This window comes from Pseudoalteromonas haloplanktis ATCC 14393, assembly GCF_000238355.1.
GTDB classification, from domain to species: Bacteria; Pseudomonadota; Gammaproteobacteria; order Enterobacterales; family Alteromonadaceae; genus Pseudoalteromonas; species Pseudoalteromonas haloplanktis.
The window spans coordinates 517,531-575,201 of record NZ_AHCA01000002.1; the positions used below are offsets into that span (position 1 = coordinate 517,531).

At 42.2% G+C, this 57,671-nt stretch carries 48 protein-coding genes (2 of these 48 only partly in view); 11 read left to right on the forward strand and 37 right to left on the reverse strand.

Features of this window, described 5'->3' with window-relative positions:
- A protein-coding gene (locus tag PHAL_RS0106470; protein WP_016707614.1) for a patatin-like phospholipase family protein crosses the window boundary here: on the forward strand, window positions 1-820 show its 3' portion. The gene continues 326 nt to the left of window position 1, outside the view; 820 of the gene's 1,146 nt are visible here — the last part of the coding sequence; the start codon falls outside the window, past its left edge; its stop codon occupies window positions 818-820.
- Between the two features lie 13 nt (window positions 821-833).
- Here the strand turns inward: PHAL_RS0106470 and PHAL_RS0106475 are convergent, their stop codons facing one another.
- Complete coding sequence (locus PHAL_RS0106475) at window positions 834-2,810, reverse strand: monovalent cation:proton antiporter-2 (CPA2) family protein (protein WP_016707615.1); 1,977 nt, start codon at window positions 2,808-2,810, stop codon at window positions 834-836.
- A 151-nt stretch (window positions 2,811-2,961) separates the two neighbouring features.
- Here PHAL_RS0106475 and PHAL_RS0106480 point away from each other — a divergent pair, with 151 nt between their 5' ends.
- Window positions 2,962-3,858, forward strand: a complete 897-nt coding sequence (locus tag PHAL_RS0106480; RefSeq protein ID WP_016707617.1) for a GGDEF domain-containing protein — start codon at window positions 2,962-2,964, stop codon at window positions 3,856-3,858.
- A gap of 38 nt (window positions 3,859-3,896) precedes the next feature.
- On the opposite strand, the gene PHAL_RS0106485 is transcribed toward PHAL_RS0106480, so the two are convergent.
- From PHAL_RS0106485 to lpxB, 6 genes are all read right to left on the reverse strand, one after another.
- Complete coding sequence (locus PHAL_RS0106485; protein WP_016707619.1) at window positions 3,897-4,235, reverse strand: hypothetical protein; 339 nt, start codon at window positions 4,233-4,235, stop codon at window positions 3,897-3,899.
- The gene (gene tilS / locus PHAL_RS0106490; RefSeq protein WP_016707620.1) at window positions 4,232-5,539 is read right to left on the reverse strand and encodes a tRNA lysidine(34) synthetase TilS; all 1,308 of its coding nucleotides are present in this window, start codon (window positions 5,537-5,539) and stop codon (window positions 4,232-4,234) included. Before tilS ends, PHAL_RS0106485 begins: the two co-directional genes overlap by 4 nt.
- Window positions 5,540-5,667: 128 nt before the next feature.
- Window positions 5,668-6,624, reverse strand: a complete 957-nt coding sequence (accA, locus tag PHAL_RS0106495; protein WP_016707621.1) for an acetyl-CoA carboxylase carboxyl transferase subunit alpha — start codon at window positions 6,622-6,624, stop codon at window positions 5,668-5,670.
- Window positions 6,625-6,640: 16 nt separating this feature from the next.
- Window positions 6,641-10,132: a DNA polymerase III subunit alpha gene (gene dnaE / locus PHAL_RS0106500; RefSeq protein ID WP_016707622.1), complete on the reverse strand. Its 3,492-nt coding sequence runs from the start codon at window positions 10,130-10,132 to the stop codon at window positions 6,641-6,643.
- Window positions 10,132-10,728, reverse strand: a complete 597-nt coding sequence (gene rnhB / locus PHAL_RS0106505; RefSeq protein WP_016707623.1) for a ribonuclease HII — start codon at window positions 10,726-10,728, stop codon at window positions 10,132-10,134. Before rnhB ends, dnaE begins: the two co-directional genes overlap by 1 nt.
- A complete protein-coding gene (lpxB, locus tag PHAL_RS0106510; RefSeq protein ID WP_016707624.1) occupies window positions 10,718-11,875 on the reverse strand; it encodes a lipid-A-disaccharide synthase in 1,158 nt (385 codons plus the stop codon). Before lpxB ends, rnhB begins: the two co-directional genes overlap by 11 nt.
- Window positions 11,876-12,254: 379 nt before the next feature.
- Between lpxB and PHAL_RS0106515 the strand changes: the two genes are divergently transcribed.
- Genes PHAL_RS0106515 through cydC form a run of 5 tightly spaced genes read left to right on the forward strand, consistent with a single transcriptional unit; the run spans window position 12,255 to window position 18,649 of the window.
- Window positions 12,255-13,853, forward strand: coding sequence for a cytochrome ubiquinol oxidase subunit I (locus tag PHAL_RS0106515; protein ID WP_016707625.1), 1,599 nt, complete (start codon window positions 12,255-12,257; stop codon window positions 13,851-13,853).
- Window positions 13,850-14,989, forward strand: a complete 1,140-nt coding sequence (cydB, locus tag PHAL_RS0106520) for a cytochrome d ubiquinol oxidase subunit II (protein WP_016707626.1) — start codon at window positions 13,850-13,852, stop codon at window positions 14,987-14,989. Before PHAL_RS0106515 ends, cydB begins: the two co-directional genes overlap by 4 nt.
- Window positions 14,990-15,002: 13 nt before the next feature.
- Complete coding sequence (cydX, locus tag PHAL_RS0106525; protein WP_016707627.1) at window positions 15,003-15,155, forward strand: cytochrome bd-I oxidase subunit CydX; 153 nt, start codon at window positions 15,003-15,005, stop codon at window positions 15,153-15,155.
- A complete protein-coding gene (gene cydD, locus PHAL_RS0106530; protein WP_016707628.1) occupies window positions 15,145-16,923 on the forward strand; it encodes a thiol reductant ABC exporter subunit CydD in 1,779 nt (592 codons plus the stop codon). Before cydX ends, cydD begins: the two co-directional genes overlap by 11 nt.
- Window positions 16,916-18,649, forward strand: a complete 1,734-nt coding sequence (gene cydC / locus PHAL_RS0106535) for a thiol reductant ABC exporter subunit CydC (RefSeq protein WP_016707629.1) — start codon at window positions 16,916-16,918, stop codon at window positions 18,647-18,649. The genes cydD and cydC overlap by 8 nt, the downstream gene beginning before the upstream one ends.
- On the opposite strand, the gene PHAL_RS0106540 is transcribed toward cydC, so the two are convergent.
- The 14 genes from PHAL_RS0106540 to rpsB all read right to left on the reverse strand — a co-directional run bounded on the left by PHAL_RS0106540 (window position 18,646) and on the right by rpsB (window position 32,028).
- The gene (locus PHAL_RS0106540) at window positions 18,646-19,029 is read right to left on the reverse strand and encodes a septal ring lytic transglycosylase RlpA family protein (protein WP_374954829.1); all 384 of its coding nucleotides are present in this window, start codon (window positions 19,027-19,029) and stop codon (window positions 18,646-18,648) included. The two genes, cydC and PHAL_RS0106540, sit on opposite strands and share 4 nt — an antisense overlap.
- A 140-nt stretch (window positions 19,030-19,169) precedes the next feature.
- Entirely contained in the window at window positions 19,170-19,940 is a 771-nt protein-coding gene (lpxA, locus tag PHAL_RS0106545; RefSeq protein WP_016707631.1) for an acyl-ACP--UDP-N-acetylglucosamine O-acyltransferase, read from the reverse strand.
- Window positions 19,941-19,942: 2 nt separating this feature from the next.
- Window positions 19,943-20,395: a 3-hydroxyacyl-ACP dehydratase FabZ gene (fabZ, locus tag PHAL_RS0106550; protein WP_016707632.1), complete on the reverse strand. Its 453-nt coding sequence runs from the start codon at window positions 20,393-20,395 to the stop codon at window positions 19,943-19,945.
- Window positions 20,396-20,408: 13 nt separating this feature from the next.
- A complete protein-coding gene (lpxD, locus tag PHAL_RS0106555) occupies window positions 20,409-21,446 on the reverse strand; it encodes a UDP-3-O-(3-hydroxymyristoyl)glucosamine N-acyltransferase (RefSeq protein WP_016707633.1) in 1,038 nt (345 codons plus the stop codon).
- 9 nt (window positions 21,447-21,455) lie between these two features.
- Window positions 21,456-21,974 carry an OmpH family outer membrane protein gene (locus PHAL_RS0106560; RefSeq protein ID WP_016707634.1) on the reverse strand — a complete coding sequence of 173 codons (519 nt, stop codon included), beginning with the start codon at window positions 21,972-21,974 and terminating at the stop codon, window positions 21,456-21,458.
- A gap of 11 nt (window positions 21,975-21,985) precedes the next feature.
- Entirely contained in the window at window positions 21,986-24,457 is a 2,472-nt protein-coding gene (bamA, locus tag PHAL_RS0106565; protein WP_016707635.1) for an outer membrane protein assembly factor BamA, read from the reverse strand.
- A 104-nt stretch (window positions 24,458-24,561) separates the two neighbouring features.
- Window positions 24,562-25,914 carry a sigma E protease regulator RseP gene (gene rseP / locus PHAL_RS0106570; protein ID WP_016707636.1) on the reverse strand — a complete coding sequence of 451 codons (1,353 nt, stop codon included), beginning with the start codon at window positions 25,912-25,914 and terminating at the stop codon, window positions 24,562-24,564.
- A 1-nt stretch (window position 25,915) separates the two neighbouring features.
- Window positions 25,916-27,121 (reverse strand): 1-deoxy-D-xylulose-5-phosphate reductoisomerase, encoded by a 1,206-nt coding sequence (ispC, locus tag PHAL_RS0106575; RefSeq protein ID WP_016707637.1) that lies wholly within the window; start codon window positions 27,119-27,121, stop codon window positions 25,916-25,918.
- A complete protein-coding gene (locus PHAL_RS0106580) occupies window positions 27,118-27,984 on the reverse strand; it encodes a phosphatidate cytidylyltransferase (RefSeq protein WP_016707638.1) in 867 nt (288 codons plus the stop codon). The genes ispC and PHAL_RS0106580 overlap by 4 nt, the downstream gene beginning before the upstream one ends.
- 16 nt (window positions 27,985-28,000) lie before the next feature.
- Window positions 28,001-28,780: an isoprenyl transferase gene (locus PHAL_RS0106585; protein ID WP_016707639.1), complete on the reverse strand. Its 780-nt coding sequence runs from the start codon at window positions 28,778-28,780 to the stop codon at window positions 28,001-28,003.
- 81 nt (window positions 28,781-28,861) lie between these two features.
- Window positions 28,862-29,383: a ribosome recycling factor gene (gene frr, locus PHAL_RS0106590; RefSeq protein WP_374954830.1), complete on the reverse strand. Its 522-nt coding sequence runs from the start codon at window positions 29,381-29,383 to the stop codon at window positions 28,862-28,864.
- Window positions 29,384-29,433: 50 nt separating this feature from the next.
- A complete protein-coding gene (pyrH, locus tag PHAL_RS0106595) occupies window positions 29,434-30,183 on the reverse strand; it encodes a UMP kinase (protein WP_016707641.1) in 750 nt (249 codons plus the stop codon).
- Window positions 30,184-30,341: 158 nt separating this feature from the next.
- Window positions 30,342-31,193 (reverse strand): translation elongation factor Ts, encoded by an 852-nt coding sequence (gene tsf, locus PHAL_RS0106600; RefSeq protein ID WP_016707642.1) that lies wholly within the window; start codon window positions 31,191-31,193, stop codon window positions 30,342-30,344.
- 106 nt (window positions 31,194-31,299) lie between these two features.
- The gene (rpsB, locus tag PHAL_RS0106605) at window positions 31,300-32,028 is read right to left on the reverse strand and encodes a 30S ribosomal protein S2 (protein WP_016707643.1); all 729 of its coding nucleotides are present in this window, start codon (window positions 32,026-32,028) and stop codon (window positions 31,300-31,302) included.
- A 273-nt stretch (window positions 32,029-32,301) separates the two neighbouring features.
- Between rpsB and map the strand changes: the two genes are divergently transcribed.
- Genes map through dapD form a run of 3 tightly spaced genes read left to right on the forward strand, consistent with a single transcriptional unit; the run spans window position 32,302 to window position 36,555 of the window.
- Window positions 32,302-33,087, forward strand: a complete 786-nt coding sequence (map, locus tag PHAL_RS0106610) for a type I methionyl aminopeptidase (protein WP_016707644.1) — start codon at window positions 32,302-32,304, stop codon at window positions 33,085-33,087.
- Window positions 33,088-33,099: 12 nt separating this feature from the next.
- Entirely contained in the window at window positions 33,100-35,718 is a 2,619-nt protein-coding gene (glnD, locus tag PHAL_RS0106615) for a [protein-PII] uridylyltransferase (protein ID WP_016707645.1), read from the forward strand.
- Window positions 35,719-35,727: 9 nt separating this feature from the next.
- A complete protein-coding gene (dapD, locus tag PHAL_RS0106620; protein WP_016707646.1) occupies window positions 35,728-36,555 on the forward strand; it encodes a 2,3,4,5-tetrahydropyridine-2,6-dicarboxylate N-succinyltransferase in 828 nt (275 codons plus the stop codon).
- Between the two features lie 204 nt (window positions 36,556-36,759).
- Here dapD and PHAL_RS0106625 read toward each other — a convergent pair whose 3' ends face one another.
- The gene (locus PHAL_RS0106625) at window positions 36,760-37,779 is read right to left on the reverse strand and encodes a DUF2804 domain-containing protein (RefSeq protein WP_016707647.1); all 1,020 of its coding nucleotides are present in this window, start codon (window positions 37,777-37,779) and stop codon (window positions 36,760-36,762) included.
- Window positions 37,780-37,985: 206 nt separating this feature from the next.
- Here PHAL_RS0106625 and PHAL_RS0106630 point away from each other — a divergent pair, with 206 nt between their 5' ends.
- Complete coding sequence (locus tag PHAL_RS0106630; protein WP_016707648.1) at window positions 37,986-40,016, forward strand: BCCT family transporter; 2,031 nt, start codon at window positions 37,986-37,988, stop codon at window positions 40,014-40,016.
- Between the two features lie 66 nt (window positions 40,017-40,082).
- On the opposite strand, the gene PHAL_RS0106635 is transcribed toward PHAL_RS0106630, so the two are convergent.
- The 15 genes from PHAL_RS0106635 to nusA all read right to left on the reverse strand — a co-directional run.
- Complete coding sequence (locus PHAL_RS0106635) at window positions 40,083-40,667, reverse strand: hypothetical protein (protein ID WP_016707649.1); 585 nt, start codon at window positions 40,665-40,667, stop codon at window positions 40,083-40,085.
- A gap of 113 nt (window positions 40,668-40,780) precedes the next feature.
- A complete protein-coding gene (locus tag PHAL_RS0106640) occupies window positions 40,781-41,113 on the reverse strand; it encodes a Na+/H+ antiporter subunit G (protein ID WP_016707650.1) in 333 nt (110 codons plus the stop codon).
- 10 nt (window positions 41,114-41,123) lie between these two features.
- A complete protein-coding gene (locus PHAL_RS0106645) occupies window positions 41,124-41,393 on the reverse strand; it encodes a K+/H+ antiporter subunit F (protein WP_016707651.1) in 270 nt (89 codons plus the stop codon).
- Complete coding sequence (locus PHAL_RS0106650) at window positions 41,387-41,923, reverse strand: Na+/H+ antiporter subunit E (protein WP_016707652.1); 537 nt, start codon at window positions 41,921-41,923, stop codon at window positions 41,387-41,389. Before PHAL_RS0106650 ends, PHAL_RS0106645 begins: the two co-directional genes overlap by 7 nt.
- The gene (locus tag PHAL_RS0106655) at window positions 41,923-43,440 is read right to left on the reverse strand and encodes a monovalent cation/H+ antiporter subunit D (RefSeq protein ID WP_016707653.1); all 1,518 of its coding nucleotides are present in this window, start codon (window positions 43,438-43,440) and stop codon (window positions 41,923-41,925) included. The genes PHAL_RS0106650 and PHAL_RS0106655 overlap by 1 nt, the downstream gene beginning before the upstream one ends.
- The gene (locus PHAL_RS0106660; RefSeq protein WP_016707654.1) at window positions 43,437-43,784 is read right to left on the reverse strand and encodes a Na+/H+ antiporter subunit C; all 348 of its coding nucleotides are present in this window, start codon (window positions 43,782-43,784) and stop codon (window positions 43,437-43,439) included. The genes PHAL_RS0106655 and PHAL_RS0106660 overlap by 4 nt, the downstream gene beginning before the upstream one ends.
- Window positions 43,784-46,576: a monovalent cation/H+ antiporter subunit A gene (locus PHAL_RS0106665; protein ID WP_016707655.1), complete on the reverse strand. Its 2,793-nt coding sequence runs from the start codon at window positions 46,574-46,576 to the stop codon at window positions 43,784-43,786. The genes PHAL_RS0106660 and PHAL_RS0106665 overlap by 1 nt, the downstream gene beginning before the upstream one ends.
- A 211-nt stretch (window positions 46,577-46,787) precedes the next feature.
- A complete protein-coding gene (locus PHAL_RS22830) occupies window positions 46,788-47,999 on the reverse strand; it encodes a hypothetical protein (protein WP_016707656.1) in 1,212 nt (403 codons plus the stop codon).
- The gene (gene nlpI, locus PHAL_RS0106675) at window positions 47,983-48,861 is read right to left on the reverse strand and encodes a lipoprotein NlpI (protein ID WP_016707657.1); all 879 of its coding nucleotides are present in this window, start codon (window positions 48,859-48,861) and stop codon (window positions 47,983-47,985) included. Before nlpI ends, PHAL_RS22830 begins: the two co-directional genes overlap by 17 nt.
- Before the next feature lie 138 nt (window positions 48,862-48,999).
- Window positions 49,000-51,135 carry a polyribonucleotide nucleotidyltransferase gene (gene pnp, locus PHAL_RS0106680; protein WP_016707658.1) on the reverse strand — a complete coding sequence of 712 codons (2,136 nt, stop codon included), beginning with the start codon at window positions 51,133-51,135 and terminating at the stop codon, window positions 49,000-49,002.
- A 546-nt stretch (window positions 51,136-51,681) separates the two neighbouring features.
- The gene (gene rpsO, locus PHAL_RS0106685; RefSeq protein WP_016707659.1) at window positions 51,682-51,951 is read right to left on the reverse strand and encodes a 30S ribosomal protein S15; all 270 of its coding nucleotides are present in this window, start codon (window positions 51,949-51,951) and stop codon (window positions 51,682-51,684) included.
- A 108-nt stretch (window positions 51,952-52,059) separates the two neighbouring features.
- The gene (truB, locus tag PHAL_RS0106690; protein ID WP_016707660.1) at window positions 52,060-53,010 is read right to left on the reverse strand and encodes a tRNA pseudouridine(55) synthase TruB; all 951 of its coding nucleotides are present in this window, start codon (window positions 53,008-53,010) and stop codon (window positions 52,060-52,062) included.
- Entirely contained in the window at window positions 53,010-53,411 is a 402-nt protein-coding gene (gene rbfA / locus PHAL_RS0106695) for a 30S ribosome-binding factor RbfA (protein ID WP_016707661.1), read from the reverse strand. Before rbfA ends, truB begins: the two co-directional genes overlap by 1 nt.
- 111 nt (window positions 53,412-53,522) lie before the next feature.
- Entirely contained in the window at window positions 53,523-56,180 is a 2,658-nt protein-coding gene (infB, locus tag PHAL_RS0106700; RefSeq protein ID WP_016707662.1) for a translation initiation factor IF-2, read from the reverse strand.
- 25 nt (window positions 56,181-56,205) lie between these two features.
- A protein-coding gene (gene nusA, locus PHAL_RS0106705) for a transcription termination factor NusA (protein WP_016707663.1) crosses the window boundary here: on the reverse strand, window positions 56,206-57,671 show its 3' portion. The gene runs 34 nt beyond the window's last position; only the last 1,466 of its 1,500 coding nucleotides appear in the window; its start codon lies beyond the right edge, outside the window — the gene reads right to left on this strand; its stop codon occupies window positions 56,206-56,208.

Here is a 57,671-nt window from a genome sequence, read left to right on the forward strand (position 1 = left end):
ATCTGAACATATTAATCATCCACCCGCGAGTTTATTAAACAATCAACCTTTACGGGTGTTGCTGAATAATATACTGGATTTATCACGTATTGAGCGAAATTTACATCGTAATTATTTAGATGCTTTGTCAATCACCGCGTCCAGTTATACTACGGGCGATTCTGTGGCGTTTTTTCAATCTAATACACAATCGCCTTGGCAACGCGCGAAACGCGAAGGCCAAGCAACGCGTATTAATGTTGAACACTTAATGGCATCCAGTGCTATTCCAATGGTATTTCCGAGTGTGAATGTCCATAACCATTATTTTGGGGATGGTTCAATTCACCAATTATCACCATTGAGTCCAAGTGTGCATTTAGGCGCTGAAAAAATATTTATTATTGGTGTCGATCAACCAAAAGAAGCACATCCACCAGGCTACTTGCCACATTTCCCCGGGTTATCAGCTATTGCAGGTCACTTGCTCGATAGTGTATTTACCGACACCTTACAGTCAGATCTTGAACGTCTTGAACGGATCAACCGTACCTTAGGTTTATTACCAGGTCGCGACAAACACCAAGAACTAAAACAAATACACAGTTTTGTGATCAATCCATCTGAAAACTTTAACGCCATTGCTGCGCAGTATTACGATGATATGCCGCTGGCAATTAAAGTGCTGCTACGTATGATTGGGGTTAAAAAACGTTCACAATCGAGTTTAACCAGTTATTTATTATTTGAAAAACGCTACACCCAGCATTTGATCGAAATTGGTTACAAAGATGGCATTAAAAAACTACCACAAATACGCGAGTTTTTAGAACTTGATTAACACAAGTTTAAGCCTACTCGCTGCCATCAAGTAAATAACGCTCAACTCGCTCTACGCGACGAGGTTTACCTTGCAGCACTAAAATATCGCCGGCGAGTAACACTATATTCCTTGATGGGCTATCAATTTCACGGTCTTGGCGGCGTAATGCCCGAACAGATACGCGGCGCTTTTCAAGCCCTAGCTCACTAATGCTTTTTGCTACTGCAAAGGCATACTCGGGCAGTGCAATAACATGTAAATACTCAAGTCGTTCGGCGTTACTTTCTTCACTATCAAATTTATCTCCGGCAAAAAAACCATGTAAAAATTGATAGCGATTACGCCGCTCTTTACTGACCCGCCTAACAATACGCGACATCGGCACCCCCGACATAGATAACACGTGCGACACCAGCATTAAACTAGCCTCCAGTGTTTCGGGAACCACTTCGGTCACGCCAAGCTCTTTTAATGCTTCTAGGTGACTATCGTCACGCATTCGCACTAATATTTTCACCTGTGGAGCGATTTGTTTTATGGCATCGATCACAATTTGCGCATGTTCAAAATCGGTGAACGTAATGATCACTAAGCGTGCTCGTTCAACACCGGCAGACTTTAAAATATCTTTTTGCTTTACATGACCAAAAATAACAGGCTCACCCGCTGCTTTAGCTTCATGCACAAGAATTGGATTATTTTCAACGGCAACATATTCGATAGCTTCTGGTTTTAAAAACCGCGCAATGGTCTGCCCAACCCGCGAAAAACCACAGATCACCACGTGGTTTTGATACAAAGTGCTGCTATTGGGTTGCTGCTGCCATTCGTTCTGGGAGTGTTTAACTAAGCCAAACTGCTTTAATAACCAAGGTGTACGTTCAATCAAATAAGGGGTTAAGCCCATCGACATAACAGCAATGGCAATTAAAAAGGAAGCGTGCTCTGCAGCTAATAATTGATGCTTTGTGGCAAGCGCTATTAATACAAAACCAAACTCCCCCATTTGCCACAACATAATCCCGGCTGCTACAGCATCTTGTTTTCGCTCACCCATTAACTGCGCTAAAAAAGTAATAACGCCAATTTTGAGCACTAGCATTAGTGCAAGAGCAGCCACAATCCAATACCATACGCCCAGCACAAATAAGATATCAAGCTGCATACCTACGGTAACAAAAAATAAGCCCATTAAAATGTCGCGAAATGGCCGAATGTCCGCTTCTAATTGATGGCGGTACTGACTTTCTCCTAGCATCATGCCAGCTAGAAAAGCCCCAAGAGCCATTGATAAGCCAAACAAATAAGTCAGCCCTGCGGCAAATAAAGCAACCAGTAAGGTGGTTAACACAAATAATTCATCGGTACGCATTAGCGCGACTTCACTAAATACTTTAGGCAGTACCCATTTACCAATTGCCCATAATAACAAGCAAACAAACGCGCCTTTGGTTAACGCTACAGTCAGTGCCCATGCAATGCCTTCTGAATCACTACTTTGCGCCAATAGTGGTAATGTAATGAGTAAGGGTACAACGGCAATATCTTGAAACAACAGCATACCAATAGCGAGCTGACCACGGCGTTGTTTAAGTTCGCCAGATTCTTTTAATAATTTAACCACCACTGCAGTAGATGACAACGCCATTAATGTCGCAATAGTAAAACTGCTCAAAGCTGATAAACCCATCAACAATAAAATCAGCATACACACAATAGTAGTGATCACAACTTGCAGTGTGCCTAAACCAAACACAATGTTGCGCATAGCCATTAATCGACCAACAGAAAACTCCAGTCCCAGGCTAAACAGTAAAAATACAATGCCAAGCTCAGCAACAAAATGCATTTCATAACTTTGCGCCATCCAACCAATACCATGCCCCCCAGCTAAAACACCGGTAGCAAGGTAGGCAAGGATCGGCGGTAGGCCTATTCGTTTAAATAGCCATACCAGCACCACTGCAGCTAATAATAGGCCGAATATTTGGGCCAATACACTTTGCAAACACACCTCCTACTTATATTGATGCAATACCGCCAAAATTTTAGCTATGACAGGATTAACTATAGCAACTATCTGTTTTTCAGCCAGTTTGAAATAGTGGCATAAAAATCGCTTAACAAGTGTAACAACACACTCCTAGGGGGAGAAAAACGTGGAAAATGTCCATATTTTGACGCAACGGATCTCAGCACGTGGCGAGTTTCTGCCGTTCTCGGCAGAGCATTACCGTAATAGTGAGCCTAGCGCTATCCATAGTTTGCTTGAAAAATTGCAAACAACGTTGAATTTAGAAGAGCTGCTTACTATTTATGCTGCTCATGCTAAACAAATAATTAATTTTTCAGGGTTGCAGTTTCAATCATCTCTAGGTGTGGCTCAAATAGCAGATAGTGATAACAGTAAACCACCCTATTCATTTGATTTAGATATAAATAATGAACATTTAGGCCAGCTCATCTACTTTTGCCAGTACCCGCTGTCAGGCAATATTGAACAAAAGTTAGTGGGGCTACACAATGCACTGGTTTATCCGTTGCGTAATGCCTTAATGTATAGCCGAGTGCTTAAACTCGCGACTAAAGACACCTTAACCGGGCTGAATAACCGCAGTCAGTTTAATGATATTTTGGCGCAGAAATTAGAGCGCTGCCGCCGTCAGCATCGCCCATTTAGTTTAATGTTGTTAGATTTAGATAACTTTAAACAAGTTAATGACAACTATGGTCATAAAATTGGCGATGATGTATTACAAGAATTTGCCAATGTATTATGTAGCAGTATTCGCGCTACTGACTCTGTGTTTCGCTTTGGTGGTGATGAGTTTGCGGTGTTAATTGATGATCCTGAGTTTACTACTAACAAAGTAATAGCTCAGCGAGTAATGCGCTTAGTAGCTGAATCTAATTTAATGAAACAGTATCAGGTTACCACCAGTATTGGCTTCACGCTGACAAGCAGCCAAGACTGTGAAAATGACATTTTTGCCCGTGCCGATAAAGGCTTATATAAAGCAAAAGCCGCTGGTAGAAATTGCGCCAGAGCGTACTAATAGTGTAATGCCTAGTTCCCCCGCTAGGCATTAGATGCTTATTTAGCTGTCAGCTTATAACCGAGCAAGGCTAAGCAAAAACCAAAAAAGAAGCCACTAACCAAATACAACAAAGCTGCCATGGTGGCTAAAGGCATTATGATAACCATTAGCAGTGGAATGCTTACCCCAACAATAAAAAATATCCCGCCTTTACCTAACCAATAAGCAATTAATATTACCGCGCAAAGTAATCCACCCGCACTGGCATAAGCTAATGTTAATAGCTCTAAGTCAAACATCAACGTGGCGATAATGGCGATTAATGCGGTGCTCACAAGCCCTAATGGTGCTTTATTAACAAGCGATAAACCAACGTGGGGCTGTGGCTTGCTCATGTTTTTATGTTCCAAAATATACCTTCTTGTTGATAGTGTTCAGCACTTATAAAATGCCCTACTACATAGACTAATTGTTCATTATAAAAAATAAGCGGCACACTCGCACGCAGCCAAGGCGCGATTTTAGCGTCTTTGAACCAATGTTTAAGCGTATTATGGCCCGGTTTTTTACGTGGTTTAATACGTGCTTGTGGGCGGTTAAAATGCACAGTGACTTGTTCATTAGGCAGTGGTTTTCTAATTCCTTCACCCGTTAATTGAACTAAACTACGACCATCAGACAGCAACAGCTCAGCATCGGTTACTAATTGGCTAAGCGGCACAGCGGTGTCACGCACAAAATAAAAAAACTGTTGATGACGGCGCACTTGCCCTTGCGCTAACTGAATGAGTAATTGAGCATCAGCCTGTGCCGTTAATCCTTGGCTAAGTATTTGCAACGTTTGCTGGTGTGATGGCATAAGTGCAGTGAATTGCCCAAGCCAACTGCGTAGTACATTTGCTTGTCGCGCAGCGCTGTAGTTCGCAAGCGCTAAACAGCTTAAACCCTGCTGGTTATTTTGGCATTGTTGTAAATCTTGCTGAGTGTATTCGTCGAGCACATCTTGTTGCTGCTGCAATAAATTTACACTTCGCGTGGCACTTTTTTCAAACCCTTTAAAGCGTTCGCTCAGTAGTGGCACAACTTGCTGACGAATAAAATTACGATCAAAGCGTTCATCACTATTTGAGTCGTCAGTAATATGCTCAAGATTAAAGTCTGCGGCAAATTGCTCAATATCTTGTCGAGAAACATTCAGCAGCGGCCTAAAACACTCTCTACCAGAGCTAAGCATACGCGTTTGCCGCATTGCGGTTAAACCTTGCAAACCAGAGCCGCGCTTCAAGCGCAGTAAAAAGGTTTCTAGTTGATCGTTTAAGTGCTGCCCCAGCAAAATAATACTGCCTGATGGGCTGAGTTTATCAAGGGCTTGATAACGAGCATCACGTGCTTGTTGCTCTAAACTCGTACGTGTTTTTTGCTCAATTTTAACCTGCGCCGTATCAAAGGTAATATTCAGTGTGGCGCATAGCTTTTCACAAAATAACTGCCAGTCATCGGCGTACTGACTTAAACCATGATGCACGTATACTGCACTTAATTGCAACTGAGGCATATCGGCTTTGAGCGCATTCATAACGTGCAGTAATACCACAGAATCAACACCACCTGAAAGCGCTATTGTAAAAGAGCATTTATGCGCTGCTACATAAGGCTTGATGACGTTTTTTACTTGTTGATATAACAACGTTGTTTGCATGAATTAAAACCGCTAAATAGATGGTTGATTAGCTTAAGCCGAATAGCTGATAGCTGATAGCTGATAGCTGATAAACATTTTAAAACAAAAAAGCCGCAAAAGCGGCTTTTTTCCATCAATTAGCTATATTAACAATAACCAAATGACATTAAACGTTTATAACGTTGTTCAAGCATCTCATCAAGTGATAAGGCTTGTAGATCTGCTAAGTCACGTTTAAGCTGATTTTTAAGATTACGTGCCATACCGTCGTAGTTACGGTGCGCGCCACCTAATGGCTCTTCAACTAGACTGTTGATCAAATCAAGTTCTTTTACTCGTTCTGCGGTTACACCCATCGCTTCTGCAGCAAGTGGCGCTTTATCAGCGCTTTTCCACAAAATTGAGGCACAGCCTTCTGGTGAAATTACCGAGTAAGTACTGTATTGCAACATGTTAACGCGATCGCCAACACCAATTGCTAATGCACCACCTGAACCGCCTTCACCAATAACCGTACAAATTGTTGGCACTTTTAATGCTGCCATCACTTTAAGGTTACGTGCGATTGCTTCAGACTGACCGCGCTCTTCAGCACCAACACCTGGGTATGCACCCGGCGTGTCAATAAAGGTCATGATTGGCATTTTAAAGCGCTCAGCCATTTCCATTAAGCGTAATGCTTTACGGTAACCTTCTGGCTTTGGCATACCAAAGTTGCGTTTGATTTTTTCAGCGGTATCACGGCCTTTTTGTTGACCAATAACCATCACAGGTTGGCCTTCAAAACGCGCGATACCACCTAAAATAGCGGGATCATTAGCAAAAGTACGATCGCCAGCAAACTCGTCAAATTCCGTAAAAATACGCTCGATATAATCTCGAGTATAAGGACGCAACGGATGACGGGCTAACTGAGAAACCTGCCAAGCACCTAACTTAGAGAATATCTCCTCTTTCATTTTGGCACTTTTCTCTTTTAATCGGCTGACTTCCTCTTCTAATTCAAGATCTAAATCGCCAGCGCGGCTTATATTTTGTAACTCTTCAATTTTTGCTTCTAACTCTGCGATTGGAAGCTCAAAATCAAGATAATTGAGGCTCATGCTCTAAACTACCTAATTAGTTAAATTCTAGTTCTACATCTTGCGCCGCCATTAACGATAACTTATGAATTAAGTCATCACTAGGCGTAACACACCATTCTGTCCCGAGAGTTAACTGTGCCAGCGCATCTGGACGCTGGTAGTAAACCTTAATCGGACAAGTACCAAACTTATAAGGTTCGAGTACTTTTTGTAAATTTTCGAAGAAGTTCGCTTCGATTTGCACCATATTCAGCGTCATTTTAATCGCTTTAATCCGTTTTTCTCGCGCTTGCGCTATGGTGCATATGTCTCTGGCGGTCATTGTAATACCACCAGAGAAGTTATCAAAGCTGACCTGTCCAGATATTACCAAGATATTGTTGATTTGCAGCATATCTTGGTACATTTCAAACTGTTCTGGGAATAAGCGTACATCAATACGGGCACTCTTGTCATCTAAAGTTACAAGTCCCCAACGATTTCCTTTTTTGTTTACGAGCACTCTTGCTGCAATCACAAGGCCTGCAGCCGTAGACTGCACATCGCGATTAGTTGGCTGTAAATCCACTAACTTGCCACTGGTGTAATATCTCAGCTCTTTACGATACTGATTTATCGGGTGCCCAGTTAGGTATAAACCTAAGGTTTCTTTTTCGCCGTCAAGCCATTGATTATCAGTCAGTGGAGTGGCTTTAATAAAGGCTTGTTCAACCTCATCTGGCTCAGTTGCAAGCAAACCAAATAAATCGGTTTGCCCTAACGACTCTGCTTTATGATGTTGATCTGCTGCACGCATGGCGTCTTTTAAACTTGCCAATAATGTAGCACGAGCGGGTTGCGTTTTCTCTGGCCCGAGTTGATCAAGCGCACCTGCATAAATCAGTTTCTCGGTTACACGCTTGTTGATACGCTTTAAATCAACACGCGCACAAAAATCAAATAAGTCTTTAAACGGGCCACCAGCTTGACGCGCCTCTAAAATGGCATCAACAGGCGCTTCACCCACCCCTTTGATAGCACCAATGCCGTAAACAATTTCACCTTTTAGGTTAACTGTAAACTTGTAAGCACCAGCGTTAACGTCTGGCGGTAATAATGTGAGTTTCATGTTCTCACATTCATCGACTAGGGTGACGATTTTTTCGGTGTTATCCATATCCGCAGACATTACCGCCGCCATAAATTCAGCCGGGTAATGAGTTTTCATCCACAAGGTTTGATACGACACTAACGCATAGGCTGCCGAGTGAGATTTGTTAAAACCGTAACCTGCGAACTTCTCTACCAAGTCGAAGATTTTAATTGCTAGTTCGCCGTCAATCCCGTTATTTCGCGCACCATCTTCAAAGGTTGAACGCTGCTTTGCCATTTCTTCGGGCTTTTTCTTACCCATAGCACGACGCAGCATATCGGCGCCACCTAGGGTGTAACCGGCTAATACCTGTGCAATCTGCATTACTTGTTCTTGATACAAGATAATGCCGTAAGTAGGCTCTAAAATAGGTTTTAAACTTTCATGCTGGTACTGAGCGTCAGGGTAAGAGATTTCTTCACGGCCAAGTTTTCGGTCGATAAAGTTATCTACCATGCCCGATTGCAGTGGTCCTGGACGGAACAAGGCAACAAGTGCAATCATATCTTCAAAGCAGTCCGGTTTAAGACGTCGGATCAGATCCTTCATGCCTCGTGACTCTAACTGGAATACTGCTGTGGTTTCAGCGCGTAGTAATAACTCAATACTCTTTTGATCATCTAATGGGATTGCATTGATATCAACAGGCTTTTTACCTTCGCGCACAAGGCGCTCGTTGGTCATATCAACGGCCCACTGTAAAATGGTCAAAGTACGCAGACCTAAAAAGTCAAACTTAACAAGACCGGCGGTTTCTACGTCATTTTTATCAAACTGGGTGACCGGGAACTTACCTTCGTCATCACAGTACAGCGCAGCAAAATCAGTGATTGTGGTGGGCGATATAACGACCCCCCCCGCATGTTTACCAGCATTCCGTGTACAACCTTCAAGGATGCGACACATATCAATCAGATCTTTAACCTCTGAGTCACCGTCATACGCTTCTTGCAAACGAGGCTCGACATCAAACGCTTTGGCAAGTGTCATACCAGGATCGCCTGGAATTAATTTTGAAATACGGTCAACAAATCCATACGGGTGACCAAGTACTCGGCCAACATCACGTATTACCGCTTTAGCCGCCATAGTACCAAAGGTGATGATCTGTGATACCGCGTCCCGTCCATATAACGCCGATACGTGATCGATTACTTCATCACGCCGGTCCATACAGAAATCGACGTCGAAATCCGGCATTGAGACACGCTCAGGGTTCAAAAACCGTTCGAAAAGTAAGTCAAACTCAAGTGGATCAAGGTCCGTGATTTTTAATGCGTAAGCCACCAATGACCCCGCACCAGATCCCCGTCCTGGTCCCACTGGAATATTGTTATCTTTACTCCATTGGATGAACTCCATTACGATCAAGAAGTAACCTGGAAATCCCATTTGGTTGATTACATCAAGTTCAACTTGCAAACGCTCATCATACTCAACACGTTTTTCGACGCGCTCAGCTTCATCTGGGAATAAGAACTGCAAACGCTCTTCAAGGCCATCTTTTGATACTTTAACTAAAAAGTCTTCAATTTTTAATGAGCCGGTTGGGTAATCGGGTAAGAAGTAAGTCCCAAGCTGTACAGTAACATTACAACGTTTAGCGATTTCAACACTGTTTTGCAGCGCTTCTGGAATATCACTAAACAACTCTGTCATTTGCTCTGGGGTTTTTAAGTATTGTTCTTCAGAGAAGCGTTTTGGTCTGCGTTTATCATCGAGGGTATAACCATCAAAAATTGCTACACGAATTTCGTGTGCTTCAAAGTTTTCTGGTTTTAAAAATACGACCTCATTGGTTGCCACCACGGGGAGCTGCTCAACGGTTGCAAGTTCAACCGCTAAGTGTAAATAATCTTCTTCTTGCGCGCGCTTTGTGCGGATCAACTCAATGTAATAGTTATCGCTAAAATGTTGTTTATAAAAACTCACCACCGATTCAACAATCGCAGGGTTGCCTTTTAATAAGGCTTTACCTAAATCGCCATCTTTTGCACCAGAGAGTATAATAAGGCCTTCTTTGTGCTCTATTAGCCACTCTCTATCAATCACTGGGCGGTGAAATAAATGCCCGCGCTGATACGCTTTGGAAATTAATAGCGTAAGATTTTTATAACCGGTGTTGTCTTTGGCTAAAATAACTAAACGGCACGGCCCTTCCGGAAATTCCGGACTGTGTAGCCAAAAATCAGCGCCAACAATGGGTTTAATACCAGCATTATGAGCAGTATCATAAAACCGTACTAAGCCACATAAATTCATTTGATCGGTGATAGCCAATGCGGGCAATTGCAGCTCTTGCGCTTTCGCTACTATCGGTTTAGTTTTTGCTAAACCATCGACCATTGAGAAATCAGAATGAACCCGCAGGTGGACAAAATCTGGCGCTGCCATTACTTCTCCTGCATTGCCAGTACACGTTGTACTGGTTTAAAACTTTTACGATGTTCAGCAATTGCGCCATATTGCTCAAGAGCGGCAAAATGCGCTTTGGTGGGGTAACCTTTGTGCCCTGCAAAACCATAATGCGGATAGCGCTTATCTAATTCTATCATTTCATCATCACGCGCCACTTTCGCGATAATAGAGGCCGCTGAAATTTCGGCCACTAAACTATCGCCTTTAACTACAGCGTGTGCTGGCATTGCGAGTGAAGGTAGGCGGTTACCATCAACGTATACAAACTCAGGTGTGATACTTAACCCTTCAACGGCACGCGTCATTGCCAGCATAGTGGCGTGGAGAATATTTAGCTCATCAATTTCAGTGGGGCTACAACGACCAATAGACCAACTCAGCGCTTTCTCTTTAATTTCAATCGCCAATGCTTGGCGTTTTTTATCGGTCAGTTTTTTTGAATCGGTAAGACCTACTATTGGGTTTGCCGGATCAAGTATCACCGCAGCAGTCACAACATCACCGACTAATGGGCCACGGCCAACTTCGTCAACACCTGCGATAAGCTCAACATTAGGGCGTTCAATTTGCATTTATAATCTCCGCAACAGCCGTAGCCGCTTGCTCACTGGCATTTAAGCGTATTTGTTGATGAATCGCTAAAAAGCGTGCTTTTAATTCTTTATTATCACTATTTAGCATCGGTTCTAAAGCATTGGTTAGGTTTTCAACACTGCAATCATGCTGCATAAACTCAGGCACTAATTCTTCGTCAGCTAATAAGTTTGGCAACGAAAAGTATTTGATATTAAAGGTGAATAAGCTTTTAAAAATCCAATAACTCAAGGCTTTTATTTTATAACCAACCACCATAGGTTTTTTATACAGCATGCCTTCAAGCGTCGCGGTGCCCGATGCGATTAAAATCACATCAGCCGCTTGCATAGCAAGATTTGATTGACCATCTAATAATTGAACATTCAATTGCGGCGCAGTGGCTGCCAAAATAGTTGAAAATTGTGCTTTTCGTTGCGCGTTAACAAGCGGCACAACAATTTTTAAATCTGGATTTTTAGCCTGTAAGCCTGCGGCCGTTTTAAGGTAAGTTTCACTCAACAAACCAACTTCCGAGCCACGGCTTCCTGGTAATAACGCCAGTACTTTATCATCTTGTTGTAAACCGAGCTGCTCACGCGCAGCACTGTCATCATGCTCAAGGGCAATATCATCTGCGAGTGTGTGCCCTACAAACGTACACGGTACATTGTGTTTATCATAAAATGCTTTTTCGAACGGTAATAACGCCAGCACCATATTAGTAGCGGCGCTAATTTTATGAATACGCTTTTCGCGCCATGCCCATACTGAAGGACTGACATACTGAATCGTTTTAATGCCCGCATCTTTAAGTGGTTTTTCAACCCGCAAGTTAAAATCAGGCGCGTCAATGCCAATAAAAACATCTGGTGGGTTATCAATAAAGTGCTGTACTAATTGTTTGCGAATTTTTAATAACCGCGGCAATCGCCCTAATACTTCAACGAGTCCCATGACGGCCAACTCTTCCATCTCGAATAAGCTATGACAACCTTGCGCCTGCATTTTTGGCCCCGCGATACCTTCGAAAATGGCATCTGGGTAGCGTTTTTTTAACGCCTTAATTAGGCCTTCGCCTAATATATCGCCGGAAAATTCTCCAACTACAATTGCTATACGCAGTGGTTGTTTATGTTTATTCATGGGTACTTTTTATTCACAAGTCAAAGAGACGGTCATACGCCCTAGTCTAGCGTGTTTTTTAATACGATTAAATGACACAGCTTGAATAAATTTTAGAAACATTCGTGCACGTACCCATAACAACACAAATGAAACTATTTGTATGTTTTTCAAACATAAATTGGCAAATACTTAAACTCTGTGTTTCACTTAATGAAGCTAACTCAACAACGTCACAATACTCATAAAGGGGTGTGGATTTACCCATTTTGTGATTGACAATAATTAACCAAAAGTGAATACTGTTCGAACTTTCAATAATTACTGAAAGATCGAAAGTTAACGTTTGCTTACTTTATTTGTTTTGTGACTTGCCCGCACATACAAGGAGCTATAAAAAATGATAGATGAAACCTTTGTGGATCTATCGCGATTACAGTTTGCTGTCACCGCCCTGTTTCACTTTTTATTTGTACCACTGACCCTAGGAATGACTTGGATTTTGGTGATCATGGAGTCGGTCTATGTTATGACCGGCCGAGAGATCTACCGCGATATGACCAAGTTTTGGGGTAAACTATTTGGGATCAACTTTGCCATTGGTGTCGCGACCGGCCTGACCATGGAATTCGAATTTGGTACTAATTGGTCTTATTATTCTCATTATGTGGGCGATGTGTTTGGTGCCCCTCTGGCTATTGAAGGGTTAATGGCGTTCTTTTTAGAATCAACCTTTGTCGGTATGTTCTTTTTAGGCTGGGAGCGCTTAAGTAAACGCCAACATCTTGCGGGCACTTTCTTAATGGCGATTGGTACTAATATGTCGGCACTGTGGATATTAATTGCCAATGGTTGGATGCAAAACCCAGTTGGCGCCGAGTTTAACTATCAAACTATGCGCATGGAAATGACCAATTTCGCTGAGCTGGTATTTAACCCCGTTGCGCAAGTTAAATTTATACACACCGTGTCTGCAGGTTATGTTGCGGCATCCATGTTTGTACTAGGGATCAGTAGTTGGTATATCTTAAAGGGACGCGATCTTGCCTTCGCTAAACGTTCATTCTCGGTTGCCTCTGGTTTTGGTTTAGCGTCAATCTTGTGCGTTATTTTACTCGGTGATGAATCGGGTTATGAAGTAGGCGAGGTGCAAAAAGTAAAACTGGCAACCATAGAAGCGGAGTGGCATACCGAAGAAGCCCCAGCTGCGTTTACGTTAGTAGGTATTCCTGACTCCGATGAACAAGTGACCCACGCAGCGGTTAAAATTCCTTATGCGCTCGGCATTATTGCAACTCGCTCGTTAGATGAGCAAGTTACCGGTATTAATGATTTAGAAAAACAACACGAAGTGCGTATACGCAACGGTATGATAGCGTATAAGTACCTCGAAAAACTGCGCTCAGGTGATGAGTCTGCAGAAAACATTGCTAAGTTTGATGAGCTAAAAGCTGATTTAGGCTACGGGTTATTACTAAAACGGTACACGCCGAATGTGGTTGATGCCACTGAGGAGCAGATCCAAAAAGCCGTAAAAGATTCATTCCCTAAAGTTGGTCCGATGTTTTGGTCATTCAGAATTATGGTAGGCTGTGGGATGATCATGTTAATCGTCTTTGTGCTCGCTTTTTACTACAATGCACACCGTGTTATTGAACAAAAGCGCTGGTTGTTATGGGCCACAGTGTTCAGTATTCCTCTACCATGGATAGCCATTGAGTTTGGTTGGATAGTTGCAGAATATGGCCGTCAGCCTTGGGCTATTTCAGAAATACTGCCGACCTTTTTGGCCACATCATCACTGACTGTCAATGATATATTGATAAGCTTAACGGGCTTTATCGTCTTTTATACCGGCCTTGCCATTATTGAAGGCTGGCTGATGCTGCGCTTTGTGAAACTAGGCCCTAGTTCATTGCACACTGGTAAATATCACTTTGAACATGATGAGCACACAAATCGCAACCAACTAACTGACGAGCAAGGAGCAAAATCATGATTTTCGATTATGAAACGTTAAAGTTACTTTGGTGGGTGATCATCGGTGTACTACTGATTGGCTTTGCTATCACCGACGGCATGGACATGGGCGTTGCCATGCTTATCAAACTGGTGGGGAAAACCGACAGCGAGCGCCGTGTGGTGATCAACACGGTTGGCCCTCACTGGGATGGTAACCAAGTATGGTTTATTACCGCTGGCGGTGCTTTATTTGCAGCCTGGCCGATGGTGTATGCAGCAGCATTTTCGGGCTTTTACTTCGCCATGATGTTAGTGTTATTTGCACTATTTTTTAGACCGTTAGGCTTTGACTACCGTAGCAAAATTGACTCATTGCGCTGGCGTAACAATTGGGACTGGGGCTTATTTGCCGGCAGTGCCATTCCCGCTCTCGTATTCGGTGTTGCATTTGGTAATCTGTTTTTAGGCGTTCCGTTTAGCATTGATGAGTACCTGAGAACGAGCTACCAAGGTTCTTTCTTTGCGCTATTAAATCCCTTTGCTTTATTAGCCGGCTTGATCAGTATATCAATGCTACTTGCGCATGGCGGTATGTGGTTACAACTACGCACTGATAGCGATGTAGCAAGACGTTCGGCGCAATATGGCCGCTATGCGCTATTGGTATTTATTGTCCTCTTTGCTATTGCTGGGTTTTGGGTGGCTAATATTGATGGTTATCAAATCGTCTCTATGGGCGATAAACAAGGCTTTGCTAATCCACTTGATAAAACAGTCACTACAGCAACAGGAGCATGGTTAAATAACTACCAAACGACTCCTTTAAGTATTGCATTCCCTGTCATTGCTTTTGTGATGGCAGCAGCTGCATGGCTATTGTCAAAAGCGAATAAAGCCGCTTTAGCACTCATTTGTACTAGCTTAATGCTTGCTGGCGTCATTTTAACCGCTGGTATGTCATTGTTCCCGTTCATCATGCCGTCAAGTAACTACCCTGATATTAGCTTAACGATATGGGACGCGGTATCGAGTCATATGACCTTGAATGTCATGTTTATTGCGGTTGTTATTTTTGTACCTCTTATTTTATGCTACACCACATGGTGCTATGTAAAAATGTGGCGCAAAGTGACGGTTAAAGAAATTGAAAATAATAGCCATGGCAGTTACTAAGGAGATTTAACTTATGTGGTATTTTGCTTGGATACTCGGTGTTCTATTAGCCTGTACGTTAGGTGTGATCAACGTAATGTGGTATGAATTTGGTCAAAACAAAGACAGTATCGCTGACGACGAACAAGAATTACACGATAGGCTTAATCGCCAAAATGACAACTAACCCCCGACCAAATCGCGCGCAACAAACTACGTTGCGCGCGTTTTTAAAAAATCATGCAAATCACGCCGGCAGTCTATTAAAAATGAGTATCGCATTAGGTACTTTTAATGCGGTACTGATGATCGCCAGCGCTTACTTGGTGGCTCGCTCAATTCATTTAGTTATGTTTCAACAGGCGGAATTAGCAACCATCACCCCTTTACTTTGGCCATTAGCTGCACTGATCTTAGCACGCGCTATGCTACTTGGGCTTTCGCAACGTACCAGCGCTAAAGCCGCGCTAAAAATTAAAACCGCAATGCGCCATACGTTATTAGAGAAGCTCACTCTACTTGGGCCAAGTTACATTGAACAACACGGTCATGGCGCAACCTTAAATACGTTACATAACGGTGTTGAAGCCTTGCACGATTATTACGCAAACTATTTGCCTAGTGTGGCTTACAGCGCCCTGATCCCTTTAGCTATTTTAATGGTGATTTTTCCAACCGATTGGAAAGCCGGTTTGATCTTTTTATTTACTGCACCGCTTATTCCGTTTTTTATGATTTTAGTCGGTCACCAAGCTGAACAACTTAACCAACAACGTTGGCAAAAGCTGGCTGTACTGGGTAATTACTTTTTTGATCGCTTGCAAGGTCTTACCCAACTTAAATTATTTGATGCCACCAAACGCGAATTAAAACAAATAGCCAAGATATCTGACGATTTTCGCCACGCAACTCTAAGCGTGTTAAAAATTGCATTTCTATCATCTTTTGCATTGGAGTTTTTTGCCACTATCAGCGTAGCACTGGTGGCAGTGATCATCGGTTTTCGGTTGTTTTTTGGCACCTTGGACTTTGCTACTGGTTTCGTGGTGTTATTACTTGCCCCTGAGTTTTATTTACCGCTGCGCCAGTTAGGCAGTCACTACCACGCCAAGTTAGAAGGGATCAGTGCAGCAGCTGATATGCTAAAAATATTAAATGAACCAATAGCAGAGAACACCAACGCAACGATCTCGGACCATTCTCCTTTGAAACTCGAGTGCATTGAACAGCTGCAGATCAACAATTTAAACTTTCATTACCCAAATAGCCATGAAGGAATTAACGATATTAACCTCACTTTTGCAGGCACGGGTTTATATGCCATTGTTGGTCAAAGTGGCGCAGGGAAAAGTACTCTACTTGATTGTTTGCTGGGCTTTAATCCACAAGTGATCAGTGCAATCGTAGTTAACCAACAACAATTAACTCAGCCTGACATTCTCCACTGGCAGCAACATATCGCCTGGATCCCACAAAAGCCAACCTTATTATTCACCACCATCAAGGCCAATTTATTACTAGCAAAGCCAGATGCTACTGCGGCGCAATTAGCCGCTGCGGCCAAGCAAGCCGGTGCACTCGAGTTTATCAATGCATTACCTAATGGCTTTGATACTCATATTGGTGAACAAGGTGAAGGACTGTCGGGAGGGCAAAAGCAGCGCATTGCTTTAGCCCGTGCATTTTTAAAACAAGCACCTATTTTAGTTCTTGATGAACCAACTGCGCACTTAGATAGCCAAACAGAACAACAAGTACAACATGCAATTAATGAATATGCCAAAACTCACTTAGTCATTGTGATTGCTCATCGCTTAAATACGATTAAGCATGCGAAGAAAATATTGGTTATGCAAAAAGGCACAGTGATTGAACAAGGTCGTTTTGTTTCCTTAATGCAGCAGCAAGGTGGCTTGTTCAACTTAGTCAATGCTAGGAGCCATCGTAATGACTAACTTTATTCGCCTACTTAAATTGTGCAAACCGCACCTTAGCGCTATGTTGTTGGGTGCCTTTTTAGCAACACTAACGGTCTTGGCTAATGTTGGCTTACTGGCTATTTCCGGCTGGTTTTTAGCTGCGATGGCTGCAGCAGGTTTAGCCGGTGTGCACATGAACTACTTCACTCCCGCTGGTGTGATCCGCTTTTTAGCGATTGTTAGAACAGCGTCACGTTATGGCGAGCGTTTAGTAACCCACAACGCTACTTTTTTATTATTGAGTGAGATCCGCATCAATGTCTTCAGCACGTTGAGCAAATTAAATAATGTTGATTTAGCAATGAGTCGCAGCGCCGATCTTTTTAACCGCATGCAAAATGACGTAGAAGCCCTCGATAAATTTTATTTGAACGTACTTCTGCCCATGATAGTTGCACTTGTAAGCGTGCCCATTGTACTTCTATTTATGAGTATTTATAACGCCAATGTCGCCCTGTTATGTTTTATTTCATTGCTGTTAGTAGGCGTTGCACTGCCGATAATGTTAAGTAAGCAACTACAACAAACTGCCGAACTTGAAACTAAATACTCAGCAACTTTACGTGCCCAGTTATCTGACACTTTAAGTGGCCTAAGAGAGCTGGCTATTTACCAAGCCACGGAGCAACAAGTTGCGCAGTGTCGTAGGGCCAGTGAACGCTATAATCAGCAATTATTTACCCGCCACAATGCAGAAGCGCATAGTAATGGCTTATCTCTACTAATCGTGCAACTGAGTATGCTGGGCGCGATTGTGATAATTACTCCATTGGTGTATGACGGCTCTATGGTGAATGTTGAATTAGCTATGCTCAGCTTATTTGTACTCGCTAGTTTTGAAACCGTGTTGACACTGCCTAATGCTTTCATCCAGTTACCCGTCGCACTGAGTGCTGCACAGCGTATTTTTGCTTTGGAGGATAAACTGCCCTCGACCACCAACACCACTCACGAGCTAGTGGCAGTACAACCATTAGGGCTTGAATTTAAACAACTAAGCTATAACTATCACGCTGATAATTATGCGCTTAGCAATATCAACTTTACAATTTTACCATTGCAGAAAGTCGCCATTGTAGGCCAAAGTGGTAGTGGTAAAAGTACACTGGTTAATTTACTCAGTGGTTTGTGGCCGCAGCAAAACGGGGCAATAAACCTGCTCTCACCAGACAAAAACATCGCGATAAACACGATTAGTCAGCAAAACCGCTGCGAACTTATTAGTATCGTTGCACAACAGCACCATATTTTTGATGGCACTATTGCTGAGAATTTGCGTTATGCTGCCCCCGATGCAAGCGAAGCGCAAATGTATGAAGTTTGCCAACAAGCACAACTTACAGATTGGTTACATGAGTTAAAGCTAGGCTTAAATACTCGCCTAGGGACAGCTGGAAGAAGCTTGTCACGAGGACAATCAAGACGCTTAGCGTTAGCGCAAGCACTGCTACGTACACCAGCAATTCTAGTACTTGATGAGCCAACCGAAGGGCTCGACAATCAATCTAAACATCTGGTTATGGATGCAATATTAACCAGCATGGAGCATTGCACTGTGATCAGCATAACCCATGATCCTGCTTTGCTTGCCAACATGGACAAAGTGATTTGGTTAGAGCAAGGAGCTGTAAAAGCGATTGCAACGCATCAACAGCTAGTAACAGAGCACACTGATTACGTGAACTTAATCACACGGTTTTAATCAATTACCTCAATAGTAACGTTAATAACCCCTAAATTCGGCTCTGCGAGCTTTGCAAACGCATGCTTTGATAAGTCAATGATACGGCCGCGAATAAAAGGACCACGATCATTCACTCTGACCACCACCGAGCGGTTATTCGCTGTGTTAGTAACTTTCACTTTGCTATTAAACGGAAGTTGTTTATGCGCTGCGGTCATGGCATGTTGATCAAACTTTTCACCATTGGCAGTCAATCGGCCATGGTATTTATCTGCATAAAAGCTGGCTTGCCCCTGCTCAATCACCTTTGCGTTTGTTACTGAGTAATTGGCAGGCGAGCTACTACAACCCGCTAAAATAGCCAGTGATAAACTAATTAGAAATGGTTTAATCAAAATTCAACGCTCCTTTAGAATGCATAAAATTAGCAGGTATCAACTGAGCTGCAACTGAATTCTCGTAAATACAAAACAGTGAATACAAAAAAGCCACCAAGTTAACTTAATAACTGGTGGCTTTTGTTCACAGCATAAACGGATTAACGAATAATGCCGCGTTCAGAATTTTTAACAAAATCAATCATCATTTGTACAGCGGGGTACTTAGCAGCATCTTCACTTAAAGCTGCAATTGCGTCTTCGACACCTAAACTCTTACGGTACAGTGTTTTGTAAGCACGACGCGTCGCCATAACCTCATCGCTTTCAAAACCACGACGCTTCATGCCTTCGGTGTTGATTGCAACAGGGCCCGCTGGCGTACCAATCGTTGTAACAAATGGTGGCACATCTTTATTAACGCCAGAGTACATACCAACAAAAGCATGTGCTCCCACTTTACAAAATTGATGAATGCCTGAGTTACCAGCCAAAATAACCCAGTCGCCAATGTGTACGTGACCTGCTACAGAGGCATTGTTAGCAAAAATCACGTTATCGCCAATCACAGCATCATGTGCAACATGCGTGTAAGCCATAAACAAGTTATTGCTACCAATTTTAGTCACTCCTTGGTCTTGAATCGTACCACGGTGAATTGTGGCACACTCACGAATGACGTTATTATCACCAATGATAAGTGTGGTTGGTTCATTATTGTATTTTTTGTCTTGGCACGCTTCGCCTACTGACGCAAATTGAAATATATGATTGCCAGAACCAATTGTTGATGGCCCTTTGACCACAACGTGAGATTCAATAATGCAGTTATCACCAATAACAACATCGTTGCCAATGTAGCTATAAGGGCCCACTGAGACATTATTACCTAATTTTGCGCCTGGTTCGATTATTGCTGTAGCATGGATCACAATTAAAGCTCTCTTCTCGCACACATAATTTCGGCACTACACACTACTTTGCCATCGACTTTTGCTTCTGCAGCAAACTTCCAAATATTACGACGCTCTTTTAAAAACTGGACGTGTAAATGCATAGTATCACCTGGCGTAACAGGTTGTTTAAAACGTGCATTATCAATTGCAGCAAACAAATATAATTCGTTTTCACTGCGGTTTTCAACGGTTTTAAAGCCCAGTAAACCGGTTGCCTGCGCCATCGCTTCTAAAATTAATACACCTGGAAAAATAGGCTGGTTTGGAAAGTGGCCAGTAAAAATCGGTTCATTAAAAGTTACATTCTTAATCGCATGCAATGATTCACCCGGTGTGTAATCAAGTACGCGATCAACCAATAGCATCGGGTAACGATGCGGAAGTAAGCTTAAAATTTCTTGTATATCTAGGCTATTTAATTCGTTTGCCAAAATAGCATCCTTATCAATTATCAACGTTTAATGACTTAGTCAGAGTCTCTAGCGCTTTAAGGCGAACTTTCATCTCTGGCAAATTACGTAAATGAGCTATGTTACGACGCCACTCTTTATTGGAAGAATGTGGCAACCCTGATGAGTAAACACCGGGTTCTGAAATCGCTTTAGTTACCATACTCATACCCGTAAGTATAACACCATCACAGATATCTATGTGACCATTTATGCCTACAAGCCCCGCAATTTGGCAGTTTTTACCAATAGTGGTACTACCAGCTATCACGGTACAGCCTGCAATAGCAGTACCTGAGCCAATTTCTACATTGTGAGCTATTTGACATTGATTATCGATAATCACATTACTATGAATAATCGTGTCGTCAATCGCACCACGGTCAACCGTAGTCCCCGCTCCAATCTCTACTTTATCACCAATAATAACTCGACCCAGTTGAGGAATTTTTATCCACTGGCCTTTATCATTAGCGTAACCAAAACCATCGCTACCAATAATGGCCGCTGATTGGAATAAACAATCACACCCAACCTCTATGTTGTGATAAATACTGACATTTGCCCATAATTTTGTGCCGTTGCCAATTTTAGTATTTTCACCAACAAAGCAATTCGCGCCAATTTGCACATGCTCACCAATCACTGCACCAGCTGAAATGACGGCATTGGCCGCAATTGCCGCTGTATCTGCCACTGTTGCTTGCGGGTGAATAACTGCACTGGGGTGAACCCCTACTGATGCCGAGCGTGGTGTAGTATCGAGTAACTGAGCTAGTTTTGCATAACAAACATACGGGTTAGCAACTATCAGTTTATTCCCTTGGTAATACTGTGCATCAGCAGCAGATAGGATCACAGCACTGGCCTGTGTTTCTGCTAATTGTGAGCGATATTTCTTATTCGCTAAAAATGCAATATGCCCAGAGCGGGCATTTGCAAGTGTAGCTATTTTTGAGATTTCTAAAGCGCCATCACCGTCAAGCTCGGCGCTTAGAAGTTCCGCAATCTGCGAAAGCGTATAATTATGCATAGCTCAGTTCTATTGCTTACTTACTTTATCAACAACTTTGCTTGATAAATCAACAACTGTTTTCGGATTAAAGTAGATAGTGGTATCTTTTACTTTAACTTCATCGTATTTACCATCTTTGGCAATATCTTCGATCGCTTTGATGATAATACCTTGTATTTTAGCAAGCTCTTGGTTTTGACGAACTTTAATTTCTTGCTCTAAAGGACGACCTTTTTCAGCAAGATTTTTTTGCATGCCTTCTACTTTTTCACGTAGCGCATCTTTTTGCGCTTGGCTCATAGTTGTCGCTTCACGTTTAAACTTTTCTGCTTCAAAGCGAATGTCGCCTTGTAGTTTTTCAAGCTCCTGGCGACGCTCTGCAAACTCAGCTTGTAGAGTTTGCTCAACCTTTGCCATTTGTGGGATCTGCTTGTAGATTTCTTGCATGTCTACAATACCGACTTTATGTGCAAACGCACTCGCAGAAGTACCCATCATAAGTGTCGCTAAAATGGCAATTGCCGATGATTTAAATGATTTTTTCACAAAAAACTCCTTTAGAATGTATTACTAATGTTAAAGCTGATGGTCTTCGTATCGTCATCTTCTTCTTGTTGCAATGGATACGCAAAACTGATCAGCATAGGACCCATAGGTGAGATCCACTGCAATGATAAACCGGTCGAAACCCTAAAGCGCATTGGATCTGAATAATCCTCAAGCTTAGCACGTTCATCCGGCCCTAAATTTTGATAACGGTCAACGTTAAATTCTGTGTCCCATACGTTTGCAGCATCAACAAAGAAGCTAGTACGTACCGAACTGGTGTTATCTTCATCTAAGAATGGTGTTGGTACGATTAATTCCATACCCGCAACAGCCTTAGCATTACCACCAATACGCCCCTGTGGTGTAAGCACATCAAACTCAGGCGCGCCGCCTATACTGCCAGTCAAGGTACCATCTGGCAATGGGGTGCCCGGAATTAATTGTGGTGTACGAGAAATAGCTCGCGGTAATATCGTATTACGGTCAAAACCACGTAGTTCCATTTCTGTTATACGGAAATACTCTTGGAATGGTAAGGTTTGGTCATAACCATTGGTTGTGCCGTAACCATTACCGTAACCAAGTGCGGCACGTGTTGAGAACACCCAACGATGATTATCGCTGATCGGCCAGTAAAAACGTGAATCATAATTAACTTTAAAGTAAGTTAAATCTGAATTAGGGGTTGTACCTGTTAAGTTCAGTGTTTGGCGCGAACCTGCTGTAGGGAATAAACCACGGTTGACCGTAACACGAGACCACCCCACACTTAGCTCATACTTGGTAAAGTCGAAACCAGCATCTGGATTATTCGGATCTAAGAAGGTCTCTCGCATTACACGTGTTTGCTCGTATTCAGCAATTTCTGACAGCTCTTCTTGGATCCAACGCACACCAAAGTTAACTCGGTTTACCGCATCAATTGGGAAACCGATGTTAGTACCAATACCATAGCTCTTCGATTTATAGTCGATTAGGCTGAATTTACTCGCATCGTAGTTACTGTAGAAGATACTACTACCTTGCGATACACCATCTGGCGTAAAGTAAGGGTCAGTGTACGATAAACTCACTCGTTCAGAACCGCGTGACGTATTGATGTTGAAACCAATTTGGTTACCTGTACCTAAGAAGTTAGATTCAGTCACACCAATATTAAATTGCAGACCTAAGTATGAACCATATGCAAGACCGGCATTAAAGCTACCCGCTGACTGCTCTTTAACCGTAAAATCAACATCTACTTGGTCGTCAACACCCGGCACTGGCACCACATTAAAATCAACGCTTTCCATATAGGGTAGACGTTGAATTTGTAATTTTGAACGCTCTAGGTTTTGGTTTGAAAGCCACGCACCTTCAAGCTGCGTCATTTCACGACGCAATACTTCATCTGCGGTATTTTGGTTACCACCGACAATAATACGACGAACGTAAACGCGCTGACCTGGATTTACCGATAAGGTTAACTGTACTTCTTTGTTTTCATCATCGATCTCAGGAATGGTGCGCACTTCTGCGTTGGCATAACCAAAACGCGCTAGGTAGCTCTTGATAAATTCTTCAGACGAAGTTACTACTGAACCATTGTAAAGTTCACCGGCACGCAGTGGAATAACACTTTTGATTAGCTCTTCACGGCCCAGTAAGTCACCGATAAAATCGAAGCCTTTAACTTTATACTTTACGCCTTCAGTAATATTAGCCGTCACGTAAACTGATTCACGCTCAGGGCTCACTGACACTTGTGTTGAATCAATATTAAAACGTAAATAGCCACGGTCTAAATAGAAGCTACGGATTTTTTCAAGATCGCCCTCAATTGTTTGTTTCTGGTAGCGATCGCTGCCCATAAACTGCCACCAAGGTAAGTCTTGTTGCGATTCTGCCAATGCGAGTAAATCTTCGTTGCTGAACAACTCGTTACCTACTAAGTTAATTTGGCGAATTGACGCGGCATCGCCTTCATCAAATTCAAGTTTTAACTTAACACGGTTACGCGGCAACTTAGTAATGCTGACATCAATCTTAGCGTTATATTTACCAATACTATGGAAAAACTCTATTAAGCCTTTCTCAATATTATCAACCACCGTTTTGTCCAGCGGTTCACCTTGGCGAATATCTTGTTGATCAAGCGACTGGGTTAGCTGCTCATCTTTGATGTCTTTATTACCTTCAAACTCAATAACACTAATAGTTGGGCGTTCTGTTACTCTAAAAATAACATTGTTACCATCACGTAGTGCTTTGATATCGTCAAAGTGGCCTGAGTTATACAAAGACTTAATCGTTTTTGAAATTGTATAGTCATCAACACTGTCACCCACATTAATAGGAATGTGTGTTAATGCTGCTCCCAACGCTACGCGCTGTAAGCCTTCAACTTTTAAATCGTCAACAATAAAGGAGTTTTGGCCTAGGGCTGCAAAGCTAGCGCCTAATAAACTTGTTACTGCCAAATGTTTTTTTATAGCCATTTTATTATCTTTATCCTTTACAACGGTATTACCGCTCAACACCTTAAAAATATACTTTAGCGGTGTTTTACAATCGTGTTTTTAATTCGAGACTGTCGCAATTGCTATAATCTCGATACATCATTGAACAAAGCGAAACATGTAAGAAAAATGAGTAGCAAGGCACCCACTTTAAAACCAAATTCTTGTGTCTTTTCAGAGACCGGCTTTCTACGAAAAAGTTCAATTATGTAATACATTAAGTGCCCGCCATCAAGTACTGGCAACGGCAATAAATTAAATACGCCTAAGTTTACACTGATCAATGCTAAGAAGCTTAAAAATGCTACTAAGCCATAGCTTACACTGGTTCCCGCACCGACTGCGATACCTACTGGACCACTTAAATTTTTCACTGACACTTGACCAGTAATTAAATTACCAATCATGTCAAAACTAAGGCTAATCAAACGCCATGTTTCACTTACGCCCAGCACCATACTATCGAGTGGGCCATAATGTCTAGTTTCAATGTAACCTTCTGGCCACTTTTCAACCACAGGCGCGACACCTAAAAAGCCTTGTAACTGACCATTATTATTACGTTGCCCTTGTGGCGTAACGTTTATACTTTTTATAGTATCTTGTCTTTTTACACTAAATTGTAATGATTTGTTAGCGGATTGCTGAATAACCTTAACTAACTGGTTCCAATCGGTCATTGTTTCGCCATCTACAGCGATAATTTCATCCCCCGCCTGTAAATTAGCGGCGGCGGCAGCAGAGTTTGCGGAAATGGTTGCTACGGTTAATGTCGCCTGTGGGCGATACGGCACTATACCCAAAGATGCTAATGGTGGTACATCTTGCTTATCCAACTTCCAACCATCAATATTGATCGTTTTCAGCTGTTCTTGAAACTGTTCATCGCGTACAGTAACAGCGACGCTTTTTTCACCTAAACTTGCCATTAATGCAAATGTAGCATCTTGCCACGTCGCGATAGTATCGTCGCCAATTTTTACAATTTGTTGACTCGGCATAATACCCGCTTGCTCTGCACGACTACCTTGTGTGATCGAACCAACAACGGGTTTAACTGATTGCACACCCACCATGTACATGACTGCTAAAGCAAAAATAGCAAAAATAAAATTTGCCATTGGTCCCGCAGCGACTATAGCAATACGTGCTTGAACCGACTTAGCATTAAACGATAAATGACGCTGCTCAGCGGGCACGTCATCAACACGTTCATCCAGCATTTTCACGTAGCCACCTAAGGGAATTGCAGCAATGACATATTCGGTGTTGTGCTTATCGTGCCACTTTATCAATGGCTTACCAAAACCAATTGAGAAACGTAACACTTTGACGCCCGCTTTGCGAGCAACCCAAAAGTGCCCATATTCATGCACAGTGACTAAAATACCTAAGGCTAAAATAAAAGAGCCTAAATTCCACAAAAAATCGAACATATTAGCGGATCACCTTTGCAATAATTTGCGCTGCTTGAAGTCGAGCTAAACGATCACACTCAAGAATTTCATCAAGCGTGTGTACATCTACATCAACCGTATTTTCCAGTGTTTGCGAATTAACACGGTAGATATCGGTAAAGCCGATTTGCCCTTGTAAAAATGCATTCACAGCAATTTCATTTGCTGCATTAACGGTGGTGGTCGCCCCCTGCCCAGTTTCGCAAGCCGCTATTGCTAGTTGCAAATTAGGATAACGAGCAAAATCAGGTTTGGTAAAGGTAAAATCAGCAAGTTGGGAGAAATCAAGTGGTGTAACACCGGCATCAATACGAGCTGGATAAGCCAATGCATGGGCAATGGGCGTACGCATATCAGGATTGCCCATTTGCGCAAGGACTGAGCCATCTTGGTACTGCACCATAGAGTGGATAATACTTTGCGGGTGGATCACCACATCAATATCTTTCGCTGCACAGTTAAACAGCCACTTGGCTTCTATAAACTCCAAGCCTTTATTCATCATAGTGGCTGAATCAACCGAAATTTTTTGCCCCATTGACCAATTAGGATGCGCAACCGCTTGCGCCACCGTCACATCTTTTAAGGTATCAATATCATGGGTTAAAAATGGCCCGCCAGAGCCAGTAAGTAAAATTTTACTTACGCCGTGTTCATGAAGTTGAGCATTGCCTTTAGAGCCTTGTAGCGCACTTGGCAGGCACTGAAAAATGGCATTATGTTCGCTATCAATGGGTAATAATGTGGCTTTGTGTTGCTTAACTTTATCAATAAACAACTGCCCTGACATAACAAGCGATTCTTTATTGGCCAATAATACTTTTTTTCCGGCCTCTATCGCACTCAGTGTGGGTATCAGTCCTGCTGCACCGACAATCGCGGACATTACCGCATCAACATCTGGATGTGCAGCTAGTTCACTCATTGCAGCAACGCCGCTGCGTACTACTGTTTTACAGCCACTGCCAGATAACAACTGACTTAATTTACCCGCAGCGCTATCGTCTGCCATGACGACAAAACGAGGTTGGTGAGTAATACATAATTGCGCCATTAGCTCGCTATTACCACCTGCGGTAAGCGCAAATACCGAAAATTGTTCTTTATTGCGCGCTACAACATCTAAGGTGCTTAGCCCGATTGAACCGGTTGCACCTAATATCACTAGTTGTTGTTTACAACTCATAGACTCAATGTCCATGCATAACATAAAACAAAAATAGGTGCGGCAGCAGTTAGACTATCAAGGCGGTCTAAAATCCCCCCATGACCCGGTAAACATGAGCCACTGTCTTTAAGGCCGGCCTCGCGTTTAAACATACTTTCAAGTAAGTCACCAATGGCAGAAAATAAGGCGATAAACATAGTCATAATGGCGTAGATTGGCCACACAGACATATCAACATCAGTGAAGTGACAAAATGCTAAGACAAAAATAACGGCTGCAACAACGCCACCAGCAAGGCCTTCAATCGTTTTATTGGGGCTTACTTTAGGCATTAATTTATGTTTACCAAAGTTTTTACCAGTAAAATACGCGCCAATATCTGCACTCCAAACAATCCCTAAAACCACCAAAATGAGCATTGAACCAAAATGAGTCGACTGCTCATAATTAGCACTACGTAGTGTATTTAGCGCAAGCCACAATGGGACTAAGGTAAGAATACCCGCAATAGCACGCATCATAATGCCTTCATTCCATGCTTTAGCCATTGCAGGATAGCGCCACACTAGATATGTCGCGACAATCCACCATGAAAATGACAATGTGAAGATATAATTTGCATCCCCAACCAGCTGCCCATCAGTCCACAACTCATCAATGGGCCAGTGCCAATTAAGCAGCACCAGTAATAAGCCAATAAATAGCACAAACGAAAAACGTTTAACTTTATCGCATAGCCCCATAAATGCAGACCACTCCCATGCGCCTAATAAAACAATCGCGCCGGCAATATAACTAAACAGTGTCAGTGGAGTATAAAAAACCAGTATCAATGCCAAAGGAGCTAGCACTAAAGAGGTTAAAATTCGTTGTTTTAGCAAAGTGTTACCCTTTTAATTAGGTTTCGGCGAGTAATTGTTTTATTTGTTCGCCCGTACAACCAAATCGTCGCTCTCTGGCAACGTAACAAGCGATAGCATCAGCAAAAGCAGCTTCATTGAAGTCAGGCCAAAGCGTATCGGTAAAGTAAAGTTCAGCATAAGCGGCTTGCCATAACAAAAAGTTGCTTATACGTAAATCGCCACCTGTGCGTATTAATAAATCAGGTTCAGCTTGGTCCTGCATACTCATATGTGCAGCTAAGACTTGCTCTGTAATATCATCAGGGTTTATTGCCCCAGCTGCAACTTTTTTGGCTACCTGCTTTGCAGCATTGGTCATATCCCATCGACCACCATAATTTGCAGCCACATTAAGTTGTAAGCCCGTATTATTTGCCGTTAACTCATGTGCAGCATCGACCTTGCTTCGCAAAGCTTCTGAAAAACGAGATAAATCACCAATGATGGTTAACTTTACATTGTTCTTGTGAAGCTTTTTGACTTCTTTACTAAGCACATACAAAAACAACTCCATCAAGGTGCTTACTTCATCTTCGGGGCGATGCCAGTTCTCACTACTAAACGCAAACAGAGTCAATGACTCAATCTTCAATTTAGTACAAAACTGCACAGAGTGGCGAACCGCATCCACGCCTTTTTTATGACCGTATACACGCGGCCTATTTTTGGCTTGTGCCCAACGACCATTGCCATCCATGATTATAGCGACATGCTTGGGTAAACATTGCTGGGAAATTTTATCAGCGTTAAGAACCATAAATATCGAGTATTCCATAAAAAAACGCCGCCTAGTATACCCTAGACGACGTTTCAAAACTAATATATTTCTTAACCCAAGTTCAGGTTATTTAACTGCTTATATTTCCATCAACTCGGCTTCTTTCGCCGCTAATTGAGTATCCATTTCTTTAATGAACTTATCTGTAAGCTTTTGAATTGCATCATCAGATTGACGCGCTTCATCTTCAGAAATTTCTTTATCTTTCAATAAGCTTTTCACATCGCCATTGGCATCACGGCGAATATTACGGATTGCAACACGGCCACTTTCAACTTCGCCACGAACGATTTTAATTAAGTTTTTACGGCGCTCTTCAGTTAGCGGAGGAAGTGGAACGCGGATCACTGAACCTGCTGACATTGGGTTTAAACCAAGATCAGACGCCATAATCGCTTTTTCTACCGCTTGTGCTAGCGACTTATCAAATACACTCAATGCTAAAGTACGAGAGTCTTCAATTGTTACATTGGCAACTTGATTTAATGGCGTTGGTGCACCGTAGTACGGCACCATAATACCATCTAATATTGCCGGATGAGCACGGCCAGTACGGATTTTAGATAATTGACTGCTAAGTGCCGTTACACTTTTCTGCATGCGTTCTGCAGCATCTTTTTGAATATCGTTTATCACGGTTCAATCCTAATCTAGTTAATAACTTCATCTGAGGCTTGTGAAGAAATAAGCGTGCCTTCTTCTTCGCCCATAATTACACGCTTTAATGCGCCTGATTTATTCATATTAAATACGCTCAATGGCATATTATGATCGCGCGCCAATGTGAATGCCGCAAGATCCATTACTTTTAATTCTTTTTCAATGATTTCATTGTAGCTCAAGTGACGGTAAAGTGTCGCCTCTGGATTTTTCACCGGATCATCACTGTAAACACCATCAACTTTGGTTGCTTTGATCACGGTATCCGCTTCAATTTCGATACCACGTAAACACGCTGCTGAATCCGTAGTAAAGAATGGGTTACCCGTACCGGCTGCAAAAATAACAACACGACCCGTTTTTAATAAACTAATTGCTTCGGCCCAGTTGTACGCATCACATACACCATTTAGTGGGATAGCTGACATCAAGCGGCAGTTTACAAATGCACGGTGTAGTGCATCGCGCATAGCAAGCCCGTTCATTACTGTTGCTAACATACCCATGTGGTCGCCAACCACACGATTCATGCCAGCTTCGGCAAGTGAGCCGCCACGTAAGAAGTTACCGCCACCGATAACTAAACCCACTTCTACGTCGAGTTCTACAAGCTCTTTAATTTCTTGCGCCATGCGGTCTAATACTTTTGGGTCGATGCCGAAGCCTTCGTCTCCCATTAGTGCTTCACCGCTTAATTTGAGAAGAACGCGTCTAAAAATAGGTTTACGATTGATAGTCATATATTTGGGCCAACTTTATAAAAAAAGGATAAAAAATAACCGCGCTTATGATTTTCACATAATGAGCGCGGTTATTTTAAAGAATTTTCAGCGATGACGCAAAAGCAAATAACAGATAAATTTCATCTAACTTACTTTTTAGTCAAAGGAAATCGATTTTATTGACCTTTAGCGGCAGCAATCTGCGCAGCTACTTCAGCAGCAAAATCTTCTGTTTTCTTTTCGATACCTTCACCAACTTCTACACGTACGAAGCCAGTAACTGTTGCGTTTTTCTCTTTAAGAATTTCGCCAACAGATTTTTTAGGTTCCATGATGAAAGCTTGACCAGTAAGAGAAACCTCACCAGTGAATTTCTTCATGCGACCAACAACCATTTTCTCAGCGATTTCAGCTGGCTTGCCTTCGTTCATCGCGATATCGATTTGTACTTGCTTTTCTTTTTCAACAACATCAGCAGGTACATCAGCAGGCGTTAGGTATTCTGGGTTTGAAGCAGCAACGTGCATTGCGATGTGCTTAAGTGTTTCTTCATCAGCAACACCCGCAACAACAACACCAATACGCTCACCGTGACGGTACTCAACTAGCGTTTCGCCAGCGATGTACTGTAGACGACGTACATTGATGTTTTCACCAATTTTAGTTACTAGCTCAACACGATCGTCTTCAAACTTAGCTTGTAAGTCTTCGATAGCAATCGTTTCAGCAATAGCAGCGTCAGCAACTTTGTTAGCAAATGCTAAGAAGCTTGCATCTTTTGCTACGAAGTCAGTTTGACAGTTAACTTCTACTAGTACTGCAACACCCGCGTTTTGCTTGATGATGATAGTACCTTCAGCAGCGATGTTACCTGCTTTTTTAGCAGCCTTTGCAGCACCGCTCTTACGCATATTTTCAATCGCTAACTCGATGTCACCATCAGTCTCAGTTAACGCTTTTTTACAATCCATCATGCCAGCGCCTGTGCGCTCGCGTAATTCTTTAACTAGGGCAGTAGTTACAGCCATTAGTAAATCCTCAAATCTGAATACAGGTTTTAGATAAGCGGGTTACCCGCTCTACAAGAATAGCAAGTCTTCACCTAAATTTAGGTGAAGACTTGATGACAGCTAATTACTCAGCTTCTACGAAGTCGTCTTTCTCAGCTTGAGCAACAAGATTGCTCTCACGACCTTCAGTGATTGCTGCTGCAACTGCGCCAGTGTAAAGCTGGATAGCACGGATCGCATCATCGTTACCAGGTACGATGAAATCAACACCGTCTGGGTTAGAGTTAGTATCAACGATCGCTACAACTGGGATACCTAGGTTGTTAGCTTCACGGATAGCGATGTGCTCGTGGTCTGCATCGATAACGAAAAGTGCGTCAGGAAGACCACCCATGTTTTTGATACCGCCAAGGCTCTTCTCAAGCTTTTCCATTTCGCGGTTAAGCATTAACGTTTCTTTCTTAGTTAACTTCTCGAAAGTACCGTCTTGGCTTTGGATTTCAAGGTCTTTAAGACGCTTGATTGATTGACGAACTGTTTTCCAGTTAGTCAACATACCACCTAACCAACGGTGATTTACGTAATACTGATCACTTGCGATCGCTGCATCTTTAACTGCTTCGCTTGCTGCACGCTTAGTACCAACGAAAAGAACTTTACCTTTGTTTGACGCAGCACCAGTTAAAAACTTAAGTGCGTTGTTGAACATTGGTACTGTTTGCTCAAGGTTGATGATATGAACACGGTTACGTGCACCGAAGATGAAAGGCTTCATCTTAGGGTTCCAGTAACGTGCTTGGTGACCGAAGTGAACACCAGCTTGAAGCATATCGCGCATTGAAACGTTTGCCATTTTGTATTTCCTCTGTTTAGTTTAGGGTTAGGCCTCCACATATCCCATAGCACCAACACTGAAGTTAAATGAAACTTCAAATGCACCCAAGTGTATGTGACGATACGTGTGTGTGTTAAAATAAAATTGTGTTTGCCTTAAGTACAAAAAATCATTTAAGAATTTATTTGTAAAAAGACGGCGCGCTTTATACCATATTAAAAACAAATATTCAACGTCGCGCGCAAAAATTGTGCGGCGATAAATGCAATAAAACTCGATAATGGAGCCTCCATGAGCGCTGTGATCAAGACCCCTGAAGAAATAGAGAAAATGCGTATTGCCGGGCGCTTAGCGGCAGAAGTACTCGAAATGATAGAGCCACATGTCGTGCCGGGTGTAACCACTGATGAGTTAAATACAATTTGTCATAATTATATTGTTGATGTACAAAAAGCAATCCCTGCCCCTTTAAATTATCATGGCTTTCCAAAATCAATTTGTACGTCTGTAAACCATGTTATTTGTCACGGTATTCCAAACGACAAACCCTTAAAAAATGGCGACAGCGTCAATATTGATATCACTGTGATCAAAGATGGCTATCATGGCGACACCTCAAAAATGTTTCATGTTGGCACCCCAAACATTCAAGGTAAACGCCTTGCTGAAGTGACCCAGGAGAGCCTTTATTTAGCAATAAAAATGGTAAAACCAGGTGTACGTTTGGGTGATATTGGTGAAGCCATTCAAAAGTATGCAGAAAGCTTTAATTACTCAATTGTTCGTGAATATTGTGGTCACGGCATTGGCGCAGAGTTCCATGAAGAGCCGCAAGTAATGCATTATGGTCGTGCTGGTACTGGTGAAACACTCAAAGCAGGTATGTGTTTAACAATTGAGCCGATGGTTAATGCCGGTAAACGCCAATGTAAACTGCTCAAAGATGACTGGACTGTCGTTACAAAAGACCGCTCTTTGTCAGCGCAGTGGGAACACACACTACTTGTTACTGAAAATGGTGTTGAAATTTTAACGCTCCGATCAGATGATACAATAGACAGGATCATCGAACATTAGGAGCCAGCCCACGTGGCATTACCCAATAAAGTAAAAAAGTTGCTTAGCGATGCTGAGCAACTCACTGATTACCGCGACTGTTCTAATTATTTTTATAAATGGTTACAAAATGAATTTTCAAAGCAACCCGTCGGTAATTTGATTAATGCCCGGGCTGAGTTTATTGACCGCCTGCTGATCAAACTATTTCATGTTTTTGACTTAGCTCATGAACCAGATTTAGCCTTGATCGCTGTTGGCGGTTATGGCCGTGGAGAACTGCACCCTTATTCTGATATTGACTTTTTATTATTAGTAACAGAACAACCGAGCGATGAGGTGTGTGAAAAAATCGGCCAGTTTGTCACTATGCTCTGGGATCTTAATCTGGAGATTGGTCACAGTGTTCGCACCATAGAGCAAGCTATCGAACAAAAACGTGACGATGTCACTTTTGCCACTAGTTTACTTGAAAGCCGCTTACTATTTGGTAATCACATCGAATATGAAAAACTCAAAGCTCATATTCTCGCCACTCCAATTTGGCAGTCAGATGAATTCTTTTTGGCAAAAGTTAACGAGCAACAATTACGCCATAAAAAATGCCACGGCACAGCATACAATCTCGAACCCAATATTAAAGAAAACCCAGGTGGTTTGCGCGATTTACAAACCATTATTTGGGTTGCTAAAAAGCACTTTAGAGCCGAAACACTGCAAGAGCTAATTAGTCACGGCTATTTAACTCATGAAGAGTACCAAGAGCTTTCAGAGTGTTTAGAAAACCTTTGGAATATTCGCTTTGCACTCCATTTAGCCGCAGGGCGTTCTGAAAACCGTTTGCTATTTGATCACCAGCCATTAGCTGCCGATATCCTTGGCTTTGGCAGTGATGGTAAAGCGTCTGTCGAACGTATGATGAAGCGTTTGTTCAGAATTATGAGCCGTGTCCGTGAGCTGAACCAAATGCTGCTGTCGTATTTTGAGCAAAGTATTTTGCCTGAAAGTAACGAACAAGCGGTTATTGAACTTGACCGCAATTTTGAGCGTGTTGGCCATCAGATCCGAGTAAAAAATCCGTCGGTATTTTTTCGCCGTGATCAATTATTTGTGCTGTTTGAACACATTGCAGACAACCCTGAAATCACCCATATTTACCCAAGTACTATTCGAACCATTCGCCAAGTGCGTCGTCGCCTTCTTGGTGATTTACAAGATTATGCAGCCTGTCGAGAAGCGTTTTTACGACTAGTAAAACACCCTAACGGCATGGGCCGTGCATTTACACTTATGCACAAGCATGGCATGTTAGCAGCGTATTTACCGCAGTGGCGTAATATTTTTGGACAAATGCAGTTTGACCTTTTTCATGCCTATACCGTGGATGAGCACACCCATAAACTGATCAATAATATTTATCAGTATTTTGGTAAAGACAACATCGCAGAATTTCCTATTTGTTGTGAAATTGTCACCCGTATGGATAAGCCCGAATTACTTTATTTGGCTGGTATTTTCCACGATATTGCCAAAGGTCGCGGTGGCGATCACTCAGAATTAGGGTCAGTGGATGCGATTGCCTTTGCTAAGTTGCATCGCTTTTCGGCTTCTGATGGAAAACTAATTGCTTGGTTGGTTAGTAATCATTTACTTATGTCTGTGACTGCACAGCGTAAAGATATTAACGACCCTGATGTGATTAAAGACTTTGCCACACGAGTCAAAACAGAGCGTCAGCTTGATTACCTATACTGTTTGACGGTTGCCGACATACGTGCCACCAACGACAACTTGTGGAATGATTGGAAAAACACCCTACTGCGTGAGCTGTATCTACACACCCAGCGCGCTTTGCGGTTAGGGCTTGAAAACCCAATGGATCAGCGCGACCAAATTAGAGACAAAAAGCACCAAGCCAAGCAACGCCTTATCAATAATGGTTATGATGAAAATCAGATTGATTTAATTTGGAGCCGCTTTAAAGCTAATTACTTTACTGCCTTTAGCGAGCAACAATTATCATGGCACACTGAACACTTACTCAACTGTGACGATTTAAGTCAAGCAAGTGTTGCAGTATCTGATACAGCCATGCACGGCGGCACACAAATTTTTGTTTATAGTCCTTACTCTGGTGGTTTATTTGCTCGCTTAGTGAGTGTTATTGGCTCTAAAAAAGCGCAAATTCAACACGCCCAAGTGCTCACCACACGTGACGGCTATGTATTGTTTAGTTTTGTGGTACTTGAAGTCAGTGGCGATCCAATTGCCAGTGCTCAAGCACAATCAATCAAACGGGGTCTTGATCAAGCTCTTGCTGATCCGAAAAAGAAGATTCGCTTTAAAAAGAATCGCTCTCAGCGTTTTAAAGACTTTAATATTAAGCCTAAGATCATTTTACGCCCACACCCGCGTAAAGATCGCAGTTTAATCGAAATTCAAGCGGTGGATATTCCAGGTCTATTAACTAAGATAGCCGAAGTATTCCAAGCGCATTTATTACATATACACGCAGCACGGATCACCACAGTGGGTGAGCGTGCAGAAGATTTCTTCGTGGTATCAAATAACGAATACCAAGCACTTACAGACGAAGAACAAGCCAAAATTCACCAAGCATTGCGTAGAAAACTCAACGCAGAAACCGAATAAGAGGACCTTATGTCAGATTTAAAAACAACGATTGAAAACGCCTGGGATAATCGCGATAGCATTAGCCCAAGCACAGTATCAAGCGACGTAAAACAAGCCATTATCGATGTACTTGAACTACTTGATAGCGGTGCTGCGCGTGTTGCTGAAAAAATCAGTGGTGAATGGGTAGTCCACCAGTGGCTTAAGAAAGCCGTGTTATTGTCGTTTCGCATTCGTGATAATCAACCAATGAACGATGGCGTAAACCAGTTTTACGATAAAGTACCGCTTAAATTTAGCGATTACACGCCGGAACAATTCCAACAAGACGGTATGCGTGTAGTACCAAATGCAGTAGCCCGTAAAGGTAGCTTCGTAGGTAAAAACGTTGTATTGATGCCATCGTATGTAAACATTGGCGCCTACGTTGATGACGGCACCATGGTTGATACCTGGGCCACTGTTGGCTCATGCGCACAAATCGGTAAGAATGTTCACTTATCTGGCGGTGTGGGCATAGGGGGCGTTTTAGAGCCATTACAAGCTAACCCTACTATCATTGAAGACAATTGCTTTATTGGTGCACGTTCTGAAATCGTCGAAGGCGTGGTAGTTGAAGAAGGCGCTGTGATCTCAATGGGCGTTTACATCAGCCAAAGCACGCGTATCTACGACCGCGAAACCGGCGAAATCCACTACGGCCGTGTACCAGCAGGTGCCGTAGTTGTACCTGGTGCACTTCCATCAAAAGACGGTACTCACAGCCTATACGCTGCTATTATCGTGAAAAAAGTTGATCAACAAACCCGCGAAAAAGTGGGGATTAACGCCCTACTACGCTCAATAGACGAATAAGAGCTGTAAGCTTTCAGCCGTCAGCGATCAGCTGATTTGAGTTAATAGCTGGGTTTGAGGACATCACTCCCAGCTATTTTATTTTCACTCAATACTAATTAATGAGTTAAAACCAAATGTTTACTTTTCCCAGTCAGATCACAGATCACTTAACTGACGGCTGACGGCTGACGGCTGACGGCTGACGGCTAAAAATACTCCTCTCTACCATTTCGCATAATGATCTTCGGTAAGTCCCCACTCTCCGTTGAGTGTGATAACTTCATTTTCGAGCGCTATTTGGCCATAAAAGCGGCCGAAGTGTTGCGTGAAATTGCTGGCGACGATGAATAAGTTAGTTTTATCTTGGCGTTTACCTGCAGGTTCAAAGGTGAGATTTATAATGCCGTCGTTTGAACGAAGTTGCCATTGTGTACAATCATTCTTATCGACATAACGCTGAAACTTAAAATCAACCATATCTATTTTAGTTAAAGTGCCATCGAGCCACAGCGCATTTTCAGTAAAACCTGTTTCTACCACTCCGGCAGCAAGGTTTAAACCTAGACGACGGCCATCATCTAAAATACATGCTAAACTTGCCCAATTCCAATAAGTTTCTCGGCGCATAAAGCCTGCGCTCCAATCTACGCTTACCTGTGCTTTTATTTGCTCAAGCTCTATTTTCTTCCCCTGCCATTTTACAATCCCCGAACAAGGCAGTGCAGCGGCTTTTTGGGTAAAATGAAAACCGGTAAATCCTGCTCGTACGCACACTGCAAGAGGATTGTAATTTACTGATTCATTAATGACGGCGTGGATTTTCAAACCGGCTTTTAAATTAACCGTTACTTTACGCTGATGACTGTGTTCACAGCTGATAACGACACTATTTGCGCCCTTATAAAAATGCGCACTGCCAGTGTTTGGTTTGGTATCAATAGCGGTGTTGAAGGCAAGTAAATTGGTAAAACTAAACTCCTCAAACTTCCCAGTATCAGGCTCAAATAGATACACAAAACAGTTACTAGCAATTTTCAAGTCAACGATAGCCAAGCCAATAATAAGTGTGTCACAGGTAAAACTAATAAATTGAAATTGATTAAAATGAAGTTTTTTCGCTAAAGACCCTTTAGGTTTTCCCATACTGTTGCGAAGATCAAAATCCAAATAGTTAATATCGCTAACGCTTTGTGGAAAAATCCCAAACTGTGCTTCTCCATGTTGATCTATCAACTTTTCCATTGTTTTTAAATCCGGTTAATTTTTAGCATTTAGGTATCTACAATTATATTGTGCGCAGTTTTTTATACCCAGTGGAGCAACTAAGCTATGTAGTTTTATCTAATTTGGGTAAAGAAAACAAGCGGCTAAATTAGCCAGCACTCGTTAGATGTAATAAGGTAAGTAAGCATGCTTTAAAGTTAGCTCTCAATATTAAGGATCAATATATGATGAAAAAGACCTTTCGCTCAACTCTTTTGCTGCCTGTATTCTTACCTGCAGTGTTAATCATTTTGTGTTTAGTGCTCGGTACTATTAGTAACCCTGAACTTGCCGGTGAAGCATTTAGTGTTACTTTATCTTGGATAACTGAAACCTTTGGTTGGTTTTATATGCTATCTGTCGCTATTTTTTTGGTATTTATAGTCTCTGTTGCCGCATCAAGTTGGGGCAATATAAAACTTGGCCCAGATCACGCACAGCCCCAATATAGCTTTCCTGAATGGTTTGCCATGCTTTTCTCAGCCGGTTACGGTGTCGCATTACTCTACTTTGGGGTAGCTGAGCCGGTGTTACACTATGCTTCCCCTCCCAGTGGCGCAGCAGAAACCGTCGATGCGGCTAAGCAAGCCATGCAAATAGCATTTTTTCATTGGGGTTTTCATATCTGGGCAATCTACGGCATTGTAGGTTTAGTATTGGCTTATTTTGCTTTTCGCCATGGTCTACCTTTATCTATCCGCTCTGCTTTATACCCATTAATTGGAGATAAAATTCACGGCCCTATAGGTCATACGGTGGATGTATTTGCGATTTTAGGAACCCTATTTGGTATAGCAACCACACTTGGCCTATCAGTCACACAAATTAATGCAGGCTTACATTATCTTTGGCCCAGCATCCCGATAAGTACCACAGTACAAATTATTGCGATTGCTTTGATCACAGCCGCAGCAACACTATCTGTTGTGGCTGGGATGGATAAGGGGGTAAAACGTCTGTCTATTTTAAATATGGTGTTAGCGATCACTTTAATAACGTTTGTCTTTTTTGTCGGTTCAAGTATCCATATTTTAGAGTCATTTTTACAAAATACTGGCAGTTACCTAAATGGTATCGTAGAACGTACTTTTAACTTACAAGCCTATAGCCGCAGTGATTGGATAGGAAATTGGACCTTATTTATCTTCGGCTGGACTATTGCTTGGGCACCATTTGTCGGCATGTTTATCGCAAAAATTAGTCGCGGTCGCACCATTAGACAGTTTGTGGTTGGGGTTATGCTAGTGCCGACGATCTTTACTTTCTTATGGTTCTCTGTTTTTGGTGATACTGCTTTAAATCTCATCATGAATGAAGGCTTTGATACCCTCATTGCTGATGTGCAGGAAAATCATGCCGTCGCGCTCTTTCAACTCTATGAAGCGCTGCCTTGGTCATTCTTTATCTCGCTGTTAACCGTCATTTTAATCATTACGTTCTTTGTCACGTCTTCTGATTCAGGTTCGCTTGTTATAGATTCATTAGCTTCTGGTGGTAGTGTCGATACACCAGCTTGGCAACGTGTTTTTTGGGCTGTACTAGAGGGAACTGTTGCGGCAGTGCTATTAATTGCAGGGGGGTTAAGTGCATTGCAAACCATGACAATCGCCAGTGCGCTGCCCTTTGCGGTAATTATGTTACTAGCAACCGTAGGCCTTTGGCGTGCATTACGAATTGAAGGACACAGAGATAACAGCTTACAAGCACATACTTTGACAAATAAAAACACCGAGCTTTCGCACTGGAAACGACGCTTAGCTGCAATGGTTACATACCCTGAGAAAATTGCTGTGCATGAATTTATAGGCCAGGTTGTCATCAACGCAATGAAATCAGTACAAGCGGAATTAAAAACTCGTCAATGGCAAGCTGTAGTTGAGTTTGACGATGTCATGGGCCGCGCATTTCTAACTGTATTAAGGCATGACCATGTTGACTTTGTGTACGATATTAGACTCACAGAGCATGCGACTCCTAGTTTCGCCTACGCAGAGCTAAAACCCACTAATGATGATCCTCAACTTTACTATCGCGCTGAGGTATTTTTACGTCGTGGGGGTTTATCCTACGACATTTATGGCTTTAATGAAGATGATATTGTTAAAGATATACTTGATCAGTTTGAAAACTACCTGCACTTTTTAGATAACAGCCCAGGTGAACTTCCATGGGACATGGCAAAACACGATGACATGTTAGATACTGATAAAGACTAACTTAACTAACCACGTTTGCAGCTGGCCGTGAGGCAGCTGCATTCAATAACTACATAACGTAGGAATTTAATTCTCACAACTATACCCTGTTAAGTCCACCCGCTTAATTTGATCGCCTTTACCAGCATAATCATTATGCTTAATCACTAACGTATTATCTTTTACGCTAAAACTAAAATGCCCTAACCAATCGAGAGTCACTATAGGGTTTAAAGTATAAAAGCCATATTCATCTGTGCACTGATATGAGAAATAATGGGTAGCCTTACCGAATGCGCCAATATCAGAGGTATATACACTGATATTGTCCTGTTGTTGATAGTTGTTCGCTTGGGTGCCAAGCACCAGATATAAAGCACTTATAATCGCCAACACGATAAACTGCACACCTGCCACTATAAAAATGAGGCTATCAAGCAGTTTGTGATACCACGATCTAGCTTGTTGTTGATGTTGCAGATCTTGCTTTACTAATAAAAAACCGCCAATAGTCACCAGCAATAATTTAACGGGTATCAAATAGGCGCTGAACAAGTACATGGTTTTTGCATTGTGCCATTGCAGACCAAAAGCGGGGGGTATAAATAAGCTGTCTAGCAGCGGCAACATAATCAATAGGTACGCGATAATGAGTTTTTTACGTTTTAGCATTTATTAGTGATGGCAATTCATGATGTGCTTGAGTGTACAAATAATAACGGTCAATAAAAAGCCCGCTAGCGTAAACTTAACGGGCATATCAACTTAAATATACTTAATGCTGATCAGTCATCTTCAACGTTATCTAAGCCTTTAGTGCCGTCTTTGGCTTTTAGTTTATGATGGATAGCTGACTTTATCAGCATATAGCCGCTGATCGGGGCAGTAATTAGCAAGAAGATGGTGATCAATAGCTCTTTCACACTAATACCATCTTGTGCATTACTAAAAAACACCATAGCGGCAATCAGCACGCCAGCCATTCCTAAGGTGGTGGCTTTGGTTGGTCCATGCAAACGCATAAAAAAATCAGGCATCTTAATTAACCCAATCGAACCAATTAAGATAAAGGCACCACCAATAAGCAATAAAATAGACACTAGCCATTCACTGTACATATGTACTCCCTTATTCGATGATATCGCCACGTAGCAAATATTTACATACCGCTACGGTGCTAACAAAACCAAGCATTGCAATTAACAACGCGGCTTCAAAATACAGCCCTGTCCCCATGCTCATACCGTACAAAATGATCAATGCAATGGTATTTATATACATAGTATCAAGCGCTAGAATTCTATCGGGCACCGAAGGACCAACCACTAAACGCCACAAATTAAGTAACAGTGATAGGCCAATCATAGCAAAGACGATTAAAAAAACCGTTTCTAACATTGAAAGATCTCCTTGAGTGGGGCTTCATAGCGCTGTTTGATGGTATTGATCAATGCTTGTTCATCATCTAAATCTAATACATGAATTAATAAGTAGCGCTCTGTTGGCTCTTCACCTGGCGGTAATGACTCTGGTATAGGGTAAACTTCAGCACTCACTGTACCTGGTGTCAATGATACTGTACTCGCCAAAATAGTGATCGGCATTGCGTGAGTTAGATCGAGTGGAACCTTCACAAATGCCGGACGCAGCTTTTTAACCGGTCCTAAAATTAGCAGTGCAACTTGTAAATTTGCCGTAATAATATCAAACAACACTATTAAAAACTGTTTAACTGCTAACCCAGGTTTAATGATCAGCGGCTGTGGCTCACGAAATGGAAAGGTGATCACAGGGATAAAAAAGGCAAACAGTACGGCCAAAATAATATGACCTGGCGATACACTGTTATTTAACAGTAACCACACAACAAAGAGTAATAAACTACGAAATGGTGTAGGTAACCAACGAAAACGGGATTCTAAACGCATTATAAGCCTCCCTTAAGAACAGTATTTATACCAGCCGATATATCATGTAGTTGGGTCGCAGCCGCTATCATATATTCGGAAATTGGCCCCGCAAAAATAACCATTAATGGCGAACATGCTAATAAACCAATTACAGCAATAACTTGCATTGGTTTAGCGTGCTCTTCTTCAAGGTGATCACGACCTTGGTGCTTACGCTCCCAAAATAAACTAGTACCTGCCCGAGAAAGCGCAACCAATAATGCAAAGCTGGCAATCAAATACACTGGCCAAAAAATCAGTGCACGCTCACTATCAAGGGTAATTTTTAAAATCCAAATTTTACCAACAAACCCTGAGAGCGGCGGCATGCCAACCACAGCTAAAGCGGCAACAATAAAGCAGCTACCTAGTAAAATAGGTTGTGCAACCCCACGCCCAGGAGCTAAACGATCCGCCACTTTGCCACGCTGGTGAGCAATGAGATCTGCTAATAAGAATAACGCCGCACATATAATGGTTGAATGAACTAAGTAGTATAACAAGGCAGCCGTTGCACTCACATGCTGAATCGCTACTAAGGCAACTAAAGTACCCACTGAAACCACAACTAGATTCGCGGTTAGCTTACGTAAATCTTGTGCCGCAAGTACACCTATAGCACCAATTATGATTGTGGCTATTGCTAAGCCCCACAGCCAAGGCTGTGCCATATGATTCAATAAGCCTGCTTGCTCACCAAATATAACCGTATACACTCGTAGCATGGCGTACACACCTACTTTTGTCATAATCGCAAACAGAGCTGCGACCACCGGCATAGCACTGGCATAGGTATTTGGTAACCACAGATGCAAAGGTAATAGCGCGCCTTTTAGAGCAAAGACAACCAAAAGTAATAAGCCGCCTATTTTCGCAAGGTATACGTCATCACCTTGTAGCTGCGATACTTTGAGTGCCATATCAGCAATATTCAAGGTGCCTAATACGCCATATAGAATACCCAGCGCAATCAAAAATACACTTGAGCCAATCAAATTTAATATTACGTATTGTAATGCGGCACGTGTTTTATGTTTATCTCCTGCATGCATCAATAACGAATATGAAGCGATTAATAGCACTTCAAAGAATACAAACAGGTTAAATAAATCGCCCGTTAAAAATGCACCATTTACACCTAGCACTAAAAAATGTACTAACGGGTGAAAAAAACTGCCTTTCTCATCATCGCCAACACTACTATAAAGCACTACAACCAAAGCTAAAAATGACGTTAAAGCAACCAGTAATACTGACAACAAATCAGCAACTAAAACAATACCGTACGGGGCTTGCCAATCACCAATAGCATAGACCATGGGACCTGAGCTATATACATGGACCAGTAACACAGCACTGATACAGGCAGTAATAATCGACATCACAGTCGACACGACACGACGAATAGGAATACTTTTACCGCATGGCGGTAATAGCAACAATATCCCTGCTAGCATTGGAATTAGGATGGGTAATGAAGCCAAGTGCTGAATCATTTGTGCTCCTTGCTATTGGTTTTCACAAGGTGACCATCAACATGATCATTACCCAAATCCGCACGACCTCGAATAGCTAAAATCACCACGAAGGCCGTCATTGCAAAGCCAATCACGATTGCCGTTAATACTAACGCTTGTGGTAGAGGATCAGCATAATCAGCACCAGTACCAAGCACTACAGCCTTATTAATTGTGAGCCGTCCTGCTGAAAATAAAAATAAATTTACTGCATAGGAAATCATCGTCAATCCCAATACGACAGGGAAAGTACGCGCCCTTAGAAGTAAATAAATACCACACGTCACTAATACACCAACGCACGATGCGTATAACAGTTCCATTAAATATTGACCTCTTCTTTAGCTGCATCAGCAGTGAGCTTACCAAGACTTGCTAAAATCATTAAGGTTGCACCAACTACGGTTAAGTACACGCCCAAATCAAATACGATGGCACTGGCAAGCTCCGTTTTACCCACGAATGGAATATCAAAGTAATCAAACCATGTTGTTAAGAACGGTCTGCCAAATGCCCAACTGCCTAAACCTGTAAACATGGCAATAGCGATACCTGAGGCAATAATCTTGCGATAGTTGACATCAAAACGAGAGGTGATCCACACCGAGCCACGGGCCATATACTGTAAAATAAACGCAATTGACGTTACTAAGCCCGCAATGAAACCACCTCCAGGCAAGTTATGTCCGCGTAAGAATATATAAGCCGATACCAGTAAGGCTAATGGTAATAAGCTTTGCGAGATACTTGAAAGTAGTATTGGATAGCGTTCACGAGCCCACGGACGCCCTTCACTATCACTTGCAGGCATGAACAGTGGTAAATTAGCAAGTAACTTATATATACCTAATGCAGCGATACCTAATACGGTGATCTCTCCTAGCGTGTCGAAGCCCCTAAAATCAACCAAGATAACGTTAACCACATTGGTACCCCCCCCACCTGTTTTGGCGTTAGCAACAAAGAAGTCGGAAATAGATTCAAGCGGACGGGTAAGCAGCGCATAACAAATACTCGCAACGACCACTCCCACTGCTGAGGCAATACCTAAATCACGTAAAATGCGTAAAGAGCTCGACTCTTTTGGTGTACGTTGCGGTAAGAAAAACAATGCCAGCATTAGCAATATTACCGTCACAACTTCCACAGTTAATTGTGTTAATGCCAAGTCAGGCGCAGAAAAGCGAGTAAAGGCAACCGACACCATTAAGCCCACAATTGATATCATCAATAGCGATACCATACGAGAGCGATGCCAAATTACAGTGCTAATCGCACCTATTATTAATAAGCCCGCGCCAATACCATTATGGAAGTCAATAGGCGTGCGAGGTGCTGTTCCCGCCAGCGCCCCCATTTCAAATAGCGGCCAACCTGCACATAATAAAACAACACCGAGCATAATGACGATGTAACGCTGTAATGAACCATTTTCCGTACTGCGGATCTTCTCTTGGCTCCATTTGATAACAATATAAAGCACTCTTTCAAAGGTCTTTTTAGCATTCAATGTTGGTAATGATGCTTGAAATTGAAACAAGTGCTTACGTTGAATGTAAATAAACACACCACAACACGTTGCTAAAAAGCTCATTAGTAGAGGTAAGTTAAAGCCATGCCAAATTGACAATTTAAACTCAGGCGTTGCATCCCCTAATACAGCCAACGATGCCGCAGATAAGATGCCATCGACAACAAAATTAGGGAACATACCAACGAGCAAACATAACACCACTAAGATTTCGATTGGCACACGCATATAACGCGGCGGCTCGTGGGGTGTTTTCGGTAAATCAATTGGGTCACCATTAAAGAAGACATCATGGATAAAGCGTGCTGAATAAGCCACTGAAAAAGCCGCTGCCAGAGTCGCTAATACGGGGATCAACCATGACATTGAGCCAAGCACTTGTTGGTGCAAGGTTTCAGCAAAAAACATTTCTTTTGATAAGAAACCATTTAGCAATGGCACCCCTGCCATAGCGGCCGCAGCAACCATTGCAAGGGTTGCCGTGTAAGGCATAAAACGCCACATACCATTGAGTTTTCGCATATCACGCGTGCCGGTTTCATGATCAATAATACCGGTCGCCATAAATAAAGAGGCTTTGAATGTGGCATGGTTAATAATATGGAAAATCGCAGCGACGGTAGCAAGTTCGGTATCCAAACCAAGTAATAAAGTGATCAACCCGAGGTGACTAATGGTTGAATACGCTAACAAGCCTTTTAAATCATGCTTAAATAATGCGATGTATGCGCCAACTAATAAGGTGGTTAAACCTGTCATGGCGACTAAAATAAACCAAGTATCATTTCCTGCTAGCGCAGGGTGGAAACGCGCCAGTAAAAATATTCCCGCTTTCACCATAGTTGCTGAATGTAAATAAGCACTAACCGGTGTTGGCGCAGCCATAGCATGTGGTAACCAAAAATGAAATGGGAACTGCGCTGACTTAGTAAAGGCACCTAATAACATCAGCACTAAAGCGAATTCAAACAGTTCGTGTGATTGGATCAGCGCACGACTTGCTAAAATCACATCAAGATTGTAACTACCAACAATGTCTCCGATCAATAACAAACCACCGAGTAACGCTAAGCCGCCAGCACCAGTAACTGCCAGTGCCATACGAGCACCTTTACGGGCTTCAGATTTATGCCACCAATAGCTAATAAGTAAGAAAGAACTAATACTGGTGAGTTCCCAGAAAAACCATAATTGAATAACGTTATTCGACATCACAATACCAAGCATTGCTGTCATAAATAGCATCAAATAACTATAGAGTTTTGCCATTGAGTCTTTCGTACTCAAATAGTAACGAGTATAAAAGATAACCAGTAAGCCGATCCCTAAGATCATAAAAATAAACAATAAGCTTAAGCCATCTAAGCGTAAAGCAATGTCTATTCCTAATGCCGGTATCCATTGTGCAGTAAAACGGAGCGTTTCACCCGCTAAAATCGTAGGCGCATGATAAATAGTGATTGCTAACGCACACAACGGTGCCAGCATAGTTAAGCTCGTAGATTGATTACGAGTCAATTTTCCGGTGCAGGAAGAAATAACACTGCCAATTAAGGATAACAAGGGTATCCAGAGCAAAGTCATAATGAGAAACCTTTTGAAGTCATAAGAGTATCAATACACTGCTAGTTAGTTTTAGTTTAGTACTGGTCATTGAGATGGTTTAATTTTAGCTTTAAAAAACACATATAGTGGTTATAGTTATACTGATCAGGGACGATTTTGTCTATAGTTAGCCCTCCTACCTGCTGCTATTTTGTACTAATTTAACGCTGATTTCATATTATTCACAACTTTACTCAGCAATATTTTTATTTGTCATTTTGGTGATAAAGTCCATAGCAGGTTCCATTTGTTGAAAATAGTCAGCAAAGCGCACCGGCTGATAATGCGGCTCATTGATCTTTTGCAACCATAACTGTTGATATTGTTCAGAAAGTGGCAATATTTGATATTGCATAATTGACCAGTCAGCACTGGGTTTATAAGCTTTACTTCCCCTTTGACAACTAGCACTTAAAGTCCAGCCCTTGGGCGGAGCCACACCATTGGCAATAAACAAATTAGGTGCAACTAAGCCTCGCTGATCACACAACCATGCTTGTTTTGCTGCTGGCAACACGTATTCATCTTCAAAGCCATTAAAGTGCATCAACTCATGCAAAAATAATCCGTAGTGGCTCGTTGAGTTTAAGTGCATTATTCCCCCTTGCACATTACCAAAGCCTGTCGCGGTCATCATTACAATAAAGTCAAAGCCTGCTGGCCATGTTTTATCCGCAATGAAAGGGTGCCAATTACAGCGAGCAGCGGCGTCAGGCTGCTGCTGGCAATCTATTGTATTTCCTAAATAAATGGGTTTACTAAAACAAAAACTTGCGGCTCTAGGCTGCGGGTGTTGCCGATACCGTTGTGATAGTGCATTCAGTTGACGCAGCCCTAGACGGTGATCTGTCATCATCAGTACATTATACTGACACTGAGGCATTGCTTGAAGTTGTGAAAAATCCAACAAAAACCCTTCATCATTAGCAAAACCTTGCTCTATTCGTCGCGGTGACGCACTGCGATGCAATTTTAAATGCTCAGCCACATCGCCAGCAGGTAAAAGTTGTTGTTCGTTTAAATACTCTAAATCTTCCCAACGCTCAAAGCGAAATAACGAAGCACTGAGCTGGCGGCGTTGTTCAATACCTTGCTGATCAACACTGGCACGCCAAAACGGCATTGCTGCGTCAGCTTCTTTATTGTTTAACAATCGTAATGCCCATGCAAACTGAGCATCAACCACTTGATTTAAGGCTAGCTGGTATAAATGAGGATCAGGTAAGTTATTTAATTGCGCATTAAAATCGGCAATAAAACCATAATAATTGAGTAAAATAGACTTTGGGGAGTGTTGGGCATGCCAAAAAGCAACATCGCGATGCTGATTTACTGAGCTTGATAAGCAACCAACTGTCAGTATAACAGCAACGCTAACAAAGTATTTAACTGGCGTTTTCACCAGCCATTAACTCAAGCTCTAAGCGAGCATATTTATATTCCACAAACTCATGAACATTAGTCGCAAGCGCTAAACGAAAAAAGTCAGCCGCTTGGTAATCTAGGCCTTTTGCTTGGTACATTTTTGCAAGATAAAAATACGCTTCACATAGGCGTTGTGCATACTCTTGCTCAGTTGATACACCTTCACTAATGCTAGCTAAAAAAGCCCCCTCACTCAAATCACCCATATACAAAGAGATTAACCCATATGCCCATTGGCTATCGTCAAGGCCTTGCGCATTGGCTTTTAAAGCAGATAAAGCTTGCACAGGGTCAGCATCGGCTTGCGCTAAGTAGAGCCACAATACTCGGTATGGATCACTCGGAGAGCGAGCTAGAAACTCTTCAAGATCAGCCGCTGCAAGGTTTGGCCTATCACCATAGTAAAGTGCTATCCCCCGATTTAAATAAGCATATTCGTGTTGCTCATTCAGCTCTAAGGCTGAATCAAAAAACTCATAAGCTTTTTCATATTGCTGCATCAACGTGTGATGAATACCTAAAAAATTATACACTTCAGCTAGATCTGGCTTCAATTGCACTGCACGATTAAAATCAATCCGTGCCAAGGTTGACATTCCTAAGCTATCAAATAAGACACCACGATCATAATACAGTTTTGCTTGTTGATCTGGCGCTAAATCGGCACGGTTCAACAACTCAGAATAACGCGCTATTGCAATTTCACTACGAAAATCAGAAGGTAATGGTGCAGTAAAAGGCACATTCACAATTGCTGTTGGTTGTGCTTGCGAAGTAGATTGACAGGCGCTTAAAGACAAAATAACTAACGATGCCAAGGCTATGTGTTTAAGTATCATTAAAATCCTTTATACCAAGATAAGTAGCAAACAGATAAGACAAGTGCTATCCACAGAGGTTTCATTAAAGCATAAAAAAAGAGGCTATACAGCCCCTTTTTATGTTATCCAGTAATTAACTGAATTAAATATCAACAATTAAGCGTCTGTTGGTGCGTCAGCTGCTGGTGCTGCTGGTGCTGCTGATTCCATTGCTTCTTTGATACTTAAACGTACGCGACCCTGACGGTCTACTTCAAGTACTTTAACTTTCACTTCTTGACCTTCAGATAAATGATCTGTCACGGTATTAACACGCTCAGTGCTAATTTGTGAAATATGTACTAGACCATCTTTACCTGGCAAGATATTAACAAACGCACCAAAATCTACGATACGTACAACCTTACCTGTGTAGATAGTGCCTACTTCAAGCTCAGCCGTTAACTGCTCAATACGTGTTATTGCATCTTGTGCACTCATACCATCAGTTGCTGCAATTTTGATTGTACCATCATCTTCGATTTCAATCGTAGTGCCTGTTTCTTCAGTAAGTTGACGAATTGTTGCGCCGCCTTTACCGATAACTTCTGCGATTTTCTTCGGTGGGATCTTCATAGTATAAATGCGAGGAGCAAACTGAGATAGCTCTTCAGAAGGCGCAGCAATTGCTTCGTCCATTACACCTAGAATATGTAAACGGGCAGCTTTTGCTTGCTTAAGTGCAATTTGCATGATTTCTTGCGTGATACCTTCAATCTTGATATCCATTTGTAGTGCCGTGATACCGTTTGATGTACCCGCTACTTTAAAGTCCATATCACCTAAGTGATCTTCATCGCCTAAGATGTCAGAAAGAACAACGAACTTCTCGTCTTCTTTAACTAGACCCATCGCGATACCCGCAACAGACGCTTTAATTGGCACACCGGCGTTCATAAGTGCTAAAGAAGTACCACAAACAGATGCCATTGAAGATGAACCATTTGATTCAGTGATTTCAGATACAACACGGATTGAGTAAGGGAACTCAGTTAGTGTTGGCATTACAGCTTGGATACCACGCTTAGCTAAGTTACCGTGACCGATTTCACGACGCTTAGGAGAACCTACAAAACCTGTTTCACCTACGCAGAACGGAGGGAAATTGTAGTTAAGCATAAAGTGATTTTTATGTGTGCCAGTTAAATCGTCGATTAACTGTGAATCACGTTCTGTACCAAGTGTTGCAGTAACAAGCGCTTGTGTTTCACCACGTGTAAAGATTGCTGAGCCGTGAGTACGCGGTAATACGCCTGTCATTACATCTAATGCACGGATCATGTCTGGTTCACGACCATCGATACGCTTCTCGCCCGCTGTAATGCGGCCACGTACAATTTTCTTCTCAAGTGAACCGAATACTTTACCTACTTCTTGCTTATCAAGCGTTTCGTCTTCTGCAAGTTCAGCTGTAAGTGCTTCAACAACCGCGTCTTTCGCTGCCGTTAATGCTTCTTTACGTGCCACTTTATCAGTAATGCGGTAAGCTTCGCCTACTTTTTCTGATGCAAGTTGAGCTACTTTATCTTCAAGAGCTACATTTTTCTCAGGAGCAGTCCAATCCCAAGTAGGCTTGCCTGCTTCTGCTTTGAATTCATTGATTGCGTTGATAATAGCTTGAGATTGCTCATGACCATATACAACCGCACCTAGCATCACGTCTTCTGCAAGTACGTCTGCTTCTGACTCAACCATAAGTACTGCGTTATCAGTACCTGCAACAACTAAATCAAGTTGGCTTTCTTCAAGCTCTTTTAGTGTTGGGTTAAGTACATATTCACCATTGATGTAACCTACACGCGCTGCACCGATTGGGCCACTGAAAGGGATACCAGAGATAGCAAGTGCTGCTGAAGTACCAATCATCGCAACCATATCAGGTTGGATTTCAGGGTTTACAGAAACAACAGTCGCAATAACTTGTACTTCATTTACGAAACCATTTGGGAAAAGTGGACGAATTGGACGGTCAATAAGACGTGCAATCAGTGTTTCGCCATCGTTAGGACGACCTTCGCGCTTTAAAAAGCCACCAGGAATACGACCCGCAGCGTACATACGCTCTTGGTAGTTAACTGTTAATGGGAAAAAGTCTTGGCCTGGTTGTGCTTCACGCTTACCAACAACTGTTACTAATACTGATGTGTCGCCAATGCTTGCTAGTACTGCGCCGTCTGCTTGACGAGCGATTGCACCTGTTTCTAGGGTAACGGTGTGTTGACCTAGTTGAAATTCTTTAATAATTGCTTGCACTTAAAATAATCCTTAAATGTATTTTATAAGTCATCATCAAGGTACCAATTACAGTACATAATTGTATTCATTTGGAAATCAATTAAGTACTACAATTGGCAATGATGTAAGTAACCATAGATAAACCTTTTTATCTACGCGCAGTAGTATATAACAAAGTCAGGTAAAAATGCGAGTCTACGGCCTAGATAATCACAGCCACTTTAGCCGCAACTATGAGCGCTTTGTATTTCGAGTACGTTTGCCGATTAACTTAACTATCTACCCTTTCTAGCGGGTTAAATAAAGCGCTAACTGCGTTATACCAATCGACTTAAATATTTAACCATTCTAGCGGGCTAAATAAAGCGCTAACTGCGTTATAAATTTTTCATGTAGAACAACTACATGTCAAAATTTATGCCTTGTTATCACTCCATTTATCTGTCGCTATAAATGGTCAGTAACTTAACACGATTGGTATTATGAATTTTTCATGTAGAACAACGAAGGGAATGCCAGGCACAAAAAAAGGAGCTAAATGCTCCTTTTTATGAAATCTAGTTCTTAGCGACGTAGGCCAAGTTCTTGGATTAACGCAGTATAACGTGCAATGTCTTTACCTTTAAGGTAATCAAGCAGTTTACGGCGAGTGCTTACTTTACGAAGCAGACCACGACGTGAGTGGAAGTCATGCTTGTGATCAGCAAAGTGACCTTGAAGCTTGTTGATATCGAAAGTTAAAAGTGCAACTTGTACTTCAGGTGAACCAGTGTCGCCTTCTGCACGTGCGAATTTTGCGATGATATCGATTTTTTCTTGATTGCTTAGTGACATAGTAACTCCAAAAATAAAATTTAAAAGGTGTCTTAGCCGATCACTAATTCAGCCAAAACGATTAGCGGGCGTATTCTACCAGCTACGGCAATAACTACAAGCGAAACTTTACTCAGTCGCTTCTTGTTGATTTGATAAGCCGCGTTTTGACTTCAAATGGCCATCAGGGTTTTTCTCACCCGTGCCGATGAACACACCATCCGCCAACACTTTAATGGCCCCTTCAGGTAGTTCTACACCAAGTACAACAGCCTGACCATGGCCAAAGGAAACCCCCTGCTCTTTGGTTATTTCAACAACGGGTAAGTCAACTAAAGCGCTATCCATAGGTAATAACAGTTCATCAAGATAAGTAGATGGGCTCAGTTCTTGCTCTTTTGCTTTAGCAAGGAGCGCTTCTAACTGCGTTAATGACACCATTTTATCTGCAGGGTAATGTCCCACAGCACTACGATGTAACATAATAACATGTGCGCCACAGCCGAGGTTCTCACCTAAATCGTCAACAATAGTACGAATGTAAGTGCCTTTTGATACATGAGCGGTCATTTGTACTTCATTATTCGCTTCATCAAACTCATCAAGCGTTAAACTAAATACATTGATTTTTCTACACTTACGAGGCACTTCAATGCCTTCACGGGCATACTTATACAAAGGTTTTCCTTCATACTTTAGCGCCGAATACATAGAAGGGTATTGATCAGACTCACCTAAAAATTTTGCAATTTCACTACTCAACTGCTCTTCGCTTACATTAACCTCTTTTGTACTGACAATTTCACCGTCAGAATCAGAGGTTGTTGTACGTTCACCTAGTTTCGCACGCACAACGTATGTTTTATCAGTATCAAGTAGGAACTGAGTAAACTTTGTCGCTTCACCAAAGCAAATCGGTAACATACCCGTTGCTAACGGATCAAGCGCACCTGTATGACCTGCTTTTTGCGCAAAATAGATGCCCTTTGCTTGCTGCAAAGCTTTATTTGACGAAATACCTTGTGGCTTATCTAGTAATAAAATGCCGTCAATTGCGCGGCCTTTACTGCGTCTTGCCATTAGTCTTTTGTGCCTTGTTCTGGTTCATCATCTACGTGCTTCGCTTTATCTTCACGGATAACCGAATCAACTAAGTTTGAAATACGCATCCCTTCCATTAATGAGTTATCAACAACAAACTTCAATTCCGGCATAATACGGGCACGAATACGCTTGCCAAGCAATGAACGGATATAACCCGTTGCTTCGTTTAATACTTTAGCGCTTTGCTTTGCCGCATTTTCATCTTCGGTATTAAACACTGTAATAAACACTTTGGCATAAGATAAATCACGCGATACTTCAACAGCAGACACTGTCACCATACCTAAACGTGGATCTTTAATTTCACGTTGTAAAATAACAGCAATCTCTTTTTGAATTTGCTGAGCAACGCGATCTGTACGAGAAAACTCTCTCATTATACTCTACTCTAAATTTATAACTCATTGACAAATATAAATAAGTTATTTTAAATAATGAATACACAAATGGGGGCTGAGCCCCCATTTATTATCTTAGCTTACGAGCAATTAAAGTGAACGTTGTACTTCAACTGTTTCGAATACTTCGATTTGGTCACCAACGCGAACGTCATTATAGTTCTTAACGCCGATACCACATTCCATGCCGTTACGAACATCAGCAACGTCGTCTTTAAAGCGACGAAGTGACTCAAGTTCACCTTCATAGATAACCACGTTATCACGAAGTACACGAATTGGCGCGCTACGTTTAACCACACCTTCAGTAACCATACAACCTGCGATAGCACCAATTTTAGGTGACTTGAACACGTCACGTACTTCAGCAAGACCAATAATCTCTTGTTTAAACTCAGGTGCTAACATACCTGACATAGCTTGCTTAACTTCATCAATCAAGCTGTAGATAACGCTGTAGTAACGTAAATCTAAGTTTTCAGACTCAATCACTTTACGCGCAGAAGCATCAGCACGAACGTTAAAGCCAACAACGATTGCATTCGATGCTGCAGCAAGCGTTGCATCAGTTTCAGTGATACCGCCTACGCCAGAACCAACAATTTTCACTTTAACTTCATCAGTTGACAGTTTAGTCAATGAATCAGAGATTGCTTCGATTGAACCCTGTACGTCAGCTTTAAGTACCACGTTAACTTCTGACACATCACCATCAGTCATGTTAGTGAACATGTTTTCAAGCTTGGCTTTTTGTTGACGTGCTAGTTTAACATCGCGGAATTTACCTTGACGATAAAGTGCAACTTCACGGGCTTTACGCTCGTCTTTAACTACAGTTGCTTCATCACCGGCTGCCGGAATACCTGACAGACCTAAAATTTCAACAGGAATTGAAGGACCAGCAGATTTGATATCTTTACCGTTTTCATCGCGCATCGCACGAACACGGCCATATTCAAGACCACATAATACGATGTCACCTTGATTAAGCGTACCAGATTGAACAAGAATAGATGCAACTGGGCCACGGCCTTTATCTAAACGTGATTCAATTACAACACCCGCCGCCATACCGACTGTTGGCGCTGTTAATTCTAATAACTCAGCTTGCATTAATACAGCTTCTAATAGCTCATCAATACCTAAACCCGTTTTAGCTGAAATATGCACGTATTGTGTATCACCGCCCCACTCTTCAGGAATAACGTCTAACTGAGCAAGCTCATTCTTAACGCGATCTGGGTCTACGCCTTCTTTATCCATTTTATTGACAGCGATGATTAAAGGAACGCCAGCTGCACGCGCATGCTGTACGGCTTCTTTAGTTTGTGGCATTACACCATCATCTGCTGCAACTACTAGGATTACGATATCGGTTGCTTTCGCACCACGAGCACGCATTGACGTAAATGCCGCGTGACCAGGCGTATCTAAGAACGTGATCATGTTACCATTTACGTCAACATGATAAGCACCAATGTGCTGGGTAATACCACCCGCTTCGCCAGAGGCTACTTTTGCTTCACGAATGTAATCAAGCGTTGATGTTTTACCATGGTCAACGTGACCCATTACGGTAACAACTGGTGCACGTGGTAATGATTTACCATCTTCGTGACGGTCGTTAAGTACCGTTTGCTCTAATTCATTTTCTTTAACAATGATAACCTTGTGACCCATTTCTTCAGCAACGAGTTGCGCTGTTTCTTGGTCAATCACTTGGTTAATGGTAACCATGTCACCCATTTTCATCATTGTTTTTACAACTTCAGCGCCTTTAACTGCCATGCGTGATGCAAGCTCAGCAACTGTAATTGTTTCACTAATACGTACTTCGTTTTTCACATCAACAGTCGGTTTTTGGAAACCATGTTGTAATGACGAAGGCGCTTTTAGCTTACTTTTCTTGCCTCTAGAAGGAACGAATTTCTCTTTCGCTGGGGCTTTTTTCTTTTTCTTCGCACGGCGTGCGCCTTGCTCATCACGCGCATCAGCAACATCTTCTGCTTCACGTGCGTAAGTTGAAGTCGTAAGGTGGTGATCAGCGGTTTCTTCACGCTTCTTACGCTCTTCTTCTTCTTTCTTCCAGCGAGCTGAGTTTTCTTCTGCTAGCTTTCTTGCCTCTTCTGCTTGACGTTTCGCTTCTTCTTCAGCTTTCTTCAATGCGGCCTCTTCTGCTTCTCTTTGCAGACGCTCAGCTTCAACACGGTCTTTTTCAGACTTAGCGGTTTGTTCTGGAGTCATCTGCTTCTGTTTTGCTGCACGTTCAGCGTCTGCTTTACGTTTAGCCTCTTCTTTCGCTTTGCGATCAGCCTCTTCTTTGGCTTTACGCTCAGCATCTTGTTTTGCTTTTAGCTCAGCCGCTTCTTTTGCAGCTTGTTGCTCAGCTTCACGACGTGCAGCTTCTTCTGCTGCAATACGTGCTTGCTCTTGTTCTTGCTCAACAGCACTTTTCTTCACGTAAGTACGTGTTTTACGTACTTCAACTTGCACTGACTTTGCTTGACCCGTAGAGCCTGTCACACTCAGTGTGCTTTTACTCTTACGTTGCAATGTCATACGGGCTGGGCCGTCTGAGCCTGTGCCGCCGTGCTGCTTGCTCAAGTGATCAAGTAACGTTGCTTTTTCAGCTTCAGTTACATTATCACCCGCTTGCTTAGTGATTCCGGCTTGCGATAGTTGTTGAAGCAATTTATCAACAGTTGTACCGATATCCCCGGCTAGTTTTTCAACATTTACTTCTGCCATAGTCTCAAATACCTCCGTTAATAAATTACTCGTCTGCGAACCAACAAATGTTACGCGCAGCCATAATGAGCTTACCAGCTTCTTCTGGAGAAACTTCTGTGATATCAACTAATTCATCAATACCTTGCTCAGCTAAATCTTCAAGCGTTACAACCCCTTTACTTGCCATAACAAACGCAAGGTGGCGCTCTAATCCTTCTAGTGCTAATAAGTCTTCTGCAGGCTCAGCACCGTCAAGGCTTTCTTCTGTTTTTAATGCTTTCGTTGTTAGCGCATCTTTAGCACGTGAACGTAAAACATCAACGGTTTCTTCGTCTAGCCCATCAATTTCTAAGAATTCAGATGCAGGAACATAGGCGACTTCTTCAAGCGTTGAGAAACCTTCATTGATAAGTAGCGTTGCAAAATCTTCATCGATATCTAAGTTTTCTGTAAATAAGTTAATTAGTTTATCAGATTCAGCTTCATTTTTGGCGCGCATTTCTTCAACGGTCATTACATTCAATTCCCAACCAGTTAACTGGCTAGCAAGGCGAACGTTTTGACCATTACGACCAATTGCTTGTGCTAGGTTATCTGCTTCAACAGCGATATCCATTGAATGAGTGTCTTCGTCCATCACGATTGACGCAACTTCAGCCGGTGACATAGCATTGATAACAAACTGCGCAGGGTTATCGTCGTACAGTACGATATCAACACGCTCACCACCTAACTCGGTAGAAACAGCTTGTACACGGGCGCCACGCATACCTACACACGCACCAATTGGGTCGATACGTTTGTCGTTCGATTTAACAGCAATTTTTGCACGCGACCCCGGATCACGCGCTGCAGCACGTAATTCAATCATTTCTTCGCCAATTTCTGGCACCTCAATGCGGAATAACTCCATCAGCATTTCTGGCTTAGAACGCGTTACAAATAACTGTGCGCCACGGGCATCAGGTTTTACTTCGTAAAGTAAACCACGAATACGGTCGCCTGGACGGAAGTTTTCACGTGGTAACATGTCATCACGGTAAATAACCGCTTCAGCATTGTTACCGAGATCTAAAACGATTGCATCACGCGTTGCTTTTTTAACAACACCTGTTACTAACTCGCCTTGCTGATCTTTATAGGCTTCAACAACTAATGCACGTTCAGCTTCACGTACTTTTTGTACGATTACTTGCTTTGCCATTTGTGTTGTAATGCGATCAAACTTAATTGATTCGATTTGCTCTTCAACGAAATCACCAACCTTAAGATCAGGATCATCAACTTGCGCAGCTTCTAAGGTAATTTCGCTGTATGGGTGCTCTAGTGAACCATCTTCAAGTACTTCAGCAATTTGCCAACGACGGAATGTGTCGTAGTCACCTGTTTTACGGTCAATTGCAACACGTACTTCAATTTCACCCGTGTGTTTTTTCTTAGTCGCGGTCGCTAATGCGAACTCTAACGCTTCGAAAATCTTTTCTTTTGGAACCGCTTTCTCATTGGAAA

Bases quoted from the DNA above. Each gene is read 5' to 3' on its own strand.
- PHAL_RS0106645 (WP_016707651.1), bottom strand. From the start codon at position 41,393: ATGTTAGAAACGGTTTTTTTAATCGTCTTTGCTATGATTGGCCTATCA.
- rnhB (WP_016707623.1), bottom strand. From the start codon at position 10,728: ATGCAAATTGAACGCCCTAATGTTGAGCTTATCGCAGGTGTTGACGAA.
- dnaE (WP_016707622.1), bottom strand. From the start codon at position 10,132: ATGGCAGCGCCAGATTTTGTCCACCTGCGGGTTCATTCTGATTTCTCA.
- rbfA (WP_016707661.1), bottom strand. From the start codon at position 53,411: ATGAGAGAGTTTTCTCGTACAGATCGCGTTGCTCAGCAAATTCAAAAA.
- PHAL_RS0106650 (WP_016707652.1), bottom strand. From the start codon at position 41,923: ATGCGTTTAGAATCCCGTTTTCGTTGGTTACCTACACCATTTCGTAGT.
- lpxD (WP_016707633.1), bottom strand. From the start codon at position 21,446: ATGCATAATTATACGCTTTCGCAGATTGCGGAACTTCTAAGCGCCGAG.
- lpxB (WP_016707624.1), bottom strand. From the start codon at position 11,875: ATGAATAAACATAAACAACCACTGCGTATAGCAATTGTAGTTGGAGAA.
- PHAL_RS0106635 (WP_016707649.1), bottom strand. From the start codon at position 40,667: ATGCTAAAACGTAAAAAACTCATTATCGCGTACCTATTGATTATGTTG.
- infB (WP_016707662.1), bottom strand. From the start codon at position 56,180: ATGGCAGAAGTAAATGTTGAAAAACTAGCCGGGGATATCGGTACAACT.
- PHAL_RS0106515 (WP_016707625.1), top strand. From the start codon at position 12,255: ATGATAGATGAAACCTTTGTGGATCTATCGCGATTACAGTTTGCTGTC.
- accA (WP_016707621.1), bottom strand. From the start codon at position 6,624: ATGAGCCTCAATTATCTTGATTTTGAGCTTCCAATCGCAGAGTTAGAA.
- ispC (WP_016707637.1), bottom strand. From the start codon at position 27,121: ATGAGTTGTAAACAACAACTAGTGATATTAGGTGCAACCGGTTCAATC.
- PHAL_RS0106655 (WP_016707653.1), bottom strand. From the start codon at position 43,440: ATGATTCAGCACTTGGCTTCATTACCCATCCTAATTCCAATGCTAGCA.
- pyrH (WP_016707641.1), bottom strand. From the start codon at position 30,183: ATGACTATCAATCGTAAACCTATTTTTAGACGCGTTCTTCTCAAATTA.
- PHAL_RS0106640 (WP_016707650.1), bottom strand. From the start codon at position 41,113: ATGTACAGTGAATGGCTAGTGTCTATTTTATTGCTTATTGGTGGTGCC.
- PHAL_RS0106625 (WP_016707647.1), bottom strand. From the start codon at position 37,779: ATGGAAAAGTTGATAGATCAACATGGAGAAGCACAGTTTGGGATTTTT.
- rseP (WP_016707636.1), bottom strand. From the start codon at position 25,914: ATGTTCGATTTTTTGTGGAATTTAGGCTCTTTTATTTTAGCCTTAGGT.
- PHAL_RS0106585 (WP_016707639.1), bottom strand. From the start codon at position 28,780: ATGGAATACTCGATATTTATGGTTCTTAACGCTGATAAAATTTCCCAG.
- bamA (WP_016707635.1), bottom strand. From the start codon at position 24,457: ATGGCTATAAAAAAACATTTGGCAGTAACAAGTTTATTAGGCGCTAGC.
- PHAL_RS0106665 (WP_016707655.1), bottom strand. From the start codon at position 46,576: ATGACTTTGCTCTGGATACCCTTGTTATCCTTAATTGGCAGTGTTATT.
- tilS (WP_016707620.1), bottom strand. From the start codon at position 5,539: ATGCAAACAACGTTGTTATATCAACAAGTAAAAAACGTCATCAAGCCT.
- cydX (WP_016707627.1), top strand. From the start codon at position 15,003: ATGTGGTATTTTGCTTGGATACTCGGTGTTCTATTAGCCTGTACGTTA.
- cydD (WP_016707628.1), top strand. From the start codon at position 15,145: ATGACAACTAACCCCCGACCAAATCGCGCGCAACAAACTACGTTGCGC.
- dapD (WP_016707646.1), top strand. From the start codon at position 35,728: ATGTCAGATTTAAAAACAACGATTGAAAACGCCTGGGATAATCGCGAT.
- frr (WP_374954830.1), bottom strand. From the start codon at position 29,383: ATGCAGAAAAGTGTAACGGCACTTAGCAGTCAATTATCTAAAATCCGT.
- map (WP_016707644.1), top strand. From the start codon at position 32,302: ATGAGCGCTGTGATCAAGACCCCTGAAGAAATAGAGAAAATGCGTATT.
- tsf (WP_016707642.1), bottom strand. From the start codon at position 31,193: ATGGCTGTAACTACTGCCCTAGTTAAAGAATTACGCGAGCGCACAGGC.
- cydB (WP_016707626.1), top strand. From the start codon at position 13,850: ATGATTTTCGATTATGAAACGTTAAAGTTACTTTGGTGGGTGATCATC.
- cydC (WP_016707629.1), top strand. From the start codon at position 16,916: ATGACTAACTTTATTCGCCTACTTAAATTGTGCAAACCGCACCTTAGC.
- PHAL_RS0106485 (WP_016707619.1), bottom strand. From the start codon at position 4,235: ATGAGCAAGCCACAGCCCCACGTTGGTTTATCGCTTGTTAATAAAGCA.
- nlpI (WP_016707657.1), bottom strand. From the start codon at position 48,861: ATGATACTTAAACACATAGCCTTGGCATCGTTAGTTATTTTGTCTTTA.
- truB (WP_016707660.1), bottom strand. From the start codon at position 53,010: ATGGCAAGACGCAGTAAAGGCCGCGCAATTGACGGCATTTTATTACTA.
- PHAL_RS0106660 (WP_016707654.1), bottom strand. From the start codon at position 43,784: ATGGAACTGTTATACGCATCGTGCGTTGGTGTATTAGTGACGTGTGGT.
- rpsB (WP_016707643.1), bottom strand. From the start codon at position 32,028: ATGGCAAACGTTTCAATGCGCGATATGCTTCAAGCTGGTGTTCACTTC.
- rpsO (WP_016707659.1), bottom strand. From the start codon at position 51,951: ATGTCACTAAGCAATCAAGAAAAAATCGATATCATCGCAAAATTCGCA.
- PHAL_RS0106630 (WP_016707648.1), top strand. From the start codon at position 37,986: ATGATGAAAAAGACCTTTCGCTCAACTCTTTTGCTGCCTGTATTCTTA.